The sequence below is a fragment of the Pantoea sp. RG18 genome (assembly GCF_025910075.1).
In the GTDB taxonomy this organism is placed as follows: domain Bacteria; phylum Pseudomonadota; class Gammaproteobacteria; order Enterobacterales; family Enterobacteriaceae; genus Pantoea; species Pantoea agglomerans.
Genome location: NZ_JAPCIL010000006.1, coordinates 286,882 through 344,406, shown reverse-complemented (window position 1 = coordinate 344,406; position 57,525 = coordinate 286,882). Strand labels below are relative to the sequence as shown.

The 57,525-nt window shown below is 56.2% G+C and carries 54 protein-coding genes (2 of these 54 cut by a window edge); 32 read left to right on the top strand and 22 right to left on the bottom strand.

Annotated features, from left to right (window positions below; translation table 11 throughout):
- On the bottom strand, nt 1-203 hold the start of the coding sequence (moeA, locus tag OK409_RS08295; RefSeq protein ID WP_264366964.1) for a molybdopterin molybdotransferase MoeA. 1,033 nt of this gene lie to the left of the window's left edge; only the first 203 of its 1,236 coding nucleotides appear in the window; the start codon lies at nt 201-203; the stop codon falls past the left edge of the window.
- A gap of 256 nt (nt 204-459) precedes the next feature.
- On the opposite strand from moeA, the gene OK409_RS08290 reads away from it, so the two are divergent.
- The 9 genes from OK409_RS08290 (at nt 460) to OK409_RS08250 (ending at nt 10,401) form a co-directional block, all read left to right on the top strand.
- Complete coding sequence (locus tag OK409_RS08290; protein ID WP_264366963.1) at nt 460-1,419, top strand: isoaspartyl peptidase/L-asparaginase family protein; 960 nt, start codon at nt 460-462, stop codon at nt 1,417-1,419.
- A gap of 9 nt (nt 1,420-1,428) precedes the next feature.
- On the top strand, nt 1,429-3,285 hold the full coding sequence (locus OK409_RS08285; RefSeq protein WP_010254373.1) for a dipeptide ABC transporter ATP-binding protein: 1,857 nt from the start codon (nt 1,429-1,431) through the stop codon (nt 3,283-3,285).
- A 54-nt stretch (nt 3,286-3,339) separates the two neighbouring features.
- Nucleotides 3,340-4,875: a glutathione ABC transporter substrate-binding protein GsiB gene (gene gsiB / locus OK409_RS08280; RefSeq protein WP_010669736.1), complete on the top strand. Its 1,536-nt coding sequence runs from the start codon at nt 3,340-3,342 to the stop codon at nt 4,873-4,875.
- 46 nt (nt 4,876-4,921) lie between these two features.
- Entirely contained in the window at nt 4,922-5,851 is a 930-nt protein-coding gene (gene gsiC, locus OK409_RS08275; protein ID WP_010254376.1) for a glutathione ABC transporter permease GsiC, read from the top strand.
- Nucleotides 5,848-6,753, top strand: coding sequence for a glutathione ABC transporter permease GsiD (gene gsiD / locus OK409_RS08270; protein ID WP_163798170.1), 906 nt, complete (start codon nt 5,848-5,850; stop codon nt 6,751-6,753). Before gsiC ends, gsiD begins: the two co-directional genes overlap by 4 nt.
- Nucleotides 6,750-7,199: a DUF4385 domain-containing protein gene (locus OK409_RS08265; RefSeq protein WP_010254385.1), complete on the top strand. Its 450-nt coding sequence runs from the start codon at nt 6,750-6,752 to the stop codon at nt 7,197-7,199. Before gsiD ends, OK409_RS08265 begins: the two co-directional genes overlap by 4 nt.
- 513 nt (nt 7,200-7,712) lie before the next feature.
- The gene (locus tag OK409_RS08260) at nt 7,713-8,348 is read left to right on the top strand and encodes a carbonic anhydrase (protein ID WP_010254395.1); all 636 of its coding nucleotides are present in this window, start codon (nt 7,713-7,715) and stop codon (nt 8,346-8,348) included.
- A 141-nt stretch (nt 8,349-8,489) separates the two neighbouring features.
- Nucleotides 8,490-9,149, top strand: coding sequence for a DUF3313 domain-containing protein (locus OK409_RS08255; protein WP_022625967.1), 660 nt, complete (start codon nt 8,490-8,492; stop codon nt 9,147-9,149).
- Between the two features lie 115 nt (nt 9,150-9,264).
- Complete coding sequence (locus OK409_RS08250) at nt 9,265-10,401, top strand: PQQ-dependent sugar dehydrogenase (RefSeq protein ID WP_010254401.1); 1,137 nt, start codon at nt 9,265-9,267, stop codon at nt 10,399-10,401.
- 208 nt (nt 10,402-10,609) lie between these two features.
- Here the strand turns inward: OK409_RS08250 and OK409_RS08245 are convergent, their stop codons facing one another.
- Complete coding sequence (locus tag OK409_RS08245; RefSeq protein ID WP_022625965.1) at nt 10,610-11,266, bottom strand: HAD family hydrolase; 657 nt, start codon at nt 11,264-11,266, stop codon at nt 10,610-10,612.
- A gap of 272 nt (nt 11,267-11,538) precedes the next feature.
- Here OK409_RS08245 and OK409_RS08240 point away from each other — a divergent pair, with 272 nt between their 5' ends.
- Nucleotides 11,539-12,741: a serine hydrolase gene (locus tag OK409_RS08240; protein WP_010254406.1), complete on the top strand. Its 1,203-nt coding sequence runs from the start codon at nt 11,539-11,541 to the stop codon at nt 12,739-12,741.
- A gap of 263 nt (nt 12,742-13,004) precedes the next feature.
- Here the strand turns inward: OK409_RS08240 and ybjG are convergent, their stop codons facing one another.
- Both ybjG and OK409_RS08230 read right to left on the bottom strand, forming a co-directional pair.
- Entirely contained in the window at nt 13,005-13,610 is a 606-nt protein-coding gene (ybjG, locus tag OK409_RS08235; protein WP_010254408.1) for an undecaprenyl-diphosphate phosphatase, read from the bottom strand.
- Between the two features lie 403 nt (nt 13,611-14,013).
- Entirely contained in the window at nt 14,014-15,702 is a 1,689-nt protein-coding gene (locus OK409_RS08230) for an aspartate:alanine antiporter (protein WP_264366962.1), read from the bottom strand.
- 258 nt (nt 15,703-15,960) lie between these two features.
- Here OK409_RS08230 and ybjM point away from each other — a divergent pair, with 258 nt between their 5' ends.
- A complete protein-coding gene (gene ybjM, locus OK409_RS08225; RefSeq protein ID WP_010254412.1) occupies nt 15,961-16,326 on the top strand; it encodes an inner membrane protein YbjM in 366 nt (121 codons plus the stop codon).
- A gap of 88 nt (nt 16,327-16,414) precedes the next feature.
- On the opposite strand, the gene OK409_RS08220 is transcribed toward ybjM, so the two are convergent.
- Complete coding sequence (locus tag OK409_RS08220) at nt 16,415-16,678, bottom strand: GrxA family glutaredoxin (RefSeq protein ID WP_010254413.1); 264 nt, start codon at nt 16,676-16,678, stop codon at nt 16,415-16,417.
- 255 nt (nt 16,679-16,933) lie between these two features.
- On the opposite strand from OK409_RS08220, the gene OK409_RS08215 reads away from it, so the two are divergent.
- The 10 genes from OK409_RS08215 to rlmC all read left to right on the top strand — a co-directional run bounded on the left by OK409_RS08215 (nt 16,934) and on the right by rlmC (nt 25,755).
- Entirely contained in the window at nt 16,934-17,185 is a 252-nt protein-coding gene (locus tag OK409_RS08215) for a DUF1418 family protein (protein ID WP_010254414.1), read from the top strand.
- Between the two features lie 16 nt (nt 17,186-17,201).
- Nucleotides 17,202-17,924 carry an oxygen-insensitive NADPH nitroreductase gene (gene nfsA / locus OK409_RS08210; RefSeq protein ID WP_158149446.1) on the top strand — a complete coding sequence of 241 codons (723 nt, stop codon included), beginning with the start codon at nt 17,202-17,204 and terminating at the stop codon, nt 17,922-17,924.
- Nucleotides 17,925-17,944: 20 nt separating this feature from the next.
- Nucleotides 17,945-18,847, top strand: coding sequence for a 30S ribosomal protein S6--L-glutamate ligase (gene rimK / locus OK409_RS08205; protein ID WP_264366961.1), 903 nt, complete (start codon nt 17,945-17,947; stop codon nt 18,845-18,847).
- Between the two features lie 87 nt (nt 18,848-18,934).
- Nucleotides 18,935-19,414 (top strand): YbjN domain-containing protein, encoded by a 480-nt coding sequence (locus tag OK409_RS08200; protein ID WP_022625960.1) that lies wholly within the window; start codon nt 18,935-18,937, stop codon nt 19,412-19,414.
- A gap of 386 nt (nt 19,415-19,800) precedes the next feature.
- A complete protein-coding gene (gene potF, locus OK409_RS08195) occupies nt 19,801-20,910 on the top strand; it encodes a spermidine/putrescine ABC transporter substrate-binding protein PotF (protein ID WP_264366960.1) in 1,110 nt (369 codons plus the stop codon).
- Between the two features lie 122 nt (nt 20,911-21,032).
- Entirely contained in the window at nt 21,033-22,166 is a 1,134-nt protein-coding gene (gene potG, locus OK409_RS08190; protein ID WP_010254420.1) for a putrescine ABC transporter ATP-binding subunit PotG, read from the top strand.
- A gap of 9 nt (nt 22,167-22,175) precedes the next feature.
- A complete protein-coding gene (gene potH / locus OK409_RS08185; RefSeq protein ID WP_010254421.1) occupies nt 22,176-23,138 on the top strand; it encodes a putrescine ABC transporter permease PotH in 963 nt (320 codons plus the stop codon).
- Nucleotides 23,135-23,980, top strand: coding sequence for a putrescine ABC transporter permease PotI (gene potI, locus OK409_RS08180; protein ID WP_010254422.1), 846 nt, complete (start codon nt 23,135-23,137; stop codon nt 23,978-23,980). The genes potH and potI overlap by 4 nt, the downstream gene beginning before the upstream one ends.
- Nucleotides 23,981-24,055: 75 nt before the next feature.
- A complete protein-coding gene (locus OK409_RS08175) occupies nt 24,056-24,523 on the top strand; it encodes a YbjO family protein (RefSeq protein ID WP_010254423.1) in 468 nt (155 codons plus the stop codon).
- A gap of 41 nt (nt 24,524-24,564) precedes the next feature.
- On the top strand, nt 24,565-25,755 hold the full coding sequence (gene rlmC, locus OK409_RS08170; RefSeq protein ID WP_264366959.1) for a 23S rRNA (uracil(747)-C(5))-methyltransferase RlmC: 1,191 nt from the start codon (nt 24,565-24,567) through the stop codon (nt 25,753-25,755).
- Here rlmC and OK409_RS08165 read toward each other — a convergent pair.
- From OK409_RS08165 to OK409_RS08140, 6 genes are all read right to left on the bottom strand, one after another.
- Nucleotides 25,734-26,465, bottom strand: a complete 732-nt coding sequence (locus OK409_RS08165) for an arginine ABC transporter substrate-binding protein (RefSeq protein ID WP_010254425.1) — start codon at nt 26,463-26,465, stop codon at nt 25,734-25,736. The two genes, rlmC and OK409_RS08165, sit on opposite strands and share 22 nt — an antisense overlap.
- 115 nt (nt 26,466-26,580) lie before the next feature.
- The gene (gene artM / locus OK409_RS08160) at nt 26,581-27,249 is read right to left on the bottom strand and encodes an arginine ABC transporter permease ArtM (protein ID WP_031593159.1); all 669 of its coding nucleotides are present in this window, start codon (nt 27,247-27,249) and stop codon (nt 26,581-26,583) included.
- Nucleotides 27,249-27,965: an arginine ABC transporter permease ArtQ gene (artQ, locus tag OK409_RS08155; RefSeq protein WP_264366958.1), complete on the bottom strand. Its 717-nt coding sequence runs from the start codon at nt 27,963-27,965 to the stop codon at nt 27,249-27,251. Before artQ ends, artM begins: the two co-directional genes overlap by 1 nt.
- 6 nt (nt 27,966-27,971) lie before the next feature.
- Entirely contained in the window at nt 27,972-28,703 is a 732-nt protein-coding gene (gene artJ, locus OK409_RS08150) for an arginine ABC transporter substrate-binding protein (RefSeq protein WP_264366957.1), read from the bottom strand.
- A 15-nt stretch (nt 28,704-28,718) separates the two neighbouring features.
- A complete protein-coding gene (gene artP, locus OK409_RS08145) occupies nt 28,719-29,447 on the bottom strand; it encodes an arginine ABC transporter ATP-binding protein ArtP (RefSeq protein WP_010254433.1) in 729 nt (242 codons plus the stop codon).
- A 224-nt stretch (nt 29,448-29,671) separates the two neighbouring features.
- Nucleotides 29,672-30,211 (bottom strand): lipoprotein, encoded by a 540-nt coding sequence (locus OK409_RS08140; RefSeq protein ID WP_010254434.1) that lies wholly within the window; start codon nt 30,209-30,211, stop codon nt 29,672-29,674.
- 106 nt (nt 30,212-30,317) lie between these two features.
- Between OK409_RS08140 and OK409_RS08135 the strand changes: the two genes are divergently transcribed.
- Together OK409_RS08135 and OK409_RS08130 are read left to right on the top strand one after the other, a co-directional pair.
- Nucleotides 30,318-30,638, top strand: coding sequence for a heavy metal-binding domain-containing protein (locus tag OK409_RS08135; RefSeq protein ID WP_003849304.1), 321 nt, complete (start codon nt 30,318-30,320; stop codon nt 30,636-30,638).
- Nucleotides 30,635-31,459, top strand: a complete 825-nt coding sequence (locus OK409_RS08130) for an N-acetylmuramoyl-L-alanine amidase (protein WP_264366956.1) — start codon at nt 30,635-30,637, stop codon at nt 31,457-31,459. The genes OK409_RS08135 and OK409_RS08130 overlap by 4 nt, the downstream gene beginning before the upstream one ends.
- A gap of 4 nt (nt 31,460-31,463) precedes the next feature.
- Here OK409_RS08130 and ltaE read toward each other — a convergent pair whose 3' ends face one another.
- The 3 genes from ltaE to OK409_RS08115 form a co-directional block, all read right to left on the bottom strand.
- Nucleotides 31,464-32,465, bottom strand: coding sequence for a low-specificity L-threonine aldolase (ltaE, locus tag OK409_RS08125; RefSeq protein ID WP_264366955.1), 1,002 nt, complete (start codon nt 32,463-32,465; stop codon nt 31,464-31,466).
- A 69-nt stretch (nt 32,466-32,534) separates the two neighbouring features.
- The gene (gene poxB, locus OK409_RS08120; protein ID WP_264366954.1) at nt 32,535-34,256 is read right to left on the bottom strand and encodes a ubiquinone-dependent pyruvate dehydrogenase; all 1,722 of its coding nucleotides are present in this window, start codon (nt 34,254-34,256) and stop codon (nt 32,535-32,537) included.
- 130 nt (nt 34,257-34,386) lie between these two features.
- The gene (locus OK409_RS08115; RefSeq protein ID WP_264366953.1) at nt 34,387-35,286 is read right to left on the bottom strand and encodes a lysine exporter LysO family protein; all 900 of its coding nucleotides are present in this window, start codon (nt 35,284-35,286) and stop codon (nt 34,387-34,389) included.
- A gap of 132 nt (nt 35,287-35,418) precedes the next feature.
- Between OK409_RS08115 and OK409_RS08110 the strand changes: the two genes are divergently transcribed.
- The gene (locus tag OK409_RS08110; RefSeq protein WP_264366952.1) at nt 35,419-37,056 is read left to right on the top strand and encodes an ATP-dependent nuclease; all 1,638 of its coding nucleotides are present in this window, start codon (nt 35,419-35,421) and stop codon (nt 37,054-37,056) included.
- Between the two features lie 73 nt (nt 37,057-37,129).
- Here OK409_RS08110 and cspD read toward each other — a convergent pair whose 3' ends face one another.
- A complete protein-coding gene (gene cspD, locus OK409_RS08105) occupies nt 37,130-37,351 on the bottom strand; it encodes a cold shock-like protein CspD (protein WP_010254451.1) in 222 nt (73 codons plus the stop codon).
- Nucleotides 37,352-37,667: 316 nt separating this feature from the next.
- Between cspD and clpS the strand changes: the two genes are divergently transcribed.
- Together clpS and clpA are read left to right on the top strand one after the other, a co-directional pair.
- Nucleotides 37,668-37,988 carry an ATP-dependent Clp protease adapter ClpS gene (gene clpS, locus OK409_RS08100; protein WP_010254453.1) on the top strand — a complete coding sequence of 107 codons (321 nt, stop codon included), beginning with the start codon at nt 37,668-37,670 and terminating at the stop codon, nt 37,986-37,988.
- 52 nt (nt 37,989-38,040) lie between these two features.
- Nucleotides 38,041-40,317 carry an ATP-dependent Clp protease ATP-binding subunit ClpA gene (clpA, locus tag OK409_RS08095; RefSeq protein WP_010254457.1) on the top strand — a complete coding sequence of 759 codons (2,277 nt, stop codon included), beginning with the start codon at nt 38,041-38,043 and terminating at the stop codon, nt 40,315-40,317.
- 86 nt (nt 40,318-40,403) lie between these two features.
- On the opposite strand, the gene infA is transcribed toward clpA, so the two are convergent.
- From infA to trxB, 5 genes are all read right to left on the bottom strand, one after another.
- Entirely contained in the window at nt 40,404-40,622 is a 219-nt protein-coding gene (infA, locus tag OK409_RS08090) for a translation initiation factor IF-1 (protein WP_002211347.1), read from the bottom strand.
- Nucleotides 40,623-40,967: 345 nt separating this feature from the next.
- Complete coding sequence (aat, locus tag OK409_RS08085) at nt 40,968-41,660, bottom strand: leucyl/phenylalanyl-tRNA--protein transferase (RefSeq protein WP_010254921.1); 693 nt, start codon at nt 41,658-41,660, stop codon at nt 40,968-40,970.
- Nucleotides 41,661-41,693: 33 nt separating this feature from the next.
- Nucleotides 41,694-43,424 carry a heme ABC transporter ATP-binding protein/permease CydC gene (cydC, locus tag OK409_RS08080; RefSeq protein WP_264366951.1) on the bottom strand — a complete coding sequence of 577 codons (1,731 nt, stop codon included), beginning with the start codon at nt 43,422-43,424 and terminating at the stop codon, nt 41,694-41,696.
- The gene (gene cydD, locus OK409_RS08075; protein ID WP_264366950.1) at nt 43,424-45,193 is read right to left on the bottom strand and encodes a heme ABC transporter permease/ATP-binding protein CydD; all 1,770 of its coding nucleotides are present in this window, start codon (nt 45,191-45,193) and stop codon (nt 43,424-43,426) included. Before cydD ends, cydC begins: the two co-directional genes overlap by 1 nt.
- Before the next feature lie 143 nt (nt 45,194-45,336).
- Nucleotides 45,337-46,305, bottom strand: coding sequence for a thioredoxin-disulfide reductase (trxB, locus tag OK409_RS08070; RefSeq protein ID WP_003849329.1), 969 nt, complete (start codon nt 46,303-46,305; stop codon nt 45,337-45,339).
- Between the two features lie 520 nt (nt 46,306-46,825).
- Between trxB and lrp the strand changes: the two genes are divergently transcribed.
- The 6 genes from lrp (at nt 46,826) to OK409_RS08040 (ending at nt 55,985) form a co-directional block, all read left to right on the top strand.
- Nucleotides 46,826-47,320, top strand: coding sequence for a leucine-responsive transcriptional regulator Lrp (gene lrp, locus OK409_RS08065; RefSeq protein WP_006118610.1), 495 nt, complete (start codon nt 46,826-46,828; stop codon nt 47,318-47,320).
- A 118-nt stretch (nt 47,321-47,438) separates the two neighbouring features.
- Entirely contained in the window at nt 47,439-50,990 is a 3,552-nt protein-coding gene (locus OK409_RS08060; RefSeq protein ID WP_264366949.1) for a DNA translocase FtsK 4TM domain-containing protein, read from the top strand.
- 177 nt (nt 50,991-51,167) lie between these two features.
- Nucleotides 51,168-51,779: an outer membrane lipoprotein chaperone LolA gene (lolA, locus tag OK409_RS08055; RefSeq protein ID WP_003849334.1), complete on the top strand. Its 612-nt coding sequence runs from the start codon at nt 51,168-51,170 to the stop codon at nt 51,777-51,779.
- 7 nt (nt 51,780-51,786) lie between these two features.
- On the top strand, nt 51,787-53,130 hold the full coding sequence (locus tag OK409_RS08050; protein ID WP_033757131.1) for a replication-associated recombination protein A: 1,344 nt from the start codon (nt 51,787-51,789) through the stop codon (nt 53,128-53,130).
- A gap of 92 nt (nt 53,131-53,222) precedes the next feature.
- Nucleotides 53,223-54,515, top strand: a complete 1,293-nt coding sequence (gene serS, locus OK409_RS08045; protein WP_010254930.1) for a serine--tRNA ligase — start codon at nt 53,223-53,225, stop codon at nt 54,513-54,515.
- A gap of 318 nt (nt 54,516-54,833) precedes the next feature.
- Nucleotides 54,834-55,985 (top strand): MFS transporter, encoded by a 1,152-nt coding sequence (locus tag OK409_RS08040; protein ID WP_010254932.1) that lies wholly within the window; start codon nt 54,834-54,836, stop codon nt 55,983-55,985.
- 52 nt (nt 55,986-56,037) lie between these two features.
- On the opposite strand, the gene pflA is transcribed toward OK409_RS08040, so the two are convergent.
- Nucleotides 56,038-56,778: a pyruvate formate lyase 1-activating protein gene (gene pflA / locus OK409_RS08035; RefSeq protein ID WP_010669755.1), complete on the bottom strand. Its 741-nt coding sequence runs from the start codon at nt 56,776-56,778 to the stop codon at nt 56,038-56,040.
- A gap of 165 nt (nt 56,779-56,943) precedes the next feature.
- Nucleotides 56,944-57,525, bottom strand: partial view of a formate C-acetyltransferase gene (pflB, locus tag OK409_RS08030; protein ID WP_064704727.1) — the 3' portion only. 1,701 nt of this gene lie beyond the right edge of the window; 582 of the gene's 2,283 nt are visible here — the last part of the coding sequence; the start codon falls outside the window, past its right edge — the gene reads right to left on this strand; it ends in the stop codon at nt 56,944-56,946.

The window sequence follows — 57,525 nt, the reverse complement described above, 5'->3', positions numbered from 1 at the left end:
TCTGCCAGCCTGACGGCGTAGCCATCCATCGCAGAGTTATCAAATGGCGGCACGGCAATCGGTGAGGTCACCGCTTTGGCGGTGATACGCCCGACCGCTTCGGCCAGCGGCACGCTAAGAGAGTCGGTGACGGGCGTCAGCTGTGACAGCATTTTTTGTTGTGCCTCCTCAAGGGAGATCAAGCCTGCAGTAAAACTTTCCATGGATATTCCAGCCTGGTTATCTCAGATGCTGCCTATTATGGTGGGAATTAGCCGCTGAGTCACATCGGTGTCGGCCTGACTTGCCTGTTGTTGTGGCCAAAGTGAAATATGGCGGTAAGAAAAGGTTATAACCACAGGAACAGTTTCCGCTTTACAACACTTAGCAGGCTTTCTATAGTCAAAAATCACCAAAAATGGGTGAAAACCATTTTAAATCAGTGTTTTTCGTCCTGATGCAACCACAGGGTAGATCGTTATGGTCAATGCAGTGATCGCCATTCATGGAGGCGCCGGTGCCATTACGCGCTCAGCAATGAGCGCCGAAAAAGAGCAACTCTATCGTCAGGCGCTACACGATATTGTCACTCAGGGCCAGCAGATACTGGCTCAGGGCGGCAGCGCACTCGATGTGGTGACCGAAGCGGTGCGGCTGCTGGAAGAGTGCCCGCTGTTCAACGCCGGTAAAGGCGCGGTATTTACCCATCAGGGCACCCATGAACTCGATGCCTGCATCATGGATGGCCGCACGCTGGGTGCAGGGGCGGTCGCGGGCGTAACGCGGGTACGGAATCCGGTGCTGGCGGCACGTGCCGTGCTGGAACATAGCGAGCATGTCCTGTTTATCGGCGAGGGCGCAGAGCAGTTTGCTGAGGCGCACGGGCTGGAAATGGTCACGCCTGATTACTTCTCGACCCCGGAACGCTGGGAGCAGTTGCAGCGCGCGCTGAACAGCGATACGGCAGTGCTGGACCATGATGGAGCCGCGCACAGCGATGACCCGCTCGACCCGGACCGTAAGTTTGGTACGGTGGGGGCCGTCGCGCTGGATCTTGAGGGCAACCTCGCGGCCGCCACGTCAACGGGCGGTATGACCAACAAGCAGGCCGGGCGGGTCGGCGACTCGCCGCTGCCGGGCGCAGGCTGCTACGCCAGCAACGACAGCGTGGCGGTCTCCTGTACCGGCACCGGAGAAGTCTTTATGCGGACGCTGGCGGCTTATGATGTGGCAGCCCAGATGCGCTATGCAGGGCGATCACTTCAGCAGGCCACGGTTAATGTCATTCATGACAGTGTGCTGGAGCTGGGCGGCAGCGGGGGGCTGATTGCCGTCGACCGCGCAGGCAACGTAGCGCTGCCGTTCAACAGCGAAGGGATGTATCGCGGTGTGGCGCGGGTTGGCGAAGTGGCAGACGTCGCTATCTATCGCGAAAGTTAAGGAGCAGAGATGAGCGACAGGCAAACGTTACCGCCGCTGGCCCCTGAGCAGGTCCTGGCGGTGCGCGATCTCAATGTGCGTTTTCAGCACGAAACCACCGTCACTGACGCGGTGCGGCATTTGTCACTCGATCTGTTTCGCGGCGAAACGCTGGCGCTGGTGGGGGAGTCAGGCTCGGGGAAATCAGTGACCTCGCTGGCGCTGATGCGGCTGATTGAGCAGGCTGGCGGGAGGGTCAGCGGCGAGGTGCTGTTGCGGCGTCGCAACGGCGACGTGCTGGATCTGATGCGCGCCTCAAAAGGTCAGATGCGGCGGGTGCGCGGTGCGGATATGGCGATGATCTTTCAGGAGCCGATGACCTCGCTGAATCCGGTCTTCTCCGTGGGCGAGCAGATCGCGGAATCCATCCGTCTGCATCAGGGTCTGAGCCACGCTGGCGCGCTGGCCGAAGCGCGCCGGATGCTGGATCTGGTACGAATCCCGGATGCGCAAAATGTATTATCCCGCTTCCCGCATCAGCTGTCGGGCGGGATGCGCCAGCGCGTGATGATCGCCATGGCGCTCTGCTGCAAACCGGCCCTGCTGATTGCCGATGAGCCGACCACCGCGCTCGACGTCACCATTCAGGCGCAGATTCTGCAACTCATCCGCGTGCTGCAAAAAGAGATGCAGATGGGGGTGATTTTTATCACTCACGATATGGGCGTGGTCGCCGAAATGGCCGATCGGGTTCAGGTGATGTATCGCGGCGAAGTAGTAGAAAATGCCCCGGTAGCCAGGCTGTTCAGCGCACCGCAGCAGCCCTATACCCAGGCACTGCTGGCGGCAGTGCCAAAGCTCGGTTCGATGCAGGGCCAGCCTCTGCCGGCCAAATTTCCGTTGCTGCACAGCGATGCCGTTGATGACGTACCGCAGGATACGGTTCGCCGCCTGCAGCCACCCATTTTGCAGGTGCGCGATCTGGTCACCCGCTTTGATATTCGCGGCGGCCTGCTGAACCGCGTCAAAAGCCGGGTGCATGCCGTCGAAAAAGTCAGTTTTGATCTCTATGCCGGTGAGACACTGGCGCTGGTGGGCGAGTCTGGCTGTGGTAAATCGACCACCGGGCGTTCGCTGCTGAAGCTGGTTGCCAGTCAGGGTGGCACCCTGACCTTTGACGGACAGCGGATAGACCATTTGTCGGGTGCCGCGCTGGCCCATCTGCGACGCGATATTCAGTTTATCTTTCAGGATCCCTACGCCTCGCTCGATCCCCGGCTGACGGTTGGCTTCTCCATTATGGAGCCGCTGCTGGTTCACAAGGCGATGCCGCGTCGCGAGGCGGAGCAGCGCGTCGCCTGGCTGCTGGATAAAGTGGGTCTGCTGCCGGAACATGCTCAGCGCTATCCCCATGAATTTTCCGGCGGCCAGCGTCAGCGCATCTGTATAGCCCGCGCGCTGGCGCTGAATCCCAAAGTGGTGATCGCTGATGAGTCCGTCTCGGCGCTGGATGTGTCAATTCAGGCGCAGATTATTAATCTGATGCTCGACCTGCAGCGCGAGTTTGGCATTGCCTTCCTGTTTATTTCTCACGATATGGCGGTGGTGGAGCGTATCAGCCACCGCGTGGCGGTGATGTATCTCGGTCAGATTGTCGAGATGGGGCCGCGTCAGGCGGTGTTTGAGCAGCCTCAGCACCCTTACACCCGAAAACTCATGGCAGCGGTGCCGGTAGCCGATCCGGCTCACCGGCGTCGCGAACGAGCCTTACTGGTCGATGAGATCCCCAGCCCGATTCATGCGTTAGGGGATGAACCTGAAGTGGCGCCGCTGATGGAGGTGGCTCCGGGCCATTTCGTCGCCCGCCACGTTATCAGTGCGACCTGAACAGTGACGATGTCGCCCCGGCGACCAACCCGACAGGGATTACAGGAGAACAAGATGCAGATTACGATGCGTAAAGGGTTACTGGCGGCTGGCGTGTTAAGCAGCGCAATGGCATTGCCCGCCTGGGCAGCACAGGATGCGGTGATTGCCGTCGCGTCCAACTTCACCACTCTCGATCCCTATGACGCCAACGACACGCTGTCGCAGGCGGTCGCGAAATCCTTCTATCAGGGCCTGTTTGGCTTTGATAAAGAGATGAAGCTCACCAACGTGCTGGCTGAGAGCTATCAGGCCAGCGCCGACGGCCTGACCTACACCATTAAGTTACGTTCCGGAGTTAAATTCCAGGATGGCACTGACTTCAATGCGGAAGCGGTAAAGGTCAACCTCGATCGCGCCAGCAACCCGGATAACCATCTCAAGCGCTACAACCTGTTTAAACATATCGCCAGCACCGAAGTGGTGGATCCGACTACGGTAAAAGTAACGCTGAAAGAGCCGTTCTCCGCCTTTATCAACATTCTGGCCCATCCGGCGGCGGCGATGATTTCGCCCACCGCGCTGAAAAAATATGGCAAAGAGATCGGTTTCCATCCGGTAGGAACCGGCCCGTTTGTGTTTGAAACCTGGAACCAGACCGATTTTGTGAAGGTGAAGAAGTGGGACGGCTACTGGAAGCCGGGTTATCCGAAGCTGGACAGCATTACCTGGCGACCGGTGGTGGATAACAACACCCGCGCGGCGATGCTGCAGACCGGCGAAGCGAACTTTGCTTTCCCGGTGCCCTATGAGCAGGCAAAACTGCTGGAGAAGAACAGCAAGCTTGCGGTGGTAACGACGCCATCGATTATGCAGCGTTACATCAGCCTTAACGTCACTCAGAAGCCGTTCGACAATCCGAAGGTACGTGAAGCGCTGGAGTATGCCATCAACCGTCAGGCGCTGGCGAAAGTGGCGTTCTCCGGTTACGCCACGCCTGCTACCGGCATCGTGCCGCCCACCATCGACTTCGCTCAGACCTATCCGGCCATCAGCTACGATCCGGCCAAAGCGAAAGCCCTGCTGAAAGAGGCGGGTTACCCGAACGGGTTTGAAACCACGCTCTGGTCGTCACACAACCACAGCACCGCGCAGAAAGTGTTGCAGTTCACCCAGCAGCAGCTGGCGCAGGTTGGCGTGAAAGTTAAAGTTACGGCGATGGATGCGGGTCAGCGTGCCGCTGAAGTAGAAGGCAAGGGCCAGAAAGAGAGCGGCGTGCGCATGTTCTACACCGGCTGGTCCGCCTCCACCGGCGAAGCGGACTGGGCACTGACGCCACTGTTTGCTACTACGGCCTGGCCACCGGCGATCTTCAATACCGCGTTTTACAGCAATCCTAAGGTCGATAAAGATCTGGCAGATGCGCTGAAAACCACCGATCGTGCTGAGAAAGCGCGTCTCTACAAAGATGCGCAGGATACCATCTGGCAGGATCACCCATGGATCCCACTGGTGGTTGAGCAGCTGGTTTCTGCCAACAGCAAAAACCTCAGCGGTTTTTATGTGATGCCCGATACCTCATTCAATTTCGATGAGGCAACTCTGAAGTAACGGAGCCGGCCAGCCCGCGAGGCTGGCCGCAGCTGCAGGATGTTGCATGTTTAACTATTTTCTCAAACGACTCTTTGGGCTGATCCCCACGCTGCTGATTGTGGCGGTGCTGGTGTTCCTGTTTGTTCACCTGCTGCCGGGCGACCCGGCGCGTCTGATCGCCGGGCCGGAAGCCGATGCTTCGGTGGTGGCGCTGGTGCGTCAGGAGCTGGGACTCGACCTGCCGCTGCCGCAGCAGTTCTGGCACTTTATGCTGAATGCGCTGCAGGGCGATTTCGGCCAGTCGATGGTCTCGAAGCGGCCGGTCGCGGAGGAGATCGCCTCACGCTTTATGCCGACCCTGTGGCTGACGCTGGTCAGCATGATCTGGGCCGTGATTTTTGGCATGGCAATCGGCATCGTTTCCGCTGTCTGGCGCAATCGCTGGCCCGATCGGCTGGGGATGACGCTGGCGGTGTCGGGCATTTCGTTTCCCGCCTTTGCACTGGGCATGCTGCTGATGCAGGTCTTCTCGGTGGAGCTGGGATGGCTGCCAACCGTCGGGGCAGAGAGCTGGAAACATTACATTCTGCCCTCCATCACCCTGGGTGCGGCGGTGGCGGCGGTGATGGCGCGCTTTACCCGTGCCTCGTTCGTGGAGGTGATGCAGGAAGATTATATGCGGACCGCCCGGGCCAAAGGGGTGCGCGAGTCGCTGGTGGTGGTCAAGCATGGCCTGCGCAACGCCATGATCCCGGTGGTGACGATGATGGGGCTGCAGTTTGGTTTCCTGCTGGGCGGATCGATCGTGGTCGAGGTGGTGTTTAACTGGCCGGGCCTGGGGCGACTGCTGGTCGATTCCGTGGCGATGCGCGACTACCCGGTTATTCAGGCGGAAGTTTTGCTGTTTTCACTGGAGTTTATTCTGATCAACCTGTTTGTCGACATGCTCTATGCGGTGATTAATCCCGCTATTCGCTTTAAGGAGTCGCGATGAAAAACTGGCGACGCGAAGCGGCACTGAAAACGATGCCGCTGATTGCGGAGAATCGGGTGCGAACGCCGTGGCGTGAATTCTGGCGGCGTTTCAGAGGACAGCCGGTGGCGCTGCTGGCCGGGCTGTTTGTGCTGATACTGATTGTGCTGGCGGTTATCGCCCCATGGATTGCGCCGTTCGACGCAGAGAACTACTTCGATTATGACCGGCTCAATGACGGCCCCTCGCTGATGCATCTGTTTGGCGTCGATTCGCTGGGGCGTGACATTTTTAGTCGGGTGCTGGTCGGCACGCGGATTTCCCTGATTGCGGGCTTCTTTTCGGTAGTGATCGGCGCGCTGATCGGTACATTCTTTGGTCTGTTAGCCGGCTATTACGAAGGCTGGTGGGACCGCATCACCATGCGTATCTGCGATGTGCTGTTTGCCTTTCCCGGCATTCTGCTGGCGATTGCGGTGGTGGCGATTATGGGCAGCGGCATGAGTAATGTGATTGTGGCGGTCGCTATCTTCAGTATCCCGGCTTTTGCCCGGCTGGTTCGCGGCAATACGCTGGTTCTGAAGCATCAGACCTATATTGAGTCGGCACGCAGCATCGGCGCTTCTGACTGGACTATCCTGATGCGGCATATCCTGCCCGGCACGGTATCGCCGATTGTGGTCTATTTCACCATGCGGGTCGGTACCTCAATCATTACCGCGGCCAGCCTGTCATTTCTGGGGCTGGGCGCACAACCGCCTACGCCGGAGTGGGGGGCGATGCTGAATGAGGCGCGGGCCGACATGGTTATCGCGCCTCACGTGGCAATTTTCCCCAGCCTGGCCATCTTCCTCACCGTTCTGGCATTTAATTTACTCGGAGACGGGCTGCGCGACGCACTTGATCCTAAACTAAAGAGATGAAACCTTTCGATTATGATCAGGACTTCAGCACTATCGACTTCCGCCAGCACCCCGAGCTTTATCAGGTCGGGCGTGGTGAGCAGGGTGTGCTGATGGTCGAGCCTTATAAAGGCGAAATACTGCCACACTGGCGTTTTCGTACCGTTCCCATTGCTGAAGAGTCGGCTGAGAAAATCATGGCGCTGTTTGAGGAGTATCGGCGCAAAGATGATTTTGTCGGCATGGATATGGCGCGCAAATTTATTCAGATGGGGTATACCCGTGCGCGCCGTTACAGCAACCATAAGGGCGGACGTAAATATGACGCAGATGGCAAGGAGCTGCCGCGCGGCGTCAACGAGGAAAAAGCCGCGGCGGCGGCTGTTTTCAAAGGCTACTGGGACAAACTTCGTGCAGATGAAGACTATCTGCGACGTAAAAAAGCGCATCAGCAGCAGTATGGCTAAGCGTTAATCCTGCTCTCCCGGCAGCCGCTAACCCCTGCCGGGGTTGTTTTAATGAACCCGTCCTGCTCTCTCTTATCCCTCATTCCTTGTCTGCAACGGTTCTGCTGCAGCGCCCGTGCTGCCAGATGCGCAACCGTTTCCCCATGCCCTAAAACGCCATAGCCCGCCACGCTTGCCAGATAAAGTCAGACAGCAGCAGAAGAGAAACCTTTTCTGCTGGCGAGCCGGGGGCGTAAAGTAGTGAAAAAACGCGTAAAAGCCGATCCACAGCACAGGCAAAAAAACGGGCGGTTCAAACCGTGCTTTTTCCAATAACTTCCCGTGCTATAAAAAGAAATTGGCTGCGGAGCCTCTGACTGATGAACAAGCGAAACGCTGACAGTGGCCGCTGTTTAGAGCATCCGGTAAAAGGCGGGTTGATATTCACTTGTTTTCATTAATAATAAACGGGCAAACCCCACTGAGGGGGCTATGCCCCTCAGGTAATGAAATGGATAATGTGAGAGCTAAATAATGAAAGAGATCATCAACGGATTTCTGAATTTCCAGCAGAATGTGTTTCCTGAAAGGAAGGATCTTTTCAAAAGCCTGGCATCAAATCAAAATCCGAAAGCGCTGTTCATCTCCTGTTCAGATAGCCGTCTGGTGCCTGAACTGGTGACGCAGCAGGAGCCAGGAGAGCTGTTCGTTATCCGCAATGCGGGCAACATCGTTCCCTCATTCGGCCCGGAGCCAGGCGGTGTCTCCGCCACTATCGAATATGCGGTGGTCGCGCTGGGCGTCTCCGACATCATCATCTGTGGTCACTCTAACTGTGGTGCCATGAACGCCATCGCCTCCTGCGCCTGCATGGATACCATGCCTGCGGTTGAGCACTGGCTGCGCTATGCCGATGCGGCAAAAGCGGTGGTTGAGCAGCGTGAGTATGACTCGCCAGAGAAGAAGCTGAACGAGATGGTCAAAGAGAACGTCATCGCCCAGCTGAACAACATGAAAACCCATCCTTCCGTCTCCGTCGCGCTGCGTAACGGTAAGCTGCGTCTGCACGGCTGGGTTTACGATATCGAAAGCGGCACCATTATGGCGCTGACCCAGGGTGGCAAACAGTTCATCACCCTGTCTGAGAATCCTGATACCTGCTTTGAGTAATCTTTTTCGCCCGCTGTGCTCTGCAGCGGGTTTTCCTGCTATTTATTCTGCATAACAGCGTTAAATCGCCTCTGTTATTCTGCATTTCCCCTCTGGCTTATCTATGCTTGCTTAAACCTTCCTGATACAAGCGAGTTGATGATGCGTAAAACTTCCGTTGCTGCTCTTCTGGCGGTCTCTGCCGTGCTGCTCAGTGGTTGTACTTCTCATGTTGCTGATAAGCAGCAATATTCAGGTTTTTTAAGCGATTACAGCCAGTTGCAACCGACGTCGTCAGCCAGTGGTGAACCGACTCTGCGCTGGATTTCACCCGATTATCAAAGCAGCCATTATAAAGATGTGCTTTATACATCGCTGATCTACTACCCGGCGGCGCACCCCACGCCACGCGTCACTCAGCAAACGCTGGATCAGGTGCTCAGTTACACCGAGATCCAGCTAAAAGGCGCGATAGCCACCCGCCTGCCGCTGGTGAATCAGGCTACGCCGCATACTCTGAAGGTAAGGGCCGCCATTACCGCCGTGTCAGCAGAAAATCAGGGCGTGCAGTTTTATGAAGTGGTACCGGTTGCCGCGGTCGTTGCCAGCACCATGGCGGCGTCAGGGCATCGTACTCAGAACAGCGAACTGTTTCTGGAAATAGAAGCCAGCGATGCGGTGACGGGCAAACCGATGATCCGGGTGGTTCGCAAAGCCTTTGGCAAAACGGTCAGTAACAGCAATACGCCGATCACCTTTGACGAGCTGAAGCCTGGGATCGATACGATGGTGCGTGACACGGTAAGTTTTAACGCGCCCTGACTCTGACGGGCGACAGCAGAGCGCTGTCGCCCTGATTAATCTTTTGTAAATCCTCAACATCATTGCAGAGGGGCTGACTACGCTTAAGGGCATTCTATCCCGTCAGGAGATCGTTATGGCCCGTTTCTCAACTGCCTTGTTGCTAAGTGGCTCCCTGTTCTGTACCGCCCCCCTGTTTGCCGCCGACGTAAAGGTCGAGGTATTACAGGATAAGTTACAACATCCATGGTCCGTCGCCTTCCTGCCCGACAACAAAACGCTGCTGATTACCGAACGTAGCGGACAACTGCGCAGCTGGAGCCCGGAGAGCGGCCTGTCGCAGCCGATCCAGGGCGTGCCAAAGGTCTGGGCAGAACGGCAGAGTGGCCTGCTGGACGTGGTGCTGGCACCCGATTTTGCCACCAGTCGTCGCGTCTGGCTTAGCTATACCGAAGCGAACAGCAGTGGCAAAGCGGGCGCGGTGGTAGGCGTGGGCACGCTGAGCAAGGATAACCGGCAACTCAGCGATTTCCGCGAGGTGATTCGGCAGACGCCGATGCTCTCCAGCGGCAACAACATCGGTACCCGGCTGGCGTTTGATACCCAGGGCTATCTCTGGATCGCCTTCGGCGATAACTTTGCCAGCAGCGCTGCGCAGGATCTCGATAAGCTGCAGGGCAAACTGCTGCGGCTCAACGCCGATGGCAGCGTGCCGGACGATAACCCGTTTGCGAAACAGCGCGGCGCACGGCCAGAGATCTGGGCTTATGGTTTGCGTAATCCGCAGGGGCTGGCGCTTAACCCCTGGACCGGCAAGATATGGGAAAATGAACATGGCCCGCGCGGCGGCGATGAAGTGAATATCATGGAGCGGGGCAAGAATTACGGCTGGCCGCTGGCAACCTACGGCATTGACTATAGCGGTGACAAAGTGCCGGAGTCACAAGGCACACAGGTTGCGGGTACCGAACCGCCGCTTTATCACTGGAAGGATTCTCCGGCCATCAGCGGCATGGCGTTCTACAATAGCGCCCGTTTTCCGCAGTGGAAAAACTCGCTGTTTATCGGCGCTCTGAAAGAGAAAAACCTGATTCGTCTGAGTATCAACGGCGAGAAAGTGGTGGAAGAGCAGCGTCTGCTGGACGATCAGAAGGCGCGCATTCGCGATGTGCGTCAGGGGCCGGATGGCTGGCTCTATGTGCTGACCGATGAGGCCAATGGCAAGCTGCTGAAAGTGGGATTAGCGCAGGACGCTGGTGCGTCCCGCGGCTAAGAGCCTGTCCCCGGGCTATTTTATTGGTCAGTCTGGGCCTGGGCAGTGCTCACACAGGCTGCTTTAACAACCTGAACGCCCGTCAGGGCGGCCCTGAAGGGGCGAGCGCAGCGAGTAATCCTCACGGACTACGTGTACTACGGATTGTGCCGCGCTGTCCGTGTCCAGGCTGCCAGCAACAGTTACGCCTGATGGACCAGGCTCTGAGTCAGCGCGCCCAGTGATAAACCTGCCAGCCGCGGTTTAACGCTTCCTTGTGTAACTGTTCGTCAGGGTTGATGACATGGGCATGATCGGCCTGTTCCAGTAGCGGCAGGTCGTTCATCGAATCGCTGTAGGCCCAGGTGCGGTCAAAGGCCTCGTCCTGCTGCAGCGCTTTCCAGTCACCCAGTCGCGTGACTTTGCCCTCTTTATAGGTCATGGTGCCGTAAGTGTTGCCGCTGTAGCGCTCGTCCACGATTTCAACGCCAATCGCCAGCGCGCCGCAGGCACCCAGCTTTTCTGCAATCGGCACCACCAGATGCTCGCCGCTGGCGGAGATGATCATGACCTTGTCGCCACGCGCCCGGTGCCACTCAATCCGCTCGCGGGCTGCAGGATAAACGCGTGGCATGATGTCGCGGTGAATGAAGCGGCGCACCCAGCCTTCAACGGTAAGCGTGGCCATGCCCGCCAGGGGAGAGAGTGTTTTATTCATATACTCTTCAATCGACAGCGTACCGGCATAGTACTGGCTCATTAATGCCTGTTCCTGATCAATCAGTTCACTGGGGGCGAATCCCTGTGATACCAGCCAGCGCAGCCACAGGCTGGTGCTGTCTTCACAAATGAGTGTTTCATCCAGATCAAAAAGGGCTAAGTCCATGGTCGGTCTCCTCGGCTGACTGGCGTTCAGGTTAACTGATATTTGTGACGGGCTTAACTCTTCTGCGAAAAATCGGAATTTCACGCAGTTTTAATAGCGACAGAATCGGGGAAAAGCGGCACGCGCGCGGCACTTATGCCAGGGTTACTCTACTAAACTCTAAAAAACTTTACGATTCGACGGTTTTTTTCGCTGCCGTCAAGGGTTAGCGTTTGAGTGAGAATTTTCTGCCCCTGGAATTTCGATTTAACAAGGACAATCCGGCCAAGCCCATGACAAACACTCGCTTCACATCTCGCCTGCGGCACCTTGCTGCCACTTCATTACTGATTCTTGCCCCCGTCAGCGTTTTTGCTGAGCAGGCTCCCGCCGCGCCAGGCATTGATGCTAAAGCGTGGATTCTGATCGACTACGCCAGCGGTAAGGTGTTAACCGAATCCAGTGCCGATCAGCGCCTCGACCCCGCCAGTCTGACTAAAATGATGACCAGCTATGTTGTGGGTCAGGCGATTAAAGCGGGGAAAATCAAGCCGGATGACCTGGTTACCGTCGGACAGGATGCCTGGGCCACCGGCAACCCTAAGCTGCGCGGCTCGTCGCTGATGTTCCTCAAGCCGGGCGATCGTATTCCGGTGCATGAGCTGAATAAGGGAATCGTGATCCAGTCCGGCAATGACGCCTGTATTGCGCTGGCGGATTATGTGGCGGGCAGTCAGGATTCGTTTATCGGCCTGATGAACAACTACGTGAAGGCGCTGGGACTGCAGAATACCCACTTTATGACGGTGCATGGTCTGGATGCAGAAGGGCAGTACAGTACCGCGCGTGACATGGCGCTGATTGCTCAGGCGCTGATCCGCGATGTGCCCGAAGAGTACGCGCTGAATAAAGAGAAAGAGTTCACCTTCAATAATATTCGCCAGATCAACCGCAACCGCCTGTTGTGGAGCACCAATCTCAAGGTTGATGGCGTCAAAACCGGCCACACCTCAGGCGCGGGGAATAACCTGGTCGCTTCAGCAACCGAAGGGGATATGCGTCTGATCTCGGTGGTGCTGGGCACCGCCAGCGATGCGATTCGTTTCCGCGAAAGTGAAAAGCTGCTGACATGGGGCTTCCGTTTCTTTGAAACGGTTACGCCGATTAAAGCGGATGCGCCGTTTGCGCAGCAGCGGGTCTGGTTTGGTGATCGCAGCCAGGTCAATCTGGGCGTGGCGAAAGATGCTGCGCTGACCATCCCTAAAGGGCAGATGAAGAATCTGAAGGCGAGTTTCAGACTCACTACGCCGCAGCTGGAAGCCCCGCTGAAGAAGAATCAGGTGGTCGGCACCATCGATTTCCAGCTGGATGGAAAAACGATTGAGCAGCGGCCGCTGGTGGTGATGCAGGATGTGCCGGAAGGCGGGTTCTTCAGCCGGATGATTGATTTCGTGATGATGAAATTCAATGGCTGGTTCGGGAAGTGGTTTTCATAAGTAAGCAGGGACGCTGATATGTTCCTCTCAGACGAGCGCTGTTTCTAAAACAGGATCTAACCGCAACGCATTAGCTCAGCGCGCAGGGAGCTGGGTCAGAAGAGGAAAGCGTCCCGCGCCAGGGATGGCGCGGGCCGAGCATGCCATGGATGGCGTTTTTTGCGTCTTTCCGATCTGACCCAGTTCCCTGCGCAGGCTCGATCTCACCGCTGTCAGGTGCAGTTTTTTTCCGACAGCTTCAGGGACGCTAACGCGTCCCTTTCTTAATCCTGCGTCCAGCCTTTGCGAATCGGCACGGCAAATAGCGACCGATAGAGTGGATTGATTACCGCCAGCATCCGCTCGCCATAGAACTGCCACGCCAGATGCGAAGCCAGACAGCTCAGCAGCCCCACCAGGAACCCGCCCAGCATATCCATTGGCCAGTGAACGCCAAGGTAGACCCGCGACCAGGCAATAGCGCAACCGGCCACCATCAGAACCACACCTGACCAGAGGCGATGCCAGAAGATAAAGGCCAGTGCAAAGGTGAATATTGTGGTGCCGTGATCGCTGGGATAGGAGTCATCGGCGGCGTGATGCAGGAACTGATAACCAAAACCGATAGCGAAAGGGCGGGGATGCGGCAACAGCTGGCCCACAGACCAGGAGATCGCCAGCGCATAGATCAGCGCCATACCGGTTTTCAGTACCAGCACCCGCTGCGAAGAAACCTGATCGCGCGGTCCCCAGAGCCACATCGCCACGATTAACAGCGGCACAATGGCGATCAGATCTTTGGCAAAAAACGTCGCCAGCTGCAGTAACCAGGCGGGTGAAGCCGGTGTGGCATTAATGGCAGTAAACAGTGAATGGTTCAACTCTTCCATTTCGGGATAAATTCCTCAGCAGACAGTCCGGTTAACGGCAGCTGGCAGCATCCCGCCAGCCCGGCCCGATAACAGCGGCAAAAAAAACGGTCAGCGACAGCTCGCTCACCCAATCAGCCAGCACAAATTGCTAACTAAACAGCGGTCTATCCTGCTTTTTACCGTTTTGTTCGTCTATAGAAAGGCTCTTAATCTGCCGTTGAGTTGTGTAACGGTTTAAGTTTTATGACACTTGAAGTTGCGAATCAGGCTGGGAATGACGGGGAAGGACGAAAAAAGGCATAAAAAAACCCGCCGGGAAAAAGACCAGCGGGCTCCACAATTTGGGGATTTCAAAGAAAAGCAGTGGCACTTATTATGACTATCCCTTAACAATAAAGTTCTGGACGCAGGCAAAAAAATTTTATAGGGGCAATATCGGCCAGATAATCACAATCAGCGTTCCCGCCAGCGTCAGCAACACGTTGGCGATGGCATAGGTCCCGGCATAGCCCAGCGCCGGAATATTGCTGCGTGCCGTATCACTGATGATCTCCATGGCCGGTGCGCAGGTACGTGCGCCCATGATGGCGCCAAACAGCAGGGCGCGGTTCATCCGCAACACATAAGCACCAAACAGATAGCAGATGATCACCGGAATCAGGCTGACCAGCAGGCCGCACAGCAGCATCAGCGCACCATCGCTGCTCAGGCCGTGATTAATGCCGCTACCGGCACTCAATCCCACTCCCGCCATAAACACCATCAGACCGAACTCTTTCACCATAGTGAGCGCGCCCTGCGGAATATAACCAAAGGTTGGATGGTTGGCGCGCAGGAAGCCGAGCATGATACCGGCGAACAGCAGGCCCGCGGCGTTACCAATACCAAAACTGAAATTGCTGAACTGGAAGGTGATCAGACCAATCATCAGACCCACGATAAAGAAGGCGCAGAAGGCTAAGAGATCGGTCATCTGACTGTGAATCGCGATAAAGCCAATGCGATCCGCCACGCTTTTCACTCGTCGTGCCTCGCCGCTGACCTGCAGCACATCACCTTTGTTAAGCATGATACTGTCGTCGATCGGCATCTCAATCTGACTGCGTATCACCCGGTTCAGGAAGCAGCCGTGATCGGTGAGGTTTAACTTGCTGAGGCGTTTGTTTACCGCATTGTGGTTTTTCACCACGATCTCTTCAGTGACGATGCGCATATCCAGCAGGTCGCGGTCAAAAACCTCTTTGCCGTTGCGGAAGCTGGGGTCGAGCCGGGCGTGAGCATCGGGATAGCCCACCAGCGAGATATCATCACCGAGCTGTAACACCGCATCGCCATCGGGACTGGCGAGAATACCGTTGCGGCGGATGCGCTCAATGTAGCAACCGGTCTGACGATAGATACCCAGTTCGCGCAGGTTTTTGCCGCCGCTCCATGCCACCAGTTCCGGACCGACGCGATAGGCGCGGATCACCGGCAGGAAAACTTTGCGCTGGCTGTCCGCATCCAGACCGCGTTCCCGGGCGATCTGCTGGGCGCAGGTGGGCAGATCCTGATGTTGCAGACGGGGCAGATAACGTGCGCCGAAAATCAGACTGACCAGGCCTATCAGATAGGTCACGGCATAACCGAGGCTCAGCTGATCCTGCATCAGTCCAAGCTGTTTCGGATCGCTGATGCTTTGCCGCAGGGTATCGCCCGCTCCGACCAGCACCGGCGTTGAGGTCATCGACCCCGCCAGCATGCCGGCGGTGAGGCCGATATCCCAGCCAAAGAGTTTGCCCAGTCCCAGCGCCAGCAACAGTGCGCTGACCACCATGACGATGGCGAGCATGAAATAGTTTTTGCCGTCGCGAAAGAAAATGGAAAAAAAGTTGGGACCCGCTTCGACGCCGACACAAAAAATAAACAGCATAAAGCCCAGACTCAATGCATCGGTATTGATCGTAAAGTGCTGCTGGCCTAATAAGAGCGAAACCACTAATACGCCAATCGAATTTCCCAGCTGAACCGAGCCCAGACGCAACTTACCCAGACAGAAGCCGAGCGCTAAAACGACAAACAATAACAAAATGTCATTTCCGCTTAACAATCCTGCGACGTTAATATTCACTGTTTAACTTCTTGTTTACATGTAACCTATTGAAGAGTAGCCTGTTTTTCGCTATCGTGAGCAGGCCGTTGAGGTGCTGTTGCATCAGTACTGCAAATGGAACCTTTACCGCGGCGCTATTCTAATCACAAATATCTTTCACAGCCATTGGCTGTTTTCATTCGTTGCCACAGCGAACTGTTTCTTTTTATTTCCAACTGAACGCATCAGGGTTATCAGCAGGTTATTGTCGGGGTTACTTTTAATCAGTGGGGTGGTATGCCGCAGCGTTCTTATCTCTGGACTACCCGCCTGTGCGGCGTGGTGTTGTATAGTCTGGTGTTTGTCTTTACCTGTCATTTCTGGCAGGTCGGTCCCGGCCCGCTTCGTGGTCAGCCCGAATTACTGCTCTTTATGTTGCCCGGTATTGTGATGGCATTGGTGCAGGTGGAGAGCCCGCTAAAAAGCACCCTGCTGATGGGGCTATGGGGAACGTTACTGGCAGCACTGCTGTTAAACAGCAGCCTGTTTATCCACAGCAATGCACTTTTTGTGGTCGCATGGAGCCTCAGCGCGCTGTTCTGGGCAGGCTGCGGGGCTTTGCTGGTACGGTTGATGCAGATAGTGATGGCATCACTCAATTAAACTGTGTTGGGCGATGGATGACCGGCAGAGCGCAAAAAGGCGAGACAGGAAAATCCTGGCTCGCCTTTTTCATTCCGGGTATCAGCGCTTACGCGGCAAATCCCAGATTCTCTTTGGTCCAGGCCGCAAACTCGGTGTAGCCACCGATATGTTTTTCGTCGACGAAAATCTGTGGCACGGTGCTGACCGGTTTACCGGCGCTCGCTTCCAGGTCGGCTTTAGTAATGCCTTCTGCGTTAATATCGACATACTGGTAGCTAAAATCATCACGTTCAGCGGTTAGTTTGTCGGCCAGTTCATGGGCACGCACACAGTAGGGACAGCCCGGACGACCAAAAATAACAGCAATCATTGAGAACTCCTTGCAGCGACTATTATGTGATGTGTATCACACAATGAAACAGAGAATGGCAACCATGATGCCCGCTCGTATCGCTTAAGGAAAGCAGGATTTGCCTGTTAGTCTGATGCCCGCACGCTATCGCTGCCCGGTCAGGAAGCCTCTGAATCAGAGGCTTTTTCGCGCCGTCAGCCCGTGTATCTCGCGCAATTTTTGGGTTGTTGACCATAATTGACGCTCAGTCAGCCGCTAAGGCAGGAGGATATCATGCAGAGTGTAGCCAGATTACCCCGGTTTGTGGTGGTGCTGGAGGCGGCTGGCGGCCTGTTAATCGTGGCCGCGCTGCTGCTGATCAACCACTGGCTTCCGCTGCCAGACAAGGCGGATGTAAAAACGCTGGCCACTGTGCTGTTTATTGCTGGCGTGGTTCTGATGCTACCTGCTGCCTGGCTGTTAATGTGGCGCACCGCGAAAGCGATAGCACCACAGCTGTTTAATCAAACTGACAAAAAAAGATAATATTGCTGGAGACTTTATGACACCGACCATTGATTTACTGTGCAGCCATCGTTCAATCCGTGCCTTTACTGACCAGCCGGTCAGCGAAGCACAGCGTGAAGCGATTATTACTGCGGCGCAATCGGCGTCCACATCCAGTTTTTTACAGTGTTCTTCCATTATCCGTATCACCGACAAAGCCCTGCGCGACAAGCTGGTGACGCTGACGGGCGGACAGACCTGGGTCGCGGATGCGCCTGAGTTCTGGATCTTCTGCGCTGACTTTAATCGCCACCTGCAGATTTGCCCTGATGCGCAGCTGGGTCGTGCCGAGCAGTTGCTGCTGGGCTGCGTCGATACCGCGCTGATGGGTCAGAATGCCATGGTCGCAGCGGAATCGCTGGATCTGGGCGGCGTCTTTATCGGCGGAATCCGTAACAGCATCGCGGAAGTGACCGAACTGCTGGGCCTGCCGAAATTTGTTCTGCCGCTGTTTGGTTTTTGCCTGGGCCATCCGGAGTCAAAGCCGGACGTCAAACCGCGTATGCCGCACGCGATGCTGGTGCATGAGAACCGCTATCAGCCGCTGGATCCGGCGGTACTGGCCGAATACGATAGCCGCACAGAACTCTATTATCAGCAGCGCGGCAGCAACCAGCGCAGCGAAACCTGGAGTGAGCTGATCCAGCGCCTGATCATTAAAGAGACGCGTCCGTTTATGCTCGATTATCTGCATCAGCAGGGCTGGGCCACGCGTTAAGCCAGTAAGGGAGAGCAGCGATGAAGATAGCTATCCTGTCGCGTGATGAGACGCTCTACTCCAGTCGGCGACTGCGTGAGGAGGCCGCCGCGCGCGGCCACCTGGTCCGGATCATCGATCCGCTCTCCTGCTATATGAATATTAATCCCGCCTCACCGGCGGTTCACTACTGTGGTGAACCGCTGGGCCATTTTGATGCGGTTATCCCGCGCATCGGCAACCCTATTACCTTTTATGGCACGGCCGTGCTGCGACAGTTTGAGATGTGCGGCAGCTATCCGCTGAATGAGTCCGCTGCCATTACCCGCACCCGTGACAAATTGCGCTCGCTGCAGCTGCTGGCACGGGAAGGTATCGACATGCCGGTCACCGGCTTTGCCTCATCGCCCGATGACACCGCTGATCTGATTGCCCTGGTCGGCGGCGCGCCGCTGGTGGTCAAGCTGGTGGAAGGCACCCAGGGCATTGGCGTGGTGCTGGCGGAAACGCGGCAGGCGGCGGAAAGCGTTATCGATGCCTTTCGCGGCCTGAATGCCCATATTCTGGTGCAGGAGTTTATTAAAGAAGCGCAGGGTCGTGATGTTCGCTGTCTGGTGATTGGCAATCAGGTGGTGGCAGCGATTGAGCGGGTGGCGAAAGAGGGCGACTTTCGCTCTAATCTGCATCGCGGCGGCAAAGCTTATCCCGTCGTCATTACGCAACAGGAGCGCCAGATCGCCGTGAAAGCGGCGGCTACGCTCGGGCTGGAAGTGGCGGGCGTCGATATTCTGCGCGCCCATCGCGGCCCGCTGGTGATGGAAGTTAACGCCTCGCCCGGTCTTGAAGGCATTGAAACCAGCAGTGACCTTAACATCGCCGCCCTGATGATCGAGCGGATTGAGCAGCAGGCCATCCCCGGGCTCCGTCCTAAAACCGCTGGCTGACACGCGCTTTTCAGCGGTTTTCATGGCATCGTCGCGCATTTTTCCGTAAGCTAAGTCGCCTGTTTATCACCCCACTGGGATTTTACGATGGATTCTCTTGTCGTTCCGGATATCGACCTGCTGCGTCGCTGGCTGGATCAGCAAAATATCACCTGGTTCGAATGCGATGCCTGTCAGGCACTTCATCTGCCGCACATGCAAAACTTCGATGGGGTGTTTGACGCCAAAATCGATCTGGTCGACAACGTCATTCTGTTTTCGGCGCTGGCTGAAGTGAAGCCGACGGCGCTGATTCCACTGGTTGGCGATTTGTCGCAGATCAATGCCAGTTCGCTGACGGTGAAAGCATTTATCGACATTCAGGATGATAATCTGCCGAAACTCATTGTCTGTCAGTCAATGATTACCACCGCCGGGTTAACCTTTGGTCAGTTCTCGCACTTTATGAAACAGAGTGAAGAGCAGATCTCGATGGTGATCCTGGAAGCCTTTGCCAACAATCTGTTGATCGTGGGCGAAGAAGAAGAGCACGTTCCGGTGACCAGCGTTCATTCTGTGCTGCACTAGCCAGACATGGTCACACACTGAGCCGTCCCTGAGACGGCTTTTTTATGCCCGCCATCCGCTGCCGCGATAATTTTTTATTCTGCATTTTGCCCTTTAACGCCAGATATTAGTCGTGGTTTATGCCATCAAAGCCGAACCTCATAGCTCAAACATGCATAAAATATCGCTTTCAGGCGTTTTTTACGCTGGGGTCTGGTGAAGCCTGACCGGGGGGGCTATGCTTGCGGGGCTGTAACAGGCGCGTAACTGCGCCTCAGCTATAGGTTTTTGCTATTAAACTCCCGCTGAATAATGATTCATTGTGTCACTGACGTCTTGTACAGAACGCAATGCAGGGATCTCTGGTTTGCAGCGTTGTAATGACCCGCTCAGGAGGATGGAAAAATATGTTCAACTCACGTCAGAAATGGCTGTCAGCTGTGGTAGCTGCTGCGCTGATGGCCGCATCGGCCAGCAGCATGGCGGAAGATAAAACGCTGCACGTCTACAACTGGTCCGATTATATTTCGCCAGATACCGTGCCGAACTTTGAAAAGCAGTCCGGCATCAAAGTGGTCTACGATGTGTTTGACTCTAACGAAGTCCTGGAAGGCAAACTGATGGCGGGCAGCACCGGCTATGATGTGGTGGTGCCATCCTCCAGCTTCCTGGCGCGTCAGCTGCAGTCCGGGGTATTCCAGCCGCTGGATAAGAGCAAACTGGCTAACTACAAAAACCTCGATCCGGCGCTGATGGAAAAAGTGGCGCAGCACGATCCGGGTAATAAATATGCCATTCCCTATCTGTGGGGCACTACCGGTATCGGCTACAACGTCGACAAGGTCAAGGCCGCACTGGGCGCTGATGCGCCGGTCAACAGCTGGGATCTGGTGCTGAAGCCGGAAAACCTGGAGAAGCTGAAAAGCTGCGGCGTCTCCTTCCTGGATGCCCCAGAAGAGATTTTCGCCACGGTGCTTAACTACCTGGGCAAAGATCCTAACACCTCTGATGCCAAAGAGTATTCCGGCGCGGCCACTGACCTGCTGCTGAAACTGCGTCCGAATATCCGCTACTTCCATTCGTCGCAGTACATCAACGATCTGGCCAACGGTAATATCTGCGTCGCCATTGGCTGGTCGGGCGATATTCTGCAGGCGAAAAACCGTGCTGATGCGGCGAAAAATGGCGTGCATCTGGGCTACAGCGTTCCGAAAGAGGGCGCACTGGCCTTCTTCGATATGATGGCGATCCCGAAAGATGCGAAAAACCTCGATGGTGCTTACGCCTGGCTGAACTACATCATGGATCCGAAAGTGATCGCCGATGTCTCCAACAAAATGAACTACGCCAACGGCAACAAAGCGTCGCTGCCGCTGATCAATGCCGACGTCCGCAACAACCCGGGTATCTTCCCGACGCCAGAAGCGATGTCGAAATTGTTTGTGCTGAAAGTCCAGGATCCTAAACTGGATCGTGTGCGTACGCGCGCATGGACTAAAGTAAAAAGTGGTAAGTAATTCGTCCTTAACGGATTGACCTGTCATGTATCAGCAACAGAGGCGCGGTGTCGGCCTCTGTTGTGCCATTTTTAGCGGCAAATTTTGTCGCCATGTTCCGCCTGGCTCCGGAGAGAACCTTTGTGAACGATGCCATTCCCCGTCCTCAAAATAAAACCGCAAAGGCGTTAACGCCACTGCTGGAAATTCGCAATCTGACCAAATCCTTTGACGGGCAACACGCCGTGGATGATGTCAGCCTGACAATTTATAAAGGTGAGATCTTTGCCCTGCTGGGCGCATCGGGCTGTGGTAAATCAACGCTGCTGCGCATGCTGGCCGGTTTTGAGCCGCCAACCAGCGGGCAGATTGTGCTGGATGGCCAGGATCTGTCCCACGTTGCTCCCTATCAGCGCCCGATCAACATGATGTTCCAGTCCTACGCGCTGTTTCCCCACATGACGGTGGAGCAGAATATCGCCTTTGGTCTGAAACAGGATCGGCTGCCGAAAGGGGAGATCACCAGCCGGGTAGCAGAGATGCTGGCGCTGGTGCATATGCAGGAGTTTGCTAAACGCAAACCGCACCAGCTCTCCGGTGGTCAGCGTCAGCGTGTGGCGCTGGCCCGCAGCCTGGCGAAACGGCCAAAACTGCTGCTGCTGGATGAGCCGATGGGGGCACTGGACAAGAAGCTGCGCGACAGGATGCAGCTGGAAGTGGTCGATATTCTGGAGCGTGTTGGCGCCACCTGTGTGATGGTGACGCACGATCAGGAAGAGGCGATGACCATGGCGGGCCGTATCGCGATTATGAATCGCGGCAAGTTCGTGCAGATTGGCGAGCCGGAGGAGATCTACGAGCATCCTACCAGCCGCTACAGCGCGGAATTTATCGGTTCGGTTAACGTCTTCGAAGGCTTACTGCGTGAACGTCAGGCGGATGGCCTGGTGATCGACAGTCCCGGCCTGATGCATCCGCTGAAAGTCGACTCCGATGTCTCGGTGGTGGATAACGTTCCGGTCCATGTCGCGCTGCGCCCGGAAAAAGTGATGCTGTGCGATGAGGTGCCTGCCGATGGCTGTAACTTTGCGGTGGGTGAAGTGGTCCACATCGCCTATCTCGGCGACCTCTCTATCTTCCATGTCCGTCTGCACAGCGGACAGATGATCAGCGCACAGTTGCAAAACGCGCATCGCTACCGCAAAGGGTTGCCGACCTGGGGTGATGAAGTCCGCCTCTGCTGGGAATGCGACAGCTGCGTGGTGTTGACGGTTTAAGGAGCGGCTATGAGCCAGATTTTCCAACGCGCTAAAGCGCCTGCCCGACTGGTCGGCACGCCGCTGCAACGCTGGGCCACGCGGATAAAAATGCAGCATGGCCGCAAGCTGGTGATCGCCTTGCCTTATGTCTGGCTGGTGCTGTTGTTTCTGCTGCCGTTTCTGACGGTGCTGAAGATCAGCTTCGCGGACATTGCGCGTGCGATTCCCCCCTACACCGAGCTGGTGAGCTGGGCTGATGACCAGTTCAGCATTGTGCTCAATTTCGGCAACTACCTGACGCTGACCGACGATCCGCTCTACGTCGATGCCTATCTGCAGTCGCTGAAAGTGGCGGCGATCTCCACGGTGATCTGTCTGCTGATTGGCTACCCGCTCGCCTGGGCCGTGGCGCACAGCAAGCCATCCATGCGCACCATTCTGCTGCTGCTGGTGATCCTGCCGTCGTGGACCTCATTTCTGGTGCGCGTCTACGCCTGGATGGGGCTGCTTAACAACAACGGTATCCTGAACCGGTTCCTGCTGTGGCTGGGGGTGATCGATCATCCGCTGGTGATCCTCTACACCAATACAGCGGTCTATATCGGTATCGTCTACTGCTATCTGCCGTTTATGGTGCTGCCAATCTACACCGCGCTGACCCGCATTGATTACTCGCTGGTGGAAGCCTCACTGGATCTGGGTGCGCGTCCGCTGAAGACCTTTTTCAGCGTGATTGTCCCGCTGACAAAAGGGGGCATTATCGCCGGATCGATGCTGGTGTTTATTCCGGCGGTGGGGGAGTACGTGATCCCTGAACTGCTGGGTGGCCCGGACAGCATCATGATTGGCCGTATCCTGTGGCAGGAGTTCTTTAACAACCGCGACTGGCCGGTGGCCTCCGCGCTGGCGGTTATCATTCTGCTGATCCTGATTCTGCCGATCATCTGGTTCCACAAGCATCAAAACCGTGAAATGGGAGAGAAGGCATGAATAATTTGCCAACCATTCGCTCACCCTGGCGTACCGGTATTCTGGTCTGCTGCTTCCTGTTCCTCTATGCGCCGATGCTTCTGCTGGTGGTTTACTCATTCAACAGCTCACCGCTGGTGACGGTGTGGGAGAGCTTCTCGTTCCACTGGTACAGGGTGCTCTTCCAGGACAGCGCGATGATTGACGCCGTGCTGCTGAGTCTGAGCATTGCCGGTCTCTCCGCCACCATGGCGGTGGTGCTGGGCACGCTGGCGGCGGTGATTATCGTGCGCTTTGGTCGCTTCCGCGGCCACAACGGTTTTGCCTTTATGCTCACCGCGCCGCTGGTGATGCCCGACGTCATCACCGGCCTGTCGCTGCTGCTGCTGTTTGTGGCAATGGGCAACGCCTTTGGCTGGCCGAGCGAACGCGGCATGCTGACCATCTGGCTGGCCCACGTCACCTTCTGTACCGCCTATGTGGCCGTGGTGATTAACTCGCGTCTGCGTGAGCTGGACCGTTCCATCGAAGAGGCGGCGATGGATTTAGGCGCAACGCCGCTGAAGGTCTTTTTTGTGATTACCGTGCCCATGATTGCACCGGCTATTGTGACCGGCTGGCTGCTGGCGTTTACCCTGTCACTCGACGATCTGGTGATTGCCAGCTTTGTGACCGGGCCGGGTGCCACCACATTGCCGATGGCGATCTTCGCCACCGTGCGACGCGGCGTTAACCCGGAAATCAATGCGCTGGCTTCATTGATCCTGTTTGTGGTCGGTTTAGTGGGTTTTATCGCCTGGCGGGTGATGGCACACGAAGAAAAACAACGTTTAAGCGATATTCAGAAAGCTAAACGTGGCTGAAATCCGTAACCTTTGCCACTATATGAACGGGCCGGTCTGACCGGCCCGTTTTTCGATCAGGTGGAGTCACGGACTATGTCAGAAATCTTCAAAAGCAGTGCCACGCTTTCAATCGCGCCGGTTCCGGTGACGGTTGCGGGCATTGCTATTATTGCGACCCGCTGCCTGAGCGTCCTGATGCTGGCAAATGAGCTGGGTTACAGTGAACTCGCCAATTTTGTTCACCGCAGCGCCCAGTCCTGGGACGCGACACTCATCTTTGTCGCCAGCCAGTTGATCTTCCTGTTCGAACTGCGCTGCGCCTTTACCCTGATGCGCGGCAGTAACCGTGGACGCTGGGGCTATGTGGCGACGCAGGTGATTGTGCTCAGCTATATGCTGGTCGCCTCGCTGGGCTGGATCTACCCCGAGATTTTCAGCATTGATGGCGACAATAACGTCCAGATTATCCACCATACCCTGTCGCAGAAAATCCCCGATCTGCTGGTGCTCCTGCTGCTGTTTCTGCCTGCCAGCAGCCGCGCTTTTTTCAGGAAGCGATGATACAATCGCGCTCCGCCCGACCCGATCGTTAAGGCTTTACCATGCACTGCGCGCTTTATGACGCTAACCGTTGCCGCTCCTGTCAGTGGCTGGAAAAACCCTATCCCACTCAGCTGAACGACAAACAGTCGCTGCTGGAACAGTTACTGGCTGAGCAGCCGGTCGCTGCCTGGTTGCCGCCGGTCGCATCACCGCAGCAGGCATTTCGTAATAAAGCCAAAATGGTGGTGAGTGGCAGCGTCGAGCGTCCGGTGCTGGGTTTGAGCAAGCCGGATGGTGAAGCTGTGGATCTGTGCGATTGTCCGCTCTATCCCGCCAGCTTCCAGCCGGTTTTTGCTGCACTTAAGCCCTTTATCGCCCGTGCCGGACTGACGCCCTATAACGTGGCGCGCAAACGCGGCGAACTCAAATTCCTGCTGATAACCGAAAGCCAGCAGGGCGGCGTGATGCTGCGCTTTGTCCTGCGTTCAACCGCGAAACTGGAACAGCTGCGCGCCGCATTGCCGTGGCTGCAACAGCAACTGCCGCAGCTGGCGGTGATCTCTGCCAATATTCAGCCGGTGCATATGGCGATTCTGGAGGGGGAAGAGGAGATTGCGCTGACGCCCGCGCAGTCGCTGGCAGAGAACTTCAACGGCGTGCCGCTGTGGATCCGCCCGCAAAGCTTCTTCCAGACCAACCCGCAGGTTGCCAGCGCACTCTATGCCACCGCGCGCGACTGGGTCAGGGCGCTGCGGGTCAACAGCATGTGGGATCTCTTCTGTGGCGTAGGCGGTTTTGGTCTGCACTGCGCGACAGCGGAGATGGAACTGACAGGCATTGAGATCAGCGCCGAGGCGATAAAATGCGCCCAGCGTTCCGCTGAGATGCTGGGGCTGGAAAAAGTGCAGTTTGCGGCGCTGGATTCTACGGCGTTTGCGACCGGACGCGATGCGGTGCCGCAGCTGGTGCTGGTTAATCCGCCGCGTCGTGGAATTGGTGAGGCGCTGTGTGACTATCTTAGCCAGATGGCCCCGGATTATCTGCTCTATTCAAGCTGTAATCCGCAGACCATGGCGCAGGATATTGCCCGACTGAGCGCCTATGAGGTGACGAAGGTGCAACTGTTCGATATGTTTCCCCACACCGCCCATTTTGAAGTGCTGACGCTGTTAACCCGCCGTCAGCACGCGTCCGGGAAAGCATCGGCAGAGGCTGCCTCAGCCGGTAATTACTCCGGGAACCACTTCTGATTAAGCTGCTGCCAGCTGCCGTTGGCTTTCAGTTCGTTCAGCGCCTGATTAAACTGATCGCGAAGCGCCGTATTGCCTTTGCGTACGGCAATGCCGAGACCGGTGCCAAAGTAGTCCGCATCCGTAACATGTTCACCGACAGTGGCGAGATCCGCATTGGTCTTCAGCCACTGATTCACCACCGCGCTGTCGCCAAACACGCCATCCAGCCGGCCACTCTTCATATCCAGAATCGCATTCTGATAGCTGTCATAGGCCACCACTTTCACTTCCGGATGCTTATCCTGCAGGTACTTCTGGTGAGTGGTGCCGTTTTCCACGCCAATGCGCTTGCCCTTAAGCTCAGCAAAGCTGCTGAACTGGCCTTTACGGGCGATCACGATGGCGGAGTTAGCGTAATAAGGCTGGGTAAAATCGACCTGCTTGCTGCGCTCAGTGGTGATATCCATGCCGGAAATCACCGCGTCATAGCGGCGGAACTTCAGTGACGGGATCAGGCTGTCGAAAGCATTGTTGGTAAAGGTACACTCCGCTTTCATCTGCTGGCACAGCGCTTTGGCCAGATCGATATCGAATCCCACCAGGTTATTTTCCCGATCCAGGGATTCAAACGGCGGGTAGGTCGCTGAGGCGGCGAAGCGAATCTTTTCCGCTGCCTGGGCGGTAAGTGCCAGTGAAGCCAGCGCAGCGGCAACAATCCATTTTTTCATTTTATGATTCCTGTGATGTGGTCAGCCAGAGAAGGCGATACCCTGCCATAAAATGCATTTTTATGCAATTAGTGTGATTTTTCAGGCGAAAAGGGCGAGGAGCCTCGCCCGGATATCAGTTACGTCGTTCGAAGGCCAGAGCGCGCTTTTCGATCAGCCGCATCATCAGCGTCAGCAAACCGTTAACGCAGAGATAAACCAGACCCGCCGCGGCATAGACCGTGATGTCGTAGGTGCGGCCATAGAGCAACTGGCCGTGGCCCATGACTTCCATCAGGGTGATGGTGTAGGCCAGCGAGGTGCCTTTGAACACCAGCACCACTTCATTGGAGTAGGAGGAGAGGGCGCGTTTAAATGCATATGGCAGCAGAATGCGCAGCGTATCTTTGCGGCTCATGCCGAGCGCGGCACACGATTGCCACTGTCCGGAAGGAATCGCACGCACCGCACCGTAAAACAGCTGCGTGGTGTAAGCCGCGCTGTTCAGCGACAGCGCCAGCATCGCGCACAGCCAGGGCTGCGACAGTAAATGCCACAGCCAGGGGATCTGCTGGATCGAGGGAAACTGTCCCGGACCGTAATAGATCAGGAAGATCTGCACCAGCAGCGGTGTGCCGGTAAACAGTGTAATAAAGCCTTTGACCAGCGGGTTGAACACCGGCGTTTTCAGCGACAGCACCACGGTGAAGAGCAGCGCCAGCAGCAGGGCCACGACCAGCGATGCTGCCGTCAGCGTCAGGCTGGTATGCAACCCTTTCAGGAGTTCAGGCAGATAGGCCAGCATTAGCTGTTCCCCCGTTCAAAGCGGGTGGTGCGCAGTTCGATGCGGCGTAACACCGCCTGGCTGAACAGCGTGATCACTAAGTAGATAGCGGCCGCCACCAGGAACCAGGTAAACGGCTCCTGCGTGCGGGTGGCAATACTTTTGGTTTGCAGCATCAGATCGTTGACGCTAATCAGCGAGACCAGCGCGGTATCTTTCAGCAGCACCAGCCACTGATTGCCCAGACCGGGCAGGGCGTGACGCCACATCTGCGGCATAATCAGCCGGAGAAAGATGGCCGATTTTTTCATGCCCAGCGCCTGACCCGACTCCCACTGACCCATCGGCACCGCTTTCAGCGCGCCGCGCAGCGTCTGCGAGGCGTAGGCGGCATAGAGCATCGCCAGCGCTATCACACCGCACAGGAACGGACTGACGTCGAAGTTTTCAATTTCTACCTGTATCGGTAACTGAAACAGGCCGAAATTCAGGGTGAAGCCGTCAGAGAGGGTGAGCAGCAGCTGTGAAGCGCCAAAATAGATAAACAGCACCACCAGAATTTCCGGCAGGCCACGGATCAGCGTTACCAGGCCGGTGCCAATCCACGCCAGCGGTTTCAGGCGCAGTGACTCCCAGCCAGCGAAAATCATCGCCAGCACCAGGCCAGCGATGAGAGCACAAATAGCAAGGCCGACGGTCATGCCGGCGGCGCTTGCGAGGGTCATCATTTCATTCATCAGAGATTACTGCTGGAACCATTTGCTGTAGATGGTTTTGTACGTGCCGTCTGCTTTGATCTTATCCAGCGCGCCATTGAATTTGGTCTGCAGATCGGTGTTACCGGTACGTACCGCAATGCCAAGGCCGGTACCAAAGTAGGCTTTGTCCGTGACTTTCTCACCAACGGCAGCCAGCGCGGCATTCTGCTTCAGCCATTCGTTGACGACTGCGGTGTCACCGAACACAGCATCAATACGGCCATTTTTCAGATCCAGCACCGCATTCTGATAGCTGTCGTAAGGAACGGTGGTGATTTCGCTATGTTTCTCAGTCAGGTATTTCTGATGCGTGGTGCCGTTCTGGACGCCAACCCGCTTGCCTTTCAGCGCTTCCACGCTGGCAACTTTGCCTTTCTGGGCAACAAACAGCGCGGAGTTGTCGTAGTAAGGCTTGGTGAACAGGACCTGTTTTTCACGATCTGGTGTGATATCCATGCCCGCCATCACCGCATCAAAACGACGGAATTTCAGGCTCGGGATCAGGCTGTCGAACGCCTGATTGGTGAAGGTGCAGGTCGCATTAATCTCTTTACACAGCGCATTGGCCAGATCGACATCAAAGCCCTGAATCTTGTTGTCCGCATCCACAAACTCAAAAGGAGGATAAGAGGCTTCGGTCGCAAAACGAATCGTCTGAGCCGCCGTAGCGCTCAGGCTAAAACCAGCAAGCAGTGCAGCAAGTACCATTTTTTTCATTTTTAGCATCCTGACTTAGTGCGAAAGATAGTGAGCAAACGCCTCGGTTTGCGGCTGTGTAAAGCGGCTGGCATCGCCCTGTTCCACAATGTGACCGTTCTCCATATAGACGACGCGGCTGGCCGTTTTACGTGCCACCTCCACTTCATGGGTCACAATCACCTGGGTAATGCGGGTCTGGGCCAGTTCGCGAATGATACTGACAATCTGTGCGGTAATTTCAGGGTCCAGCGCGGCAGTCGGCTCATCGAACAGCAGCACCTGCGGCTCCATCATCAGCGCGCGGGCAATCGCCACACGCTGCTGCTGACCACCGGAGAGATGCAGCGGAAAGCGATCGCTGTAGGGCGTCAGGCGCAGCCGGTCAAGCAGCTTGTCGGCGCGGGCGCGGGCGTCACTTTTGCTGAGGCCCAGTACCCGGCAGGGCGCTTCAATCAGATTCTGCAGCACGGTAAGATGCGGCCAGAGGTTGTACTGCTGAAACACCATACCGACGTTCTGACGCAGTTCGCGAATCGCAGCATCGGAGGGTTTCTGGCTGAAGTCGAACTGATTACCGGCAATCTGCAACTGACCTGAACGCGGTTGCTCCAGCAGGTTAAGCACCCGCAGCAGCGAACTCTTACCCGCACCGCTGGGACCCAGCAGCACCAGGGTCTCGCCTTGCGGACACTCAAGGTTAATGTCGAACAGCGCCTGATGAGCACCGTAGAAGCAGTTTATTGCGTTTAGTTGAATACTCATGCGCCAGATTTGAATAGCTATTAGTGTCGCGGATTTTAACGTCACCAGAATAGTTATGCAAATAAGGTGGGTTAAAATTTGTAAAACAGCAGGCTAACCGCAAAAGCTTAGCACAATATCATGCACAGTCTGGGGGCAGCCCGCTGCAGCGGGCCGGGCGGCGGAAATAAAAAAAGCGCAGCGCCCGGGGGCGACTGCGCTTCTCTGAACGGTTAAGCCTGAGGTTATTTTTTCGATTTCTCAAGCATCTGGCTCAGGCTGCCACCCTCTGCATGCGCAGGGTTGGCCATGTAGCGCACATCATCCACCACCCAGCAACTGCCCTGATGGATCATCAGCACTTCATCCTGCCACTGCTTGCCGTCGCGGCTCAGATCGACCCGCAGCGGGATGTTGCGTGCATCGCGGTTCGGAATGGTGGAAGCATCAGCGACGCTGGCGGCGGTCGGACCCTGTGACAGGCTGGAGAAGAGATCGCCATTGCGCCACTGTGCGCCTGCATTGCTGCCGCTGGCCGCCTGCAATGAGTGGTACAGCGCATCACTCAGGTAAGGGCGATATTTTGCCAGGGTGTTGCTGTCGGGCAGACCCTGCGTAGGCTGTTCGATACGCAGGTCGTAAAACTGCTGGGCCACCTGGTCAGGACCGCCTTCAATGCACGGTGCGGTACGTGGGCCATTATCCTTAATCACTGGCTCAACGGTGGTACAGGCGCTGAGCAGCAGGGCCGCCGGGATCATTAGCGCAAACGCGTTGTTTCTCATCTCGATTTCCTTATGGTTCTCTGGCAAGGTGCCCTTTTTAGCATAGAGTATAGCCGTGCTTTTTAGTCGAAAGAGCCTTAGCCCGGTTTTCAACAAGGAGAATGCGATGAAATTTTCAACAACCCCCACGCTGGAAGGTCACAGCATCAGCGAATATTGTGGCGTCGTCACCGGTGAAGCGATTCTGGGTGCCAACATCTTCCGTGACTTTTTCGCTGGCATCCGTGATGTGGTCGGTGGCCGCTCCGGTGCTTACGAGAAAGAGCTGCGCAAAGCGCGAGAGATCGCGTTTGAAGAGCTGGAGGAGCAGGCAAAAGCGCTGGGCGCCAACGCCGTGGTCGGTATCGATATTGACTACGAAACGGTCGGCAAAGATGGCAGCATGCTGATGGTAAGCGTCAGCGGCACGGCGGTGATCATTCGTTGAAATGGTGGCTGTGGCTGATACTGGCGCTGCTGCTGGCGGGCTGCCAGTCCGGGATAGAATCCCGTGACGGCTACTGGGCCGATCTGCGGCATCCGGCGCAGGGCGCGCGACCGCGGGTGAAGGTGATAGTGATCCACTACACCGCCGAAGATTTTTCTTCGTCGCTGGCGACCCTGACCGATAGGGAAGTCAGCGCCCACTATCTGATCCCCCGCCAGCCGCCACAGCGCGCCGGGAAAGGCGTTATCTGGCAACTGGTGCCGGAGCAGCAGCTCGCCTGGCATGCCGGTCCAAGCTTCTGGCGCGGAGCCAGCCGCATCAATGACACATCGATTGGTATCGAACTGGTGAACCAGGGTTATCGCCGGACCCTGACAGGTCTTGAATGGCAGCCATTTACCGCTGCGCAGATCACCACGCTGGAGGCGCTGCTGCGCGATATTGCACAGCGCTACGGCATCGCACCGGAAAATATTGTCGGTCACAGTGATATCGCGCCGCAGCGTAAGCAGGATCCCGGCCCACTCTTTCCGTGGCATCAGCTGGCCCAGCGCGGAATGGGTGCCTGGCCCGATGCCGGACGAGTGCAGTTTCATTTAGCGGGTCAGGATCCGCACGCGGTGGTACCCGTGGAGCCACTACTGGAACGTTTACAGCGCTATGGCTATCCGGTGACGGCAGAGATGAGCGCGCGTGAACAGCAGAGGGTAATCGCCGCGTTTCAGATGCATTTCCGGCCTGCGGATTATCGCGGGCAGCCCGATGCAGAAACCGCCGCGATAGCTGCCGCGCTACTGGATAAATATGGCGCGGCGCAATAGCGGATTATTGGTGTAAAAACGCCTTCCAGTGGGCGACGACCTGCGCCAGTGCCGCACGATCAGCATCCAGATGGGTGACCAGACGGGTGCGGGTTCCTGCGCTGATTAACACCCCGCGCGCCTTCATCCACTCACCTAATGGTTTGACCTGGGCTTCCGGCACCGCCACAAACAGCATGTTGGTCTGCTGATCGATGACCTGAACGCCCAGCTCATGCAACTGCTGTCCCAGCCAGGCGGCATTGTCATGATCCTCCTGCAGCCGCGTCACGTTATTTTCTAACGCATAGAGACCCGCCGCCGCCAGAATACCGGCCTGGCGCATGCCGCCGCCGGTCATTTTACGCCAGCGACGTGCGCGCTCAATCAGCGCCGTGTCGCCGCACAGCAGAGAACCGACTGGCGTGCCCAGGCCTTTAGAGAGACAGATGGTCAGGGTATCGCAATAGCGGGCAATCGCTGCCAGCGTGGTCTGCTGCGCGACTACCGCATTGAAAATGCGTGCGCCATCAATGTGCAGCGCCAGCTGATGCTCGCGGGTAAAAGTCCACGCCTGTTCCAGATACGCCAGCGGCAGGACTTTACCGTGATGCGTGTTCTCCAGACTCAGCAGACGGGTGCGGGCAAAGTGAATATCGTCCGGCTTGATGGCGGCCGCTAATACGTCGAGCGGCAGGGTGCCATCGTCGGCGGCCAGAATCGGCTGTGGCTGAATACTGCCCAGCACCGCCGCGCCGCCCGCCTCATATTTGTAGTTGTGCGCCTGCTGACCGACGATATATTCATCGCCGCGTTCGCAATGGCTGAGTAGCGCCACCAGATTCGCCTGGGTGCCGGTCGGGAAAAACAGCGCCGCTGCTTTGCCGCTCAGCCGTGCGGCTTCCGCCTCCAGCGCATTTACGGTGGGGTCGTCACGGTAGACGTCATCACCGGTTTCGGCAGACATCATCGCGCTTAACATGGCGGCGCTGGGCCGGGTTACGGTATCACTGCGTAAATCGATCACCCTATGCTCCTGAACGTGGCGGAAGAAAAAAAAGGCGGGCATCGCGCCCGCCTGGATGGAGTCTCTGTTTTACCGCAGCCAGTTGGTTTTCGCCAGTTCTACCACCTCATCACCGCGACCATTCATGATGGCGCGCAGCATGTAGAGACTGAAGCCTTTAGCCTGCTCCATTTTGATCTCCGGCGGCATCGCCAGTTCCTCTTTGGCGGTAATGACATCCACCAGCACCGGGCCATCGTGGGCAAACGCCTGCTCCAGCGCGCCATTGAGATCAGATGCCTTTTCCACCCGGATACCCCGGATACCGCAGGCTTCGGCGATAGCGGCAAAGTCAGGATTCTCCAGCTCGGTGCCATCGGTGAGATAGCCGCCCGCTTTCATCTCCATCGCCACAAAGCCCAGCACGCTGTTGTTGAAAATCACCAGTTTGACCGGCATTTTCAGTTGCGCCAGCGAGATAAAATCCCCCATCAGCATGCTGAAGCCGCCGTCGCCACACAGTGCCACCACCTGACGATTGCGATCAATCGACTGCGCGCCCAGCGCCTGTGGCATCGCGTTCGCCATTGAGCCGTGGTTAAACGAACCCAGCAGGCGACGTTTGCCATTCATCTTCAGATAGCGCGCCGCCCAGACGGTCGGTGTCCCGACATCGCAGGTAAAGATGGCGTCATCACTGGCGTAGTGGCTGATCTGCTGTGCCAGATATTGCGGATGGATCGGCTGCTTGTCGTTGGGCTGCGCCAGTTCGTCCAGACTTTTGCGCGCCTCGCCATAGTGCTTAACCGCGCTGTCGAGGTGGCTGCGATCGCTTTTGTGCGGCAGCTGCGGCAGCAGCGCCTGCAGTGTGCTTTTCACATCGCCGACATAGGCCTGATCGACGTGACAATGTGACCCAAGGCTGCCCGGATTGATGTCGATCTGGATGATTTTAGCCTTTTCCGGATAGAAGGCGCGATAGGGGAACTGCGTGCCCAGCAACACCAGCGTCCCGGCATTCATCATGGCGTGGAAACCGGATGAGAAACCGATCAGTCCGGTCATGCCGACATCATAAGGGTTGTCATATTCGATGTGTTCTTTGCCGCGCAGCGCATGGACGATAGGGGCTTTCAGCGCTTCTGCCAGCGCTACCACCTCCTGATGCGCTCCGGCGCAGCCACTGCCGCACAACAGCGTAATATCGCTGGCTTCGTTCAGCGTCTGCGCCAGCTGCGCCAGTTCGGCGGGCTGTGGCAGGACCTGCGGCAACTGTGGCGGATACCATTCCGCGCTGGCGCTCTCTGGCGCCAGTTTAAGCGCGACATCCCCAGGCAGCACCACCACCGAGACACCACGATTCAGAATCGCTTTACGCATCGCGATGCCCAGCACCTGCGGGAGCTGCTCAGGGTTCGAAACCAGTTCGCAGTAGTGGCTGCATTCGCGGAACAGCTCCTGCGGATGGGTTTCCTGAAAATAGCCGCTGCCGATTTCGCTGGAGGGAATATGTGCCGCAATCGCCAGAACAGGAACGCGGTTACGATGGCAATCGAATAGACCGTTGATCAGATGTAAGTTGCCTGGCCCACAGGAGCCGGCGCAGACCGCCAGTTCACCGCTGATGTGCGCTTCCGCGCCCGCTGCGAATGCGGCGACTTCTTCATGGCGCGTCGGCATCCATTCAATGGTGCCCATGCGATTAAGACTGTCGCTCAGGCCGTTAAGGGAATCCCCGGTGACGCCCCAGATGCGTTTTACGCCCGCGCTTTCCAGCGTTTTGGCGACCAGCGCCGCGACGGTTTGTTTCATGCTCTTCTCCTTTGTCGGCCCGCCCTGAAGAGTGACGTGACCAGAACCGAAAAAAGAAGCGTAGACGACACGGAAGAAAAGCAGGCGTGAAAAAATGCGCTGGCAGAGCTCAGCGCATATCAGACAGGATTCAGGCGGAGAAGAGGGCGATAAGAATCGGGGCCAGCAGGCTCATCACAAAGCCGTGCACAATGGCGGCCGGGACGATCTCATTGCCGCCCGCCCGCTGCAGCACCGGCAGGGTAAAGTCCATTGAAGTTGCGCCACACAGGCCCAGTGCGCTGGAGCGATGACGGCCAATCAACGCCGGAATGAGCATGATTGCCACCAGTTCACGTATCAGGTCGTTGAAGAAGGCGGCGCTGCCGATGACCGGACCAAAAGCTTCGGTCATCAGAATGCCGGAGAGAGAGTACCAGCCAAAACCGCTGGCTAACGCCAGACCGGTTTTCAGCGGCACGCCCAGCAGCAACGCCGCAATCATGCCGCCGATAAGCGCGCTGACCAGCACTACGCTGGCAACCAGCAGGCCACGACGGTTCAGGATAATCTGACGCAGCGTCATGCCGCTGCCGCGCAGCTGAATGCCAACCAGAAACAGCAGGAAGATCAGCGCATATTCGCTGGCCGTCGAGGCGTGTTGCAGCAGTGGCCACTGGGTCAGGCCAAGCAGAAAACCGATGACAACCACGCCGCATAGCTTCAGAGAGTCCAGCGCCATATGCAGCCGCGAGGGCAGTTTCTCCTGCCGATGCGCATGCTGCCATGGGGCATATTTTTCCAGCCCGCGCAGCGCCAGCAGGTTGCACAGCAAAATACAGAAGGCCGCTACCAGCGCGGTGTGAAATACCGCCAGCAGATTGCTGCTCAGGTTGTCGAGAAAGGCCAGGCTGATGCCCATAAAGAACAGAATGACGTAAACCATCCAGCCCAGCAGCTGATTGACCCGGCGCAGGGTTGAAGTTTGACGGAACGGTATCAGCCAGCCGGCGATCAGCGGCAGAAGAATAATCAGGAGTCCGGAGTACATAGCGATAAGGGCCATCCATGGTGGAAGAGGCCACACGCTAGCGAAAAAGCGTAACGGAGTAAACCCTGATAAAGCGGCTTGACCGGCTCGCTGGCGGCAACCATGCTGTTTATAAACTGAGGATGGACGCCTATGATTCTGGAACATATCGACATTCGCGGTTTCCGCGGCATCAATAAGCTCTCACTGCCTTTAACCCAGACCAATCTGCTGATTGGTGAGAACGCCTGGGGCAAATCCAGTCTGCTGGATGCCCTGAGCCTGTTACTTTCGCCCCATGAACCGGCCTATGTTTTTACCGAGGCTGATTTCCATTTCACCCCAGGCGATGTGACCGATGCGATGCGCCGTCTGTCGGTGGTGTTCCACTTTCGCGATGACGGCAACGACCCGGATGCGGTGCTCTCGACCTTCTGGCAGCGTGATGCTCAGGACCAGCGTCAGCTCTGTTACAGCGTCAGCGCCACCTGGCGTGACAGCGGTATCGAAACCCGCCGCCGTTTTGTTGACCTGAACTATCAGCTGTTGCCTGAGCAGAACTGCGCGGCGGCCATCGATCTTTTGCTGAAACGGTATCCGGTTCTGCGATTGCGCGATGCGCGTTTCAGTAAGCGGACGCGGAGTAGTGCACCGCTCCCCACCGCACATCCTGAGTTACTGGCGGGTATGGAGACGCTGGCGCGCGATCTGGAGCACCATCCGCAACAGCTCAGCGATGAGGTGCTGCGGCAGGGGCTGAAGACGATGCAGCAACTGATGCAGCACTACTTCCTGGTACAGCCGCCCGATGCGGGCAACGAGGTCAGGCTACGGGATCCTCAGACGCGTGAGGGGGAACAGGGATGGCGGGCGCTGGATCACCTGAATCAGCTGATTGCCGGAACCGACTCCCGCAGCCGTCAGCTGATACTGCTGCAGATGTTTACCCTGCTGATTGAGGCACGAGGAGACGTCCCGCTGGCCGCCGGTGCCCGCCCGCTGCTGCTGATTGAAGATCCGGAAACCCGGCTGCATCCCATTATGCTGTCGGTAGCATGGAATCTGCTGAGGCTGCTGCCGCTGCAAAAAATCGCCACCACTAATTCGCCGGAGCTGCTGTCGCAGGTGCCGGTGGAAAACGTCTGTCGTCTGGTGCGTGGACCCTCGCGCGTAGCGGCCTGGCGCATCGGTCCGGAGGGACTGAGTGCCGAAGAGAGCCGGCGCATCGGCTTCCATATTCGGGTCAACCGGCCTGCTGCGCTGTTCGCCCGTTGCTGGCTGCTGGTGGAGGGAGAAACCGAAGTCTGGATCATGAATGAGCTGGCGCAGCAGTGCGGTTACAACTTCGCTGCTGAAGGCGTGAAGGTGATTGAGTTTGCGCAGTCGGGGTTAAAACCGCTACTGAAGTTTGCCCGGCGCATGGGTATCGCCTGGCATGTCCTGACTGACGGTGATCAGGCGGGGAATAAATATGCCAGTACGGCACGCACTCAGTTACAGCCGGGTGAACCGGAGCCGCGTTTTCTGACGCAGTTACCGGCGCTGGATATGGAAAATTTTCTCTATCAGCACGGCTTTCAGGATGTCTATCATCAGATGGCGCACCTGCCGTTAAACGTTCCGATGAGTTCCAGGCGTATTATTACTAAAGCGATTCACCAGAGCTCCAAGCCGGAACTGGCGATCGCAGTGGCTACGTCGGCGGCGGAACGCGGGCCAGAGGCCATCCCGCCATTGATGCGGCAGATGTTTGCCCGGGTGATTGGACTGGCGCAGGGCCAGGCAGATTAGGTGACATCGAACAGGAAAATGCCAGCGGCACTGGCTGGCATTTTTGGGTCTTTGTTCAGAAAGGCGATATGTGTCAGGCCACGGCCTGCACCTCGACCGGCACGATCAGGCTGGCGTGATTGCCTTTCGGGCCTTCGTGGACATCGAACTGAACCTGCTGGCCTGCCTTAAGCGTGCGGTAGCCTTCCATCTGAATGGTGGAGTAGTGCGCAAAAATATCTTCGCCACCGCCAATCGGACAGATAAAGCCAAAGCCTTTGGAATTGTTGAACCATTTAACTGTGCCCGTCTCCATGCTTTTACTTCCCTCGCAAGACATTTTATAAGTAGGTGAGGTCATCGAAGCTGTGAGTCGGATTTGATTAAAACTCAATCAGCCTGTGCAGCTAGAATGTAGAGAAAGCGCGGCTGACGTCAAGCAAACCACCGGGCCAGGTGGGGAAAAAATCATCAAAATTTGAGGCAGTTAACGCTATTGCGAATTTTGTGATGCAGGTCGCGCAGGGGAATTTCTGAATAAATTTTCAGCAGCGGCATGCGGCTTGACAGGCATGTTAAACTCTCAATATGTAGCTACTTAAAGGCTAAAAGCAAAATCTCAACGGAACACTATGGCAAACGCAAACGACTGGCTTAACTTTGAACATCTGGCCGACGATAAAGTACGTGAAGGGTTAAAGCCGCCTTCTATGTATAAAGTCATTCTGAATAATGACGATTATACACCTATGGAATTTGTTATTGACGTTGTACAAAAGTTCTTTTCTTATGATGTTGAACGTGCAACGCAGCTGATGTTGAAAGTTCACTATCACGGCAAGGCGATCTGTGGTGTATTTACTGCAGAAGTCGCCGAAACAAAAGCGGCCCAGGTGAACAACTATGCACGGGAAAATCATCATCCGTTGCTGTGTACGCTGGAAAAGGCCTGAACCCGTCTCCATATAGGAAACAGGTAAGGGCGATAATTGGGGGAGGTGCCTAATGCTCAATCAAGAACTGGAACTCAGTTTAAATATGGCTTTCGCCAGAGCGCGTGAGCACCGTCATGAGTTTATGACCGTCGAGCATCTGTTACTGGCGTTGCTCAGTAACCCGTCGGCCAGAGAGGCACTGGAAGCCTGTACGGTGGACATTGTGGCTCTGCGGCAGGAACTCGAAGCCTTCATCGAACAAACCACGCCCGTGCTGCCTGCCAGCGAAGAGGAGCGTGATACACAACCCACGCTCAGCTTCCAGCGCGTCCTGCAGCGTGCGGTTTTCCATGTCCAGTCATCCGGTCGCAGCGAAGTCTCCGGTGCGAATGTACTGGTCGCCATTTTCAGCGAGCAGGAGTCGCAAGCGGCTTATCTGCTACGCAAACATGAAGTGAGCCGCCTTGATGTGGTGAACTTCATCTCTCACGGTACGCGTAAAGATGAGTCCGGCCAGGCGCCAGGCGCAGAAAATCCGGTTAACGAAGAGCAAGCAGGCGGGGAGGAGCGTATGGAAAACTTCACCACCAATCTTAATCAGCTTGCTCGCGTCGGTGGTATTGATCCACTGATTGGTCGCGATAAAGAGCTGGAACGTACCGTTCAGGTGCTATGTCGTCGCCGTAAAAATAACCCGCTGCTGGTGGGTGAGTCGGGTGTGGGTAAAACCGCCATTGCTGAAGGTCTCGCCTGGCGCATAGAGCAGGGCGATGTACCGGAAGTGATGAAAGATTGCACGATCTACTCGCTGGATATCGGTTCGTTATTAGCCGGCACCAAGTACCGTGGTGACTTTGAAAAACGTTTCAAAGCGCTGCTGAAGCAGCTGGAGCAGGACGAACACAGCATTCTGTTTATCGATGAGATCCATACCATCATCGGTGCGGGTGCTGCATCCGGCGGCCAGGTCGATGCTGCGAACCTGATCAAACCTCTTCTTTCCTCTGGCAAGATTCGGGTGATGGGTTCCACCACCTATCAGGAATTCAGCAACATCTTTGAAAAAGATCGTGCCCTGGCGCGTCGCTTCCAGAAGATCGATATCACGGAGCCTTCACCAGAAGAGACCGTGCAGATCCTGAACGGCCTGAAGACCAAGTACGAAGCGCATCACGATGTGCGCTATACCGCGAAAGCGGTGCGCGCAGCCGTGGAACTGGCGGTGAAATATATCAACGACCGTCATCTGCCTGATAAGGCGATTGATGTGATTGATGAAGCGGGTGCGCGTGCGCGCCTGATGCCAGCCAGTAAGCGCAAGAAAACCATCAACGTCTCTGACATTGAAACGGTGGTGGCCCGTATTGCCCGTATTCCTGAGCAAAGCGTGTCAGCAAGCGACCGCGATACGCTGAAAAATCTGGGCGATCGTCTGAAAATGCTGGTGTTTGGTCAGGACAACGCCATTGAGGCGCTGACGGAAGCGATCAAGATGAGCCGTGCAGGTCTGGGTCAGGATCGTAAGCCGGTCGGTTCCTTCCTGTTTGCCGGGCCTACCGGTGTCGGTAAAACGGAAGTCACCGTGCAGCTGGCGAAAGCGCTGGGCATTGAGTTGCTGCGCTTTGATATGTCCGAGTATATGGAGCGTCACACCGTCAGCCGTTTGATTGGTGCGCCTCCGGGTTACGTCGGCTTTGATCAGGGCGGCCTGCTGACGGATGCAGTGATTAAGCATCCTCATGCGGTGGTGTTGCTGGATGAGATTGAGAAAGCACACCCGGATGTCTTCAACCTGCTGCTGCAGGTGATGGATAACGGTATGCTGACCGACAACAACGGTCGCAAAGCGGACTTCCGCAACGTGGTGCTGGTCATGACCACTAACGCCGGTGTCCGCGAGACTGAACGTAAGTCGATTGGCCTTATTCATCAGGACAACAGCACCGATGCCATGGAAGAGATCAAAAAGATGTTTTCTCCAGAGTTTCGTAACCGTCTCGACAACATTATCTGGTTCAGTCACCTGTCACCAGAGGTGATCCATCAGGTGGTCGACAAGTTCATTGTCGAGTTGCAGGCGCAGCTGGATGCCAAAGGCGTGTCGCTGGAAGTCAGCGATGAAGCACGCGACTGGCTTGCTGAGAAAGGCTATGACAAAGCGATGGGCGCTCGTCCGATGGCGCGCACCGTGCAGGACAGCCTGAAGAAACCGTTAGCCAATGAACTGCTGTTTGGTTCGCTGGTGGATGGCGGCTCGGTGTCAGTGGCGCTGGATCGTGAGAAAGGTGAACTGACCTATCACTTCCTGAGTGCTGAAAAACGCAAAACCGAAGGCACGGTGCATTAATCACCTGCTGCAGATATGAAAAAGGCCGGATTAAAATCCGGCCTTTTTTTTCGCTGCAAATTGCAGAGCGATGAGATTACTGCAAATTAGCGACTACGGAAGACAATGCGGCCTTTGCTCAGGTCGTACGGGGTCAGCTCAACGGTCACTTTATCACCCGTCAGGATGCGGATGTAGTTTTTGCGCATTTTACCGGAGATATGAGCAGTAACCACGTGTCCGTTCTCAAGTTCTACGCGGAACATGGTGTTAGGTAACGTATCCAGTACGGTACCTTGCATTTCAATATTGTCTTCTTTGGCCATCGAATCCTCTGGGTGTACTACCTTTCAGTTGAACCGGCAAGATAATGCCCAATTCAACGATTTATGTAAAGAACCGTCGGCGATTTTGCCAACACTTTGCCGGGGTGCACGTCAGTCGCGCGCATCCGGTAAAATTAGGGTGTTTATGTGACGTCTGCGGGGGATTAGCGGGCTAAGAATCTGTATCAACCGGTTACACGCGCACGATTGAAAACAGTTCCGAGAGTGCGTTGAGATTCCCAGCCTGGCAATTCCGGCTCGTTATTGCGAAGCGCGGACGACATACCAAACTCGACCATTATACCACTTAATACGTCTTTATGTGTGCAAAACATCTCTGTGCGACTAAAAAAGGGTTTGTGTCTGCCAGCAGCCATCGCTGACAGGCTGGCACGCAAGGCTTTGTACATATTGCAGATAGTCGGCGCGCGGGATCTCCTGCGCCCCCAAAGAGGCCGTATGAGGGTTAAGTACCTGACAATCCACCAGACGGCCCTGATGTCTGAGGAAATGCTGACAAAATACCCAAAGTGCGGTTTTTGACGCATTCTGCTGACGGCTGAACATTGATTCGCCGCAGAAGATTTGCCCCATCGCCAGCCCATACATGCCACCTGCCAGCTGATGTTCGTCCCATACTTCAATGGAGTGGGCGTGGCCCAGTTCATACAATCGCAACCAGGCGCGCTTCATTTCAAAGGTGATCCAGGTGCCTTCCTCTCGACCGGTGGCACAGCCCTCGATCACCTCGGCAAATGACTCATTCATCGTCACCCGATAGGGCGAACGGCTGTGGAAACGCTTCATGCTCCGGCTGAGATGAAACTGCTCAGGCAACAGCACTGCACGGGGATCGGGCGACCACCAGAGAATCGGGTCGCCAGAAGAAAACCACGGAAAGATGCCGCGCTGATAAGCGTTAAGTAGCCGGGCAGGGGAGAGATCACCCCCCATGGCCAGCAGGCCGTTTGGCTCACGCAGCGCCATCTCCGGTGGGGGAAATTGCAAAGATTCCCGTGACAGTTGTACCAGTCTCATCGCGTTATGTTACCTATCAGCATTTCGCTAAGACTATAGCGCAATCCGCTGTCGGAAACGCCAGTACCGACCCGCTTTTGAGATTAATTCGGCATGACTTCCCTGTTCCACAATCACGCCATTATCCATCACGCAGATGCGATCCATCTGCTCCAGGCCGCTGAGCCGGTGGGTGACCATTATTACGGTCTTGCCAGCGGTCAGCCGCTGCAGCAGGGTGAGGATATACTGCTCGGTTGTGGCATCCAGTCCTTCGGTGGGTTCATCCAGCAGCCAGAGATCGCCGTCATGCAGTAACGCACGCGCCAGCGCCAGCCGACGCAGTTCGCCGCCTGACAGCGGGCGACCGCCTTCTCCCATCCAGGCGTTTAATCCTTCCGGGTTCTCAAGCAGGCGCTGCAGGCCGACGTCATTCAGCACGCGGCGTAACTGCTCATCAGTAGCATCGGGACAGGCCAGCAGTAGGTTATCACGCAGGCTCTGACTGAAGAGATGAACCCGCTGAGTCACCACGCTGATGCGCTGACGCAGCGCTGGCTCTGACCATGCGGTGATCGGCAGGTCATTCAGGCTGATAACACCGTGCTGGCTATCCCAGCCACGGGTTAACAGCGCCAGCAGAGTGGATTTGCCGCAGCCGGTCGGCCCCAGCAGTGCAATGTGTTCACCGGCTGCCACCTTAAGGGTAAAGCGGTTCAGCACCTTATCCGGGCGGTCGGGATAGCTGAAGTCGAGCTGATCGATAGCAACCGCGAGTCGTCCTGGCCGGGCGTCTGAATCTGCCGGAAAGGTGATAGCGGGTGACTGATCGATAATGTCATTGACTCGCTGAGCGGCATTTATCACCTGCGACATGGGCAGAAAGGCCCCTGCAACCGGTGCCAGCGCCTCGAAAGCAGCCAGCGCGCAAAACACCACCAGGGCAATCAGCGAGCCGGGCAACTGCTGCTGGCTGATTGTCGCCGCACTGAGCCAGAGCAACAGTGTGACGGTTACGCCGCTGATCAGCAGCAGCAGGCTCTGTGCCGCAGCCTGCAAGCGCTGTTGCTGGCTCTGAGCCTGCTGCCAGCGCTGTTCATCTTCATCAAGTTGCTGACGCCAGTCCCGCGAGGCACCGTACAGGGTGAGTTCAGCCTGAGCCGCCAGCCACTGCATCAGCTGTAAGCGCCAGCGGGCGCGCCCACGGGCAATCGCGCCGCCTGCGGGCGATCCCAGACGGTAAAACAGCGCTGGCATCACCACCAGGGTACTCAGCATGATGCCGCCCAGCGTCAGTGCAAGCTGAAGATCGATAAAGCTCATTCCGAGGGTAACCACGACAATCACCACCAGTGCGCCGATCAGCGGCGAGATGACGCGCAGATAGAGGTGATCCAGCGTATCGACATCGGCCACGAAGCGGTTGAGCAGATCCGCCTGCCGGAACCGCGAAAGCTGGCCTGGCGAAAGGGCCATCAGGCGGCTGAAGGTGTGGACACGCAGATGCTGAAGAACCCTGAATGTTGCATCGTGGCTAACCAGCCGTTCAGCATAGCGTGCGGCAGTGCGAATGATGGCGGCGCCACGTACGCCTGCCGCAGGCAGCATATAGTTGAAGGTATAGAGACCGGCTACGCCTGCCACTGACGAGGCGGCCAGAAACCAGCCTGAAAGCGTCAGCAGGCCGATGCTGGCCAGCAGGGTAACAATCGCCAGCACGATGCCCAGCGCCAGGCGATAAGGGTGGCGCAGCCAGAGACGAAGAAAAGGACGCAAGGCGGACATCAGCGAATCTCCTGTTGACGATGCTTCAGCATCTCACTGAACGCACCCGGCTGTTGCGACAGCTGCTGCCAGTTACCCTGTTGCACCAGCTTACCGGCTTCCATTACCCAGAGGGTCTGCCAGTGACTTAGCGTATCAATCTGATGGGTTATCATCAGCGTGGTCTGGCGGGCTGCCGCCTGGTTCAGCGCCAGCATCACATGACGTTCACTGAGCGCATCCAGGCTGGCTGCGGGTTCATCGAGCAGCAAAAAATGCGAGGATTTATAGAGTGCGCGCGCGACCGCGACCCGCTGCGCCTGACCCACCGACAGCTGATTACCGCCATCGCCGGGCTGGGTGTCAATGCCCTGGGGCAGCCGAGGCAGGAACTCATTAATGCCGCACGACTCCAGCAGCGCCGCAAAACGCTCGTCATCCCAGGCCGCATTCATCACGATATTGTCGCGCAAGGTGGCGGCCGGTAACTGAGGATTCTGTCCTACCCAACTGAGTTGCTGATGCCAGTCACTCCGTCGTATATCGCGAAGTTCAACGCCATTCGCTTTCAGCGAACCCTGATAAGGCAGAAAACCGAGCAGGGCGTTCATCAGGGCCGTTTTACCTGCCCCGCTTTGACCGACCAGCGCAATCTGTTCGCCAGGGACGACAGTAAAAGAGAGCGGGCCGCACAACACCTGACCATCAGGCGCACAGACACGCAGATCTTCGGCGGTAAGTGCGATTGAGCGATCGGCAGTGAAGGGCAACTGGCCTTCCTGCGGCGCGGTGGCAGGCGTCGCCTGCATAAAGGCTTCAAGGGCATCGGCACCGCCTACAGCCTGGGCTTTGGCGTGATAGAAAGCGCCGAGATCGCGCAGCGGCTGGAAAAACTCCGGGGCGAGGATCAGCACCAGAAAGCCGGCAAACAGCGTTACGCCATGGCCGTAATCACCGAAATGCAATTCGCCCAGATAGGAGAAACCAAAGTAGACGGCCACCACGGCAATCGCCAGCGAGGCAAAAAACTCCAGCACGGCAGAGGAGAGAAAGGCTAAGCGCAGCACTTCCATGGTGCGCTGGCGAAAATCGGTGGTGGCGGCGGCAACCGCCTCCTGCTCCGCTGCGCCACGATGAAACAGCCGCAGCGTCTCTCTGCCGCGCAGGCGGTCGAGAAAGTTACCGCTCAGGCGGGCCAGCACCAGGAAGTTCCGGCGGTTGGCCTCGGCCGCACCCATCCCGACCAGCGCCATAAACAGCGGAATCAGTGGCGCGGTGGCAAACAGGATCAGACCCGCCGTCCAGTTGAGCGGAAAAATAGTCAGCAGAATGCAGCAGGGGATCAGCACCGCCAGGGTCATCTGCGGCAGATAGCGCGCGTAATACTCCTGCATCTCTTCGATCTGCTCCAGCAGCAGCGTCGCCCAACTGCCGGCTGGCTTTCCCTGAATCCACGCCGGCCCCAGATCAGACAATCGGTCTAATACCTGCTGACGTAAAGCCTGACGGATAGCCTGTCCGGCACGATAACCGGTCAGTTCACGGGCATAGTTAATCAGGGCGCGGAGCACAAAGCAGAGCAGTAACAGCAGGATGCTGACAGTCAGGGCTTCGCGCGGCTGCTGGTCAACAATCAGAGCCTGCAGCAGCGAGGCCAGTAAACCCGCCTGAGCAATGATCAGAAGTGCACTTGCCATGCCCAGCAGGGTGTTGAGTCGCAACCAGCGACCGGCGAAATGACGTTGCTGACGAAGCCAGCGGGTAAGATGCTGCTGCCGCGATTTGTCCATGCGAGACCATGATGAATGTCGATGACGGGTGAAAATGGAAAGACATTTCCATCTCTTCAGGCGCAAGAATCTAGCATGAGAGCAATAAAAAAGGCGACGGAAAAACCGTCGCCTGGAACATTTGAGATCAGAGGGTTAACAACTTACTGATCGTTTTTAACCAGTCCGTCAAGAAAGCGTTCGGCGTCTAACGCGGCCATACAGCCGGTGCCCGCAGAGGTGATCGCCTGACGATAGATATGGTCCATCACATCGCCTGCCGCAAAGACGCCAGGGATGCTGGTCTGAGTGGCGTTGCCGTGCAGACCTGACTGAACTTTGATGTAACCGTTCTCCAGCGCCAGCTGACCCTCAAAAATGGCCGTATTCGGGCTGTGTCCGATAGCAACAAAAAGACCCGCCACCTCCAGCGCTTCTGTCTCATCACTGTTCTGGGTAGAACGCAGCGTCAGACCGGTGACACCCATCTGATCGCCCACCACTTCTTCCAGCGTGCGATGGGTGTGCAGCACGATATTGCCATTGCGCACTTTTTCCATCAGGCGGTCGATCAGGATCTTCTCTGCGCGGAAGCTGTCACGACGGTGAATAAGGTGCACTTCAGCCGCAATATTTGCCAGGTAGAGCGCCTCTTCCACAGCCGTGTTGCCACCGCCAATCACCGCGACTTTCTGGTTGCGATAGAAGAAGCCGTCACAGGTTGCACAGGCAGAGACGCCTTTGCCTTTGAAGGCCTCTTCGGAAGGCAGACCGAGGTAGCGCGCTGACGCACCGGTGGCGATGATCAGGGCATCTGCCGTGTATTCGCCACTGTCACCCGTGAGGCGGAACGGACGGTTCTGCAAATCGACGGTGTGAATGTGATCGAAAATGATCTCAGTATTAAATTTTTCGGCATGCTCATGCATCCGCTCCATCAGCGATGGACCTGTCAGATCGTGCGGGTCGCCCGGCCAGTTCTCCACCTCGGTGGTAGTGGTCAGCTGTCCGCCTTTTTCCAGACCCGTGATCAGTACTGGGTTCAGATTGGCGCGTGCAGCATAAACGGCTGCGGTATAACCCGCTGGGCCGGAGCCCAGAATGAGTAACTTACTGTGTTTGGCCGTACTCATGCGTTCCTCAGTTTCATTCGGCTGACATAGCCTGCGATTGTAGGGAATATCCGGCGACAATGACAAGGCTTCGGCAATTTTGTTAACGATAGCTGCAAACGGCGTAGACGATGAGCGACGGTTTTGCCTGGCCAATGCGCCAAAAGGGGGCAAAACTCGGGTTAGAGGGGTGCAATAGTGGAAAAATAGTCATTTAAAAACAGATACCCAGCGAACTGTCTGGCATCTTGTCCTGAATTTGGTGATTTTACTTTGACAATCGCCTGCGCTTTTGCGAAAACATTATCAGAAGCGAATAACATTTATCGGAACAAAACAGGTTTTCATCGCCCGTTTTGCACGTAACGCCGAATAAAAGCAGCCTGATATGGATAATGACGCATGATGTGGACAGACAACATGCGTCATATCGATAGGTGTCAGAACACAGGCTCTGTTAGCTCACTTCAGAAATGCCCCGAACAATGAGCGTTTTCAGGGCGTGGCAGGTAAAGGGAAGGAATTAAGAGAGACAATAATAATGGTAGACAATAAGAAACGCCCCGGGAAAGACCTCGACAGAATTGACAGGAACATTCTGAATGAACTTCAGAAAGATGGTCGCATTTCAAACGTAGAGCTTTCCAAACGCGTAGGCTTATCGCCTACGCCATGTCTTGAGCGCGTGCGTCGTCTCGAACGTCAGGGATTTATTCTTGGCTACACCGCGCAGTTGAACCCGCACTATCTGGATGCGTCGCTGCTGGTGTTCGTTGAGATTACTCTGAATCGTGGTGCACCGGATGTGTTTGAGCAATTTAACGCCGCTGTGCAAAAACTTGAGGAAACTCAAGAGTGTCACCTCGTTTCCGGCGATTTCGACTACCTGCTGAAAACGCGCGTACCTGATATGTCAGCCTACCGTAAGCTGCTGGGTGAAACCCTGTTGCGCCTGCCGGGCGTAAACGACACGCGTACGTATGTGGTGATGGAAGAGGTTAAACAGAGCAATCGACTGGTGATCAAAACTCGCTGATGCGGGGCAGGTGCAAAACCTGTGAGATTTCGGTACACTCCTGTGCATTCATACAGGATCAGCGTCGGGCTCGCCCGGCGCTGTTGCTTCTTACTTTACAGGCACCTGGAGAGTCCTCTTGAGCCAGGAATATACAGAAGATAAAGACGTTTCGTTACAATCGATGAGCAGTGGACGTCGTCTGCTGGAAGCAATGCTCATTCTGGTGGCGCTGTTTGCCATCTACCTGATGGTTTCTCTGGTCAGTTTTAACCCTTCCGACCCGAGCTGGTCGCAAACGGCCTGGCATGAACCTATCCATAATATCGGCGGCAGCGTCGGTGCCTGGCTGGCTGACACCTTACTCTTCATCTTTGGTGTGATGGCGTATGCCATTCCGCCCGTCATCCTGGGACTGTGCTGGATTGCTTTCCGTCAGCGCGACAGCCAGGACTACTTTGACTACTTTGCCGTCGGGCTGCGCTTAATTGGCGTCCTCGCGCTGGTGGTGACGACCTGTGGTATGGCGGCGCTGAATGCCGATGATATCTGGTACTTTGCCTCGGGCGGCGTGATCGGCAGCCTGGTCAGTAATGCTATTGCACCCTGGTTCAGTCCGGCTGGCGGCACGCTGATGCTGCTCTGCGTCTGGGCGGCGGGCATTACCCTTTACACCGGCTGGTCATGGCTCACCATTGCAGAAAGAATTGGTGGCGTAGTCATGGGCGTACTGACGTTTGCCAGCAACCGCTCTCGTCACGATGAACCCTGGCAGGAAGAGGATGACGAGCGGGACGCGCGTGAATACGCGGATGTGCCTGAGCTTCATGCCGCCGATCAGGATGATGATGTGCTGCTTTCTGCCCCACGTGCAGCTGCTGAGCCTGCGGCGTCACAGCAGGATCCGCTGCTGGCTAAAGCTGCAGCAGCCACCAGTGCGGCAGTCGCGGCCACCGCTGAAGCCGCCGAGGTGACCCTCGCCCCTGCAGCCACGGTGACGCCAGCATCTGTCGCTGCACCTGCTGCTGCGGTTACAGCTTCGGCGCCTGCCGCGTCAGCGACATCCATCCCTGCATCACCGTCTGCACAACCTGCGCCTGCGTACGCACAGAGCGCGCCAGCTCCGCAGAGTGTGGCGAATTCCCCGGCGCAGAGTGCTTCTGCACCCGCAGACTCACCACCGCTTTATCATTTTGAAATGCCAGACGACGCTCCGGCTACGCCGTCGTTCAGTGCTTACGACGATGATGAACCTAAAATGGGTAACTGGCGGGATACGTCAGCCATCCCTGCGGCGGCAGCGGCAGCCCAGGCAACGGCAGCCCAGGCAACGGCAGCCCAGGCAACAACGCGTACTGCGCCTGTTTTTGATTTAGCCCCTGAAACCAATCTCAATCCGCAGGTTAAACAAGGTATCGGCCCGGCACTGCCGCGTCCTAACCCGGTAAAACTGCCAACCCGTCGTGAGCTGGCCTCTTATGGCATTAAGCTGCCTTCTCAGCGCATGGCAGAAGAGAAAGCGAAAACGGAAGAGACCGAACCGGTTAGTGCTGGCTCCGTTTCCTCTGCTCCGGATGCTGAAGAGGCGCTGCAGCAGGCTGAACTGCGACAGGCTTTCCAGTCTGAACAGCAGCAGCGTTACGGCACCAGCTGGCAGCAGGACGAGGAAGATGAACAGGATGCACAGCAGCAGGATGCACTGGCCCGTCAGTTCGCCGAGCAGCAACAGCAGCGCTATGAACCAGAAGTGAAAAAAGAGCCGGTATTCAATATTGATACCGCCTTAGCGTTTGATTTTTCACCGATGAAAGATCTGGTGGATGATAGTCCTTCTGAACCGCTGTTTACCATTGCGGCGACGCCAGAACCTGAAGCTCCAGCGGTTTCACACGAACCCTGGCAGCAGGTGAGTGAGGTTTCAAGACCTCAGGCTCCGGCTCATGTTCCTGCACCAGCCAGCTTTGCCCCGGCAGAGCCTGCCTATAGCGCCCCGACAGCACCGTCTGAACCTGACTATGCTGCGCCTGCGGCAACCTCTGCGCCCGCTTATGGTGCCCCTGCGGCTCCTCAGGCTCCGGCTTACTCTGCGCCTGGCTATGGCACGCCAGCGGCAGCGCCGGTTCAGCCGGTGGAAGAGGCGAAACCTTCACTGCATGACAGCCTGATTCATCCATTCCTGATGCGTCACGAGCAGCCGCTGGAGAAACCTTCCACGCCACTGCCTTCGCTGGATCTGCTGACCGCACCGCCTGAAGAGGAAGAGCCGGTTGATATGTTCTCGCTGGAGCAGACTGCCCGTCTGGTGGAGTCGCGCTTAGGCGATTATCGCGTTAAAGCGGAGGTGGTCGGTATCTCGCCTGGCCCGGTTATTACCCGTTTCGAACTTGACCTGGCACCAGGCGTTAAAGCGGCGCGTATCTCCAATCTGTCCCGCGATCTGGCGCGTTCGCTGTCGACGGTAGCGGTTCGTGTGGTGGAAGTGATCCCAGGCAAACCTTACGTAGGTCTGGAACTGCCAAACAAGCATCGTCAGACCGTCTATCTGCGTGAAGTGCTGGATTGCCCTAAATTCCGCGACAACCCTTCACCGCTGGCCGTCGTGCTGGGTAAAGACATTGCCGGTCAGCCGGTGGTGGCCGATCTGGCGAAAATGCCACACTTACTGGTCGCCGGTACCACCGGTTCCGGTAAATCTGTGGGCGTGAACGCCATGATTATCAGCATGCTGTATAAGGCGACGCCGGAAGAAGTTCGCTTCATCATGATCGACCCGAAAATGCTTGAGCTGTCGGTCTATGAAGGTATTCCGCATCTGCTGACCGAAGTGGTCACAGACATGAAGGATGCTGCCAATGCGCTGCGCTGGAGCGTCGGTGAAATGGAGCGTCGCTACAAGCTGATGTCGGCGCTGGGCGTGCGTAATCTGGCGGGCTACAACGAAAAAGTGGAACAGGCCGAAGCGATGGGTCGTCCGATTCCCGATCCGTTCTGGAAGCCGGGCGACAGCATGGATATGACGCCGCCGGTTCTGGAGAAGCTGCCTTATATTGTTGTGATGGTCGATGAGTTTGCTGACCTGATCATGGCAGTCGGTAAAAAGGTGGAAGAGCTGATTGCGCGCCTGGCACAGAAAGCCCGTGCTGCCGGCATCCATCTGGTACTGGCGACACAGCGTCCATCTGTGGATGTCATTACCGGTCTGATCAAAGCGAACATTCCGACGCGTATCGCCTTTACCGTTTCCAGCAAAATTGACTCACGTACCATTCTCGATCAGGGCGGCGCGGAGTCATTGCTGGGTATGGGTGACATGCTCTACATGCCGCCGAACTCCTCGCTGCCGATTCGTGTTCACGGTGCGTTTGTTCGTGACCAGGAAGTGCATGCAGTGGTTCAGGACTGGAAAGCGCGTGGTCGTCCGCAATATATCGACAGCATTACGGCGGGCGAAGAGAGCGAAAGTGCAGGTGGTATCGACAGTGATGAGGAGCTCGATCCGCTGTTCGATCAGGCGGTCGGTTTTGTGGTCGATAAGCGCCGAGCGTCGATTTCAGGCGTTCAGCGTCAGTTCCGCATCGGTTATAACCGCGCGGCACGTATCATTGAACAGATGGAAGCGCAGGGCATTGTTTCTGCACCAGGACACAATGGTAACCGTGAAGTGCTGTCGCCACCGCCACACGATATGTAGTGGCTAAATGTTTTGAAACACAACGCAATGAGCCAGTTCCGACTGGCTCATTGTTTTTATGCGGTTAAACCCCATATCTGAATCAGCTTTCGGTTTTTTCCTCTGTTCTGATGGCGGAACGGCGGCCAGGCTTAATGCAGTTATCGATGGGAACGTTTAAATAAGGAATTGAAGCAGATGAAATTACGCGTAATCGCTCTGGGCCTGTTGGCCACCTTTTCTTCAGCCAGCGTTCTGGCTGATGCTTCCAGTGATCTGCAACAGCGCCTGAACAAGGTCAGCAGCTTCCACGCCAGCTTCACCCAAAAAGTGACCGACAGCAGCGGCGCGAATGTGCAGGACGGCGAAGGCGAATTGTGGGTAAAACGTCCCAGCCTGTTTAACTGGCACATGACCGCGCCGGACGAAAGCATCATCATCTCCGACGGTAAATCGCTGTGGTTCTACAACCCGTTTGTTGAGCAGGCGACAGTCAGCCTGTTGCAGAATGCGACCAGCAACACGCCCTTTATGCTGATTGCCCGCAACCAGTCAAATGACTGGAAGCAGTACAATATCAAACAGCAGGGTGACAATTTTGAACTGACACCTAAGAACAGCGACGGCAACCTGAAACAGTTCACCATCCAGGTGACGTCCAGCGGGACCATCAACCGCTTCAGTGCTATCGAGCAGGATGGCCAGCGCAGCGATTACCAGCTGAAAAGCCAGCAGAATGGCGCTATCAGCCCGGATAAATTCACGTTCACACCGCCAAAAGGCGTGACGGTGGACGACCAACGTCAGTGAGGTCACGGTGAGTAACCTGTCCCTGGATTTTTCCACCGAAAATTTCAAACCTCTGGCCGCGCGTATGCGGCCAGAAACATTGAAACAGTACATTGGTCAGCAACATCTGCTGGGCGCAGGCAAACCTCTGCCGCGCGCGATTGAAGCAGGGCACCTGCATTCAATGATCCTGTGGGGACCTCCCGGGACCGGCAAGACCACGCTGGCTGAGATCATTGCCCATTACGGTAACGCCGATGTGGAACGTATTTCGGCCGTCACCTCCGGCGTAAAAGAGATCCGTGAGGCGATTGAGCGGGCCCGTCAGAATAAACATGCCGGGCGGCGCACGATCCTGTTTGTGGACGAGGTCCATCGGTTCAACAAGAGCCAGCAGGATGCCTTTCTGCCCCATATCGAAGATGGCACCATTACCTTTATTGGTGCGACCACCGAAAACCCCTCTTTTGAACTTAACTCTGCGTTGTTGTCACGCGCCCGCGTTTACCTGCTGAAATCACTAACCCTGGAAGATATTGAGCAGGTGCTGGATCAGGCGATGCAGGATAAAGCGCGAGGTTATGGGGACAGTGACATCGTGCTGCCGGACAACACACGCAGGATGATCGCTGAACTGGTTAATGGTGATGCACGTCGGGCGCTGAACACGCTGGAGATGATGGCTGATATGGCCGAAATCACCGCATCAGGTCAGCGAGAACTGACGCCGCAGCTGCTTAACGAAGTCTCTGGTGAGCGATCCGCGCGGTTTGATAATAAAGGCGATCGTTTTTACGATCTGATTTCTGCACTGCACAAATCGGTACGCGGCTCCGCACCGGATGCGGCGCTCTACTGGTATGCGCGCATTATCACTGCGGGCGGCGATCCGCTCTATGTGGCTCGTCGGTTGCTGGCAATCGCCTCCGAAGATGTCGGCAACGCCGATCCGCGCGGTATGCAGGTGGCGATTGCGGCCTGGGATTGCTTTACGCGCGTCGGTCCGGCAGAAGGGGAGCGTGCGATTGCCCAGGCCATTGTTTATCTGGCTTGCGCGCCTAAAAGTAATGCGGTCTACAACGCGTTTAAAGCCGCAATGCGTGATGCGCGCGACCATCCCGATTACGATGTGCCGGAACATCTGCGCAATGCCCCGACTAAGCTGATGAAAGAGATGGGCCTGGGTAAAGAATACCGTTATGCCCATGATGAAACCAACGCCTATGCCGCGGGTGAAGTCTATTTTCCGCAGGAACTGGCCAGCGCGCGCTATTACACCCCAACCCAGCGCGGGCTTGAAGGCAAGATTGGTGAAAAGCTAAGCTGGCTGGCTGAGCAGGATCAAAATAGCCCGACAAAACGCTACCGCTGAAACAGACGTTACGGTAATGTGGGCAATGTTTTCAACGCATTCCGCTGGAATGCGTCCCTTCGTTCAACCAACTTTTTATACACAGGATAAGCATGCTCGATCCCAATCTGCTGCGTAACGAGCCAGACGCAGTCGCAGAAAAACTGGCACGCCGGGGATACAAACTGGATGTGGAAACGCTGCGTTCGCTTGAAGAGCGTCGCAAAGTGCTGCAGGTGGAAACAGAAAATCTGCAGGCAGAGCGTAACTCCCGATCCAAATCCATCGGTCAGGCCAAAGCACGTGGGGAAGACATCGAGCCGCTGCGTCAGGAAGTGAACGCGCTGGGCGAACGCCTGGATGCCGCAAAAGCAGAACTGGATGAACTGCAGAATCAAATCCGTGACTTCTCACTGGCACTGCCGAACATTCCGGCCGATGAAGTGCCGTTGGGCAAAGATGACAGCGAAAACCAGGAAGTGAGCCGCTGGGGTACCCCGCGCGAGTTCAGCTTCCCGGTTAAAGATCACGTTGAGCTGGGTGAAGCGGCTAAAGGCCTGGATTTTGCGTCTGCCGTGAAACTGACCGGTTCACGCTTTGTGGTCATGCAGGGGCAGATTGCCCGCCTGCACCGTGCACTGAGTCAGTTTATGATTGACCTGCACACCGAGCAGCATGGCTACCTTGAAACCTACGTGCCTTATCTGGTTAACCACGAAACGCTTTACGGTACCGGACAGCTGCCTAAGTTTGGCGAAGACCTGTTCCACACCCGTCCGCTGGAAGAGGAGTCAGACAGCAGCAACTATGCGTTAATTCCTACTGCGGAAGTGCCGCTGACTAACCTGGTGCGTGATGAGATCCTCGAAGAGGATAGCCTGCCGGTTAAACTGACTGCGCATACGCCGTGCTTCCGTTCTGAAGCGGGTTCTTACGGTCGTGACACGCGTGGCCTGATCCGTATGCACCAGTTCGACAAAGTTGAGATGGTGCAGATCGTCACGCCGGAGCAGTCAATGGATGCCCTGGAAGAGCTGACCGGTCACGCTGAGAAAGTGCTGCAGCTGCTGAACCTGCCATATCGTAAGGTTTTACTCTGCACCGGCGATATGGGCTTTGGATCGACTAAAACTTACGATCTGGAAGTCTGGCTACCGGCGCAGAATACCTATCGTGAAATTTCATCCTGTTCCAACATGGGTGATTTCCAGGCGCGTCGTATGCAGGCGCGTTGCCGCAACAAACAGGATAAGAAACCGCGTCTGGTTCATACCCTGAATGGCTCAGGGCTGGCCGTAGGCCGTACCCTGGTGGCGGTGCTGGAAAATTATCAGCAGGAAGATGGCCGCATCACTGTGCCTGAGGTTTTACGCCCCTATATGAATGGCGTCGAAATTATCGGCTAAGCAACAGTAACTCTCTGAACCCGGCCATGGCCGGGTTTTTTTATGTTATTGCTCCGGAAAAACTGTTCTGTCAGGCCTCATTTTAATCACAAATAAACGTTATCGATACCAGCTAGGCCGGAATGGCTAAAAACCTAATTTTTCATAGAGATAGCATTTAGCGACCTGCCGCTTCTTACGATTGTAACCCACTGAAGATTAGTAAATTAAATTGTCGCACAGCAAAATGTGCTGCCGTTAAAGTTCGCCCATTGACTTTAAAAAGGCCAGTGGCAAACTGCGCGCAATTTCCTTCATTTGCTCTGGTTTCTATCCCCTATGTCAACCTGGTCACGCCCCGTGATATTGCTGCTTTGCGGCCTGATGTTAATGACTGTCGCAATTGCCGTGCTGAATACGCTCGTTCCACTGTGGCTGACGCATGACTTACTGACAACCTGGCAGGTGGGCATCGTAAGCTCCTCCTATTACACCGGTAACCTCGCAGGAACTCTGCTGGCTGGCTGGTTAATCAGGCATTACGGCTTCAACCGCAGCTACTACCTGGCTACCTTGATGTTTGCCGTCGCAACCCTGTGCCTGGCGATGATGTCGGGTTTCTGGGCATGGAGTTCAATGCGTTTCATCGCCGGTGTCGGCTGTGCGCTGATGTGGGTGGTGGTCGAGAGCGCACTTCTGTGCAGCGGAACGGTACGTAATCGGGGACAACTGCTGGCGGCCTATATGGTTGTCTATTACATCGGCACCGTGACAGGCCAGTTGCTGGTCAGCAAACTGTCTACGGAATTACTCAGCGTGATTCCGTGGGTGACGTCGCTGGTCTTCTGCGCCGTGCTGCCGCTGGTCTTTACTCGCGTCTCCGCCAGCGGTGAAGCGACAGAAGCCGCTCCGGCCCGCATCTGGCCGATGCTGCGTCGCCGTAGCTCACGCCTGGGCATCAATGGCTGCATTATCTCTGGCATCCTTCTGGGCTCGCTTTATGGCCTGATGCCGCTTTACCTGTCACATCAGGGAATGAGTGATGCCAATGTGGGTTACTGGATGGCGTTGCTGGTCAGCGCAGGCATTGTGGGCCAGTGGCCCATTGGCCGTCTGGCCGATCGTTTTGGTCGCATGCTGGTGCTGCGAGTTCAGGTCTTTGTGGTTATCCTGGGTGCGATGGCCATGTTAACCAATGCCGCGATGGCACCAGCGCTATTTGTTCTGGGGCTGGCAGGCTTCACACTCTATCCGGTGGCGATGTCCTGGGCTTGCGAGACGGTCGCACATCATGAACTGGTAGCGATGAATCAGGCACTGCTGATGAGTTATACCGTGGGCAGTCTGGCTGGACCGGCAATGACCTCTGTTCTGATGCAGAATTATTCTGACCAGCTGCTGTTCGTGATGATCGCTGCTGTGGCGCTGATTTATCTGGTGATGCTGCTGCGCAAAGCGAATCATCAGGCTACGCCAGTGGCACATGCCTGATCGCTGAACAGCAAAAAGGGAGCGTTAAGCTCCCTTTTTTGTGGCAGATTCTTCAGTACATCACTTCGTGGCCATAGCTGGCGAGAATGTTTTTCACGCGATCCATTGTCTCTTTGCTCGGTGGCTTCACCCCGTCCAGCTTGTACTCTTCACCCATCGCAATCCATTTATGCTTACCCAGCTCATGATAGGGCAGCAATTCAATCTTCTCAACGTTCTCCATGTCACGCGTGAATTCACCCAAGCGATGCGCGGTGTCATCATCGTCGGAATAGCCGGGCACCACGACAAAACGGATCCATGTCCGTTTGCCTTTTTTCTGCAGGTAACGGGCAAAGTCCAGCGTACGGTGATTGGAGACACCCACCAGAATCTGATGCACGTCGTCATTCATCTGTTTCAGGTCGAGCATCACTAAGTCGGTAACGTCGAGCAGTTCATCGATCACCGGATCATAGCGGCGTACGAAGCCGTTGGTGTCGAGACAGGTATGAATACCTTCGGCCTTGCAGGCACGGAACCAGTCGCGCACAAATTCAGCCTGAAGAATGGCTTCACCGCCTGAGGCCGTGACGCCGCCACCAGAGGCGTTCATAAAATGGCGATAGGAGAGTACATCCGCCATCAGCGCTTCGACGCTGATCTCTTTGCCCCCGTGCGTATCCCAGGTGTCGCGGTTGTGACAGTAGAGGCAGCGCATCAGGCAGCCCTGGAAGAAGGTGATAAAACGGATACCGGGACCATCGACGGTGCCGCAGGATTCAAATGAGTGGATACGACCGTTAACTGACATTGCGATGTTTTCTCCAGTGAGTCTGCCGGGACAGACGGCGCAATCTCTGTTGCGCTCAGGGGCAGGAAATCGATTCTGGTGGGAACCTTGATGGAGATGACCACCAGAACAGACTTTTAATTAAAAGGCTCCGCGAGGAGCCTTTTTTATCAGGTAGAGCAGTAATTACAGTGACTGAGTGAAGGTTCGGGTAATCACATCCTGCTGCTGCTCTTTAGTCAGTGAGTTAAAGCGTACAGCGTAACCGGAAACGCGAATGGTCAGCTGCGGATATTTCTCTGGATGTTCCATCGCATCCAGCAGCATTTCACGGTTCATAACGTTAACGTTGAGGTGCTGACCGCCTTCGATGCTGGCTTCGTGATGGAAGTAACCATCCATCAGACCGGCAAGGTTGGTTTTCCGCACGTTATCATCTTTACCCAGCGCGTTTGGTACGATTGAGAAGGTATAGGAGATACCATCTTTCGCATAGGCAAACGGCAGTTTCGCGACGGAAGTCAGTGAGGCAACTGCACCTTTCTGGTCACGACCATGCATCGGGTTAGCACCTGGTCCAAACGGTGCGCCAGCGCGACGTCCATCTGGTGTGTTACCGGTTTTCTTACCATATACCACGTTCGAAGTAATGGTCAGAACAGACTGCGTTGGCACGGCATTACGATAGGTGTTCAGCTGCTGAATTTTCTTCATGAAGCGTTCAACCAGATCGCAGGCCAGGTCATCTACCCGTGAGTCGTTGTTACC

Bases quoted from the DNA above. Each gene is read 5' to 3' on its own strand.
- OK409_RS08220 (WP_010254413.1), bottom strand. From the start codon at position 16,678: ATGATTGCTGTTATTTTTGGTCGTCCGGGCTGTCCCTACTGTGTGCGT.
- clpS (WP_010254453.1), top strand. From the start codon at position 37,668: ATGGCAAACGCAAACGACTGGCTTAACTTTGAACATCTGGCCGACGAT.
- OK409_RS08265 (WP_010254385.1), top strand. From the start codon at position 6,750: ATGAAACCTTTCGATTATGATCAGGACTTCAGCACTATCGACTTCCGC.
- OK409_RS08250 (WP_010254401.1), top strand. From the start codon at position 9,265: ATGGCCCGTTTCTCAACTGCCTTGTTGCTAAGTGGCTCCCTGTTCTGT.
- OK409_RS08240 (WP_010254406.1), top strand. From the start codon at position 11,539: ATGACAAACACTCGCTTCACATCTCGCCTGCGGCACCTTGCTGCCACT.
- ybjM (WP_010254412.1), top strand. From the start codon at position 15,961: ATGCCGCAGCGTTCTTATCTCTGGACTACCCGCCTGTGCGGCGTGGTG.
- gsiC (WP_010254376.1), top strand. From the start codon at position 4,922: ATGTTTAACTATTTTCTCAAACGACTCTTTGGGCTGATCCCCACGCTG.
- cspD (WP_010254451.1), bottom strand. From the start codon at position 37,351: ATGGAGACGGGCACAGTTAAATGGTTCAACAATTCCAAAGGCTTTGGC.
- OK409_RS08200 (WP_022625960.1), top strand. From the start codon at position 18,935: ATGGATTCTCTTGTCGTTCCGGATATCGACCTGCTGCGTCGCTGGCTG.
- OK409_RS08110 (WP_264366952.1), top strand. From the start codon at position 35,419: ATGATTCTGGAACATATCGACATTCGCGGTTTCCGCGGCATCAATAAG.
- potI (WP_010254422.1), top strand. From the start codon at position 23,135: ATGAATAATTTGCCAACCATTCGCTCACCCTGGCGTACCGGTATTCTG.
- cydD (WP_264366950.1), bottom strand. From the start codon at position 45,193: ATGGACAAATCGCGGCAGCAGCATCTTACCCGCTGGCTTCGTCAGCAA.
- OK409_RS08255 (WP_022625967.1), top strand. From the start codon at position 8,490: ATGCGTAAAACTTCCGTTGCTGCTCTTCTGGCGGTCTCTGCCGTGCTG.
- artP (WP_010254433.1), bottom strand. From the start codon at position 29,447: ATGAGTATTCAACTAAACGCAATAAACTGCTTCTACGGTGCTCATCAG.
- OK409_RS08040 (WP_010254932.1), top strand. From the start codon at position 54,834: ATGTCAACCTGGTCACGCCCCGTGATATTGCTGCTTTGCGGCCTGATG.
- lrp (WP_006118610.1), top strand. From the start codon at position 46,826: ATGGTAGACAATAAGAAACGCCCCGGGAAAGACCTCGACAGAATTGAC.
- OK409_RS08140 (WP_010254434.1), bottom strand. From the start codon at position 30,211: ATGAGAAACAACGCGTTTGCGCTAATGATCCCGGCGGCCCTGCTGCTC.
- OK409_RS08115 (WP_264366953.1), bottom strand. From the start codon at position 35,286: ATGTACTCCGGACTCCTGATTATTCTTCTGCCGCTGATCGCCGGCTGG.
- OK409_RS08290 (WP_264366963.1), top strand. From the start codon at position 460: ATGGTCAATGCAGTGATCGCCATTCATGGAGGCGCCGGTGCCATTACG.
- OK409_RS08260 (WP_010254395.1), top strand. From the start codon at position 7,713: ATGAAAGAGATCATCAACGGATTTCTGAATTTCCAGCAGAATGTGTTT.
- clpA (WP_010254457.1), top strand. From the start codon at position 38,041: ATGCTCAATCAAGAACTGGAACTCAGTTTAAATATGGCTTTCGCCAGA.
- artQ (WP_264366958.1), bottom strand. From the start codon at position 27,965: ATGAATGAAATGATGACCCTCGCAAGCGCCGCCGGCATGACCGTCGGC.
- OK409_RS08285 (WP_010254373.1), top strand. From the start codon at position 1,429: ATGAGCGACAGGCAAACGTTACCGCCGCTGGCCCCTGAGCAGGTCCTG.
- rlmC (WP_264366959.1), top strand. From the start codon at position 24,565: ATGCACTGCGCGCTTTATGACGCTAACCGTTGCCGCTCCTGTCAGTGG.
- cydC (WP_264366951.1), bottom strand. From the start codon at position 43,424: ATGTCCGCCTTGCGTCCTTTTCTTCGTCTCTGGCTGCGCCACCCTTAT.
- infA (WP_002211347.1), bottom strand. From the start codon at position 40,622: ATGGCCAAAGAAGACAATATTGAAATGCAAGGTACCGTACTGGATACG.
- pflA (WP_010669755.1), bottom strand. From the start codon at position 56,778: ATGTCAGTTAACGGTCGTATCCACTCATTTGAATCCTGCGGCACCGTC.
- OK409_RS08215 (WP_010254414.1), top strand. From the start codon at position 16,934: ATGCAGAGTGTAGCCAGATTACCCCGGTTTGTGGTGGTGCTGGAGGCG.
- serS (WP_010254930.1), top strand. From the start codon at position 53,223: ATGCTCGATCCCAATCTGCTGCGTAACGAGCCAGACGCAGTCGCAGAA.
- artM (WP_031593159.1), bottom strand. From the start codon at position 27,249: ATGCTGGCCTATCTGCCTGAACTCCTGAAAGGGTTGCATACCAGCCTG.
- gsiB (WP_010669736.1), top strand. From the start codon at position 3,340: ATGCAGATTACGATGCGTAAAGGGTTACTGGCGGCTGGCGTGTTAAGC.
- gsiD (WP_163798170.1), top strand. From the start codon at position 5,848: ATGAAAAACTGGCGACGCGAAGCGGCACTGAAAACGATGCCGCTGATT.
- poxB (WP_264366954.1), bottom strand. From the start codon at position 34,256: ATGAAACAAACCGTCGCGGCGCTGGTCGCCAAAACGCTGGAAAGCGCG.
- ybjG (WP_010254408.1), bottom strand. From the start codon at position 13,610: ATGGAAGAGTTGAACCATTCACTGTTTACTGCCATTAATGCCACACCG.
- lolA (WP_003849334.1), top strand. From the start codon at position 51,168: ATGAAATTACGCGTAATCGCTCTGGGCCTGTTGGCCACCTTTTCTTCA.
- rimK (WP_264366961.1), top strand. From the start codon at position 17,945: ATGAAGATAGCTATCCTGTCGCGTGATGAGACGCTCTACTCCAGTCGG.
- OK409_RS08165 (WP_010254425.1), bottom strand. From the start codon at position 26,465: ATGAAAAAATGGATTGTTGCCGCTGCGCTGGCTTCACTGGCACTTACC.
- OK409_RS08245 (WP_022625965.1), bottom strand. From the start codon at position 11,266: ATGGACTTAGCCCTTTTTGATCTGGATGAAACACTCATTTGTGAAGAC.
- potF (WP_264366960.1), top strand. From the start codon at position 19,801: ATGTTCAACTCACGTCAGAAATGGCTGTCAGCTGTGGTAGCTGCTGCG.
- nfsA (WP_158149446.1), top strand. From the start codon at position 17,202: ATGACACCGACCATTGATTTACTGTGCAGCCATCGTTCAATCCGTGCC.
- OK409_RS08175 (WP_010254423.1), top strand. From the start codon at position 24,056: ATGTCAGAAATCTTCAAAAGCAGTGCCACGCTTTCAATCGCGCCGGTT.
- trxB (WP_003849329.1), bottom strand. From the start codon at position 46,305: ATGAGTACGGCCAAACACAGTAAGTTACTCATTCTGGGCTCCGGCCCA.
- artJ (WP_264366957.1), bottom strand. From the start codon at position 28,703: ATGAAAAAAATGGTACTTGCTGCACTGCTTGCTGGTTTTAGCCTGAGC.
- OK409_RS08135 (WP_003849304.1), top strand. From the start codon at position 30,318: ATGAAATTTTCAACAACCCCCACGCTGGAAGGTCACAGCATCAGCGAA.
- aat (WP_010254921.1), bottom strand. From the start codon at position 41,660: ATGAGACTGGTACAACTGTCACGGGAATCTTTGCAATTTCCCCCACCG.
- potH (WP_010254421.1), top strand. From the start codon at position 22,176: ATGAGCCAGATTTTCCAACGCGCTAAAGCGCCTGCCCGACTGGTCGGC.